We start from the raw sequence: 44,202 nt of genomic DNA, 5'->3' as shown, positions 1-44,202 counted from the left end.
CTAGAATCATTAACAGTGATGGTATCAGTTCCCCCATCCCCACTAATTGTTAATGAAGCAGCAATAGTATCTACCGTGTTGCTGTCGTTAGAAATCTGGATATTATCGTCTTCTGTACCAGTGGAAACGTTTGTTGCACCACTGATGGTCTTAATGCGGACTGTATCAGCACCCGCATTAGTATTCAGATTGGTTTGTCCAGTCTGGGTACTATTAATGGTGAAGTCGTCTGCACCTGAACCTAAGTTAATATTCAGAGTTTCCGCATTGCTGTAGGTAATACTTCCAGCCATATCTAACCCAGTCACATTGGTGCTGGTTAATATGCCTGTATTATCTTTGGTATCACTAGAATCATTAACAGTGATGGTATCAGTTCCAGCATCTCCACTAATTGTTAATGAAGCAGCAATATCATCTACCGTGCTACTGTCGTTATAAATCTGGATATTATCGTCTTCTGTACCTGAACTTACTGTTGTTGCACCACTAATAGTCTTAACGCGGACTGTATCAGCACCCGCTTCTGTATACAAGTTTGTTTGACCTGAATTACTTATGAGAGTGAGTGCATCATTACCACTGCCGGTGTTGAAGTCTAATGTACCAGCAGTAAAGTTATTAGTGAGATTAATAGTATCTGCACCAGAACCGAGTTGAACAGCTAAAGCTTCAATGGTGCTATATTGCAGACGACTACTTAAACCAAATCCGTCAACGTAGGTATTATTTACCGTCACATTTTGGTTATAACCACTGGTATTACTAGAGTAGTCGAGATTTAAGTTATCGCTACCTGCATTACCTTTAATACTGAAGTTTAAGTTACCACCAATATTGCTGACACTGGGATTAATTAAGGTGACAGTATCATTACCAGAGCCTAAGATAATACCGTATTCTTCAAAGTCTTGAGAGTCGAAACCACCACTGGAGATAAAGTTAACTAAATCAATTGTCAGGTTAAGGTTATCTGTGCGGGTGGAATAGTCTTGGCCAATGACATCATAACCAGTATTACCATCAACTACTAAGTTTGCAGTAACGCTTGAATTGGGATTGATCACATCATTACCAGAACCAAATTTAATGTTAATGTCCTGAAATTGACTGTAGTTAATAGTTGCACCCAAACCGACGATTTGGGTTGAACTTACGGTGGCAGAACGACCAACTGTATCGCCACTATTATCAATATTGAGGGCATTTGTGCCACTACCACCATTAACAGTAAATGTTCCTGTCGCGCCACTGTAAGGAGAACTAGAACTGCCTAAATTGATGGTATCGTTATCGTTACCTGTGTTGATGGTTACGCCTGTAGAAGTGATATAACCGTAAATTCCGACTGTACTACCAACGCCCACATCTGTTGTACCTTGGTCTACAGTAATTTGGACTGCACCAGAAGCCTTAATTGAAGCGTTGTTCAGTGTGAAATTGTCTCCTGCGGTTAAAATGATGCTACTACCTTGAATATCGCTGTTAATGGTCAAATCATCGCCACTACTAGCAGATTCTCCTGCATTCAAGGTAATGGTACCAGATGTGATGATACTTCCGCTAATTGTCAAAGGACTATGGGTAGCAATATTAAGATTACCACTGTTCAAACTAACTCCATTAACACTCAATGCACCGTAATTATCCACATACACAGCACCGCTACCACTGGGAACAGTCAGGCTATTAGCAGTCATTTGTAGACTATTGCTACTACTACCAATACCACTACTAGAAGTCAAACTAACAGCATTAGCTTGAATATCTCGTGAGTTGTTACCTCCGAAGATTCCTGTACCTGTGAGAGTCACACTTCCATCAGTTTGAACTTGATTGAGAGTCAGAGTCCCAGTGGAGTCAACTCGGATGTAACCGTTACCCATTGCTGTGGCTGTCAGGTTAGTTGAGTTTGTGTCAATATCAATATTTTTCAGGGCTGTAACTTCAATCGTCCCCGCATTTAAGGTTGTACCCTCAGCCGTGGTGACACTACCACCAATAAGGCTATTGCCATTATAGTAACCCGTAGAACCAACAACCAGTTGAGATGTGCTAGGTGAACCATTAAAGACTAAATCAGCACCCGTGCTAATTTCCACATAATTAGCAGTAGCTAACATTTGCTGGAAGTTGATATTACCTAAGTCTTTTTGGGCGTTGAGGATGAGGTTAGTTGCAGTGACGTTAAATCTGCTAGTAGTGTTATCCTGTAATTCGCCGACAGGTTGTGCTAATTCAATACTACCGGCTAGCTTACTGACTGTTTTCGCTTTCAGGTTCAAGCCATTACTAACTGCGGTAAAGAAGATTTGTACGTCAGTATAATTAGGGTTTTGTGCGACTACATTATAGTCAGACTCGGTAGTATAGATAATTTTATTAACAGGAACTTGACCTGCTATATTTTCGGTGACAGAGTAAGCATAGTAACCAGAACTATAGTTTCCAGATTGATTGATTTGACGACTATAAACTGTGCTGCTATCGGGAGATTCTTTATAATAAACTCGTTCACTACCATCGAAGACATTATTATTGTCAGTGTCATCGAAGTAAGCATACATACCGCTTTGGGTTTCCCGTTCTTGGGAAGAAATGGTACTTAATACGGCTGCTAAGGTGAGACTATCTTTTTGTGCTTGTGTGAGAGCCGTTAGAGCGGTGTTATAAACAGTAGCTTGGGAAATATCAGCGCTATCGAGATAATAGGTCGTGTTGGTGTAGATATCTCGATACTGATAATAACCTGCATAAGTACCAGAGCTTTGTAAGTTACCTCGTGCCACTAAATTAATGATAGTTTCTCCACCAGGAGTCTTAGCAGTCAGATTAGCAAAGGATTCAGGCGAAATGATGATGTTATCTGAACCTACTTCAAAGGTGAGATCATTTGTCTTGATGATGGGTAGACGCACACCACCTTCGCCATTAAGGGTGAGGTTAATAGCATCTAGGGTAATGGTTGAGTCAATATCTAAGGTTTGGGTAGCTTGAAGAATTAAAGTATTGGCGCTCAGGGTTTTATCGCTACCAGCAGGATCAATGACCAAATCATCTTGTTTACTGACTAATTGGATAGTTCCTGAGCTAGTGGGAACGCTTAAACCAGAGTTAGTGCTTAACGTGCCTAAATTGGATAGATAAATACTACCTGCGTTAGATGTCATACTCGGCACATTTAAGGTGCGATTCGCGCCCGATGCTAATTTACCGATACCTTCAATGTTGATAGTTCCATCAGCAGTGGCGGTAATTTCCGATAAATCAACTTCTAACAAACCAATATCACTACCTGTAGCTGTGGCGGTAAGGTTAGCTTTAACAGCGACTAATTCAGCAATATTATCATTAGAGTTGAGTGCAAGTATGTCACCGCCATTATTCGCAGTCAGGTTAATCTGACTGTAGGAGATTAAGTTACCGCTACCGTCGTAATCACTATAAACTCCAGCGTCTATCTTGCCAATGGTCATGTTACCAGAGGAAGTTAAATTGAAGGTATGCGCCTGAGAGTTGGTAGTTGATTGAACTAAGGTTGCAGTTAATGTCCCGCTATTGTTGAGGGTAAAGTTACCATTGCCAACTTGACCGGCAGTGAGGTTAAGATTACCAATGTTGTCAATATCTACGTTACCTGTGCCACCAACTTCAAAGCTGAGGTTGCTAACTTGGATGTAAAGAAGATCAGCCGCTTTGAGTTTATCAACGGTAACAGTACCACTAGCTGTAATATTAATGTCGTTACCTGAACCTAACGCAGTGACATTTAATAACCGAATACCGTTCACAGAATCAATGTCAATATTGCCGTTAGCGGTGGTAATTGTGGCTTGAACATCGGTAGTTGATTTCCGATCCACAACTAGGTCAATATTGCCAATACTGCTATTCGTAACATTCAAAGTTGTGGCTGTTAGGTTAGCACTAATACCAGATTTAGCATTGAGGTTCATGGTAGTAGCACTAATTAAACCATTTTGAATTACTCCATTAGTAACCAAATAGTTGTTAATGCTGCCCTGAGATGCAGTTAAATTGAGGGTTCCGGTAGTTAATAAACCAGAAGGTAAGTCAATCTTATTACCCGATGTTGTTCCCCCAGTTAAGGTAATATTGCCGTTTGTCCCTGTGGCGATATAAGTATTAACATCACCTGTGATATTACCGTTACCTCCATTATTACCAGCCAAACCAGTAATTCCATTACCTGCATTCAGTATGCCCTTAATAATGAGGTCATTACCTGCATTTAATTGGATTTGAGTTCCAGATGTAGCCGTTGTTCCGGCATTAATTGCACCGGCAAAGTTGATGTCACCGGTGGATGAGGTACTGGTGATAGTAACTTTACCAGTATTGTTAATCGCATATAATTCGCTGGAATCAAGGACGGAAACACTTGTACCTGTAACATTCAGGTCATTTTTGGCATAAATATAGCTAGGTGCAGCTAAGGTATTACTTGTATTGCTGCCTGTGGGGAGTTTACCTTGGATATTAACTTGACCCAAACTGCTGATATTAATGTTACCTGTTGTCCCGTTAGCGGCCAGTTTACCTGTGATGCTGATGTTACCTGTGGCATCAATGGTAATACCGTTAGCTGCACTAATAGAGTCACCAGCAAATTGACCGTAAGCCGTTTGGTCATTTGAGGTTTGACGTTCTGTTACCCAAATGGTTTGATTTTCTGTAATGTTATCAGTACGCCATTTAGTCTGGGTGTCTATGGAAACGCTCTTGACTTGAATATCACGAGTTTCGTAACGGGGACGGTTATCGTAAATATCTTGGATATTTGTTACCCATTGCCAAGAAGTTTGTAACCGGGTGTCATAAATGGGTTTGTAAACAGATTCCCAATTGTATTTATAGTCATTAAATGTTTCATATTTATCGCTAGTTTTCCTCCAGGATGAATTGACATCAATGGAATAAGATAGTTTTCCCCAACTACTGTCCCAACTAGTACTACTGGAAACCTGGCGACTATAAGAAGTGGTGCTTTGGGGAATAGTCACAATATTACTGTCATAGGTACCAATAATAGTGTCATTACTACTGACAACCCAATTACCATCACCATCATCTTCACGGAATTCCCAGAATAACCGGTAAGTGGCATTATATTTTAGATCTGACTTGGATATGAGTATATCATTAAGATTATCCGTACGGGCCGAATCGTTCCATGTCCACTCTTTAAAATTCTCTTCACTGTTAATTTTTGCCCAAACTCGATACCAAGGTTCTTCAGAACCTCTCTCTGTATTAACATTAAATTGAATCTGGGTGACTTTAATACCTACGTCAAAAAGTTTTTCCTCAATTTGACCCACTAATTGTGTGTATGTTGCAACTTGATTTCTGTTATTAATTAGACGAGTAGTAGAGACATATTCTGTGGGTGCAGAGATCACAACACCATTTATATCATTATTATTAACTGAACTCTGAACTCTCCAAGCAGGATTCTGCAATGTCTGTGCTACATTACCACCTGTCCTACCGTCATTAATAGAATACAAACGTTTACCATTGCTATCATAACTAACTCCCCAGCGAACTATCGTCGTATTATCATTGTCAATACCACGGTCATAAGTATTAGTATACGCCCCAAATGCTGAGGTAAGTTGATCATAATAAACAGTAGCTTGATCCCAGTAATAACCTACATACTCACCAGTAGGAGTTGTGCCGCCAGTTTGTGACACCCATGTTTGTGAAGGTGAATATGTTCCCGTACTCAATTCATTAAAGTTATTTTTGTTGCTGTCATTTAATAGTTTCGCTTCACCTTGAGAAACAACCCGGAGTAATGCAGGCAAATCGCCAGCAATTCCCACTGGTACACGGATATATTTATCACTCCAACCATCAACGTTAATCTTGATAATTTTGGTGGCAATATTCGCTGTGTTATTGGCTGTATTGTAGGAGTTGTAATAACCTGCGGCTGAACTTAGTTGATAGTCACTACCACTGATAAACTCTTTCCGGTAACTTTGTCCGTTAGCAGTTTCCATTGCATAAGATTCATTGGTTTCGGTGAGATTCCAATAAATTTGAGCAGAAGTAGGATTACCGTTTCTTGTAGTTTCACGTTTGGCGTTACTAAAACCAAAATCATAGAGTTTATAGTAACCCAGTGAGGTTAAAAGGGCATTTTTTGCATCATCAGTTAATTCGTTAAAATTCCCTTTGGAAGCGTCATAGTCAACTCCAGCTACAAACCATTCTTTTTCTGTATTGGTAGTAGGATTCCAGTAACTATCTTGACTCAGAGTGGTATCCATCGTGAAGAATTCATTACCAACTCTGACGCTATCTGTACCGACTTGTTCTGTGAAAGTGCTGGGTATCCAGTTAACAACTTCTACCTGAATTGTGCCATCAGCAACTTGTTTTGTGCCAGTGACAACAGGTACAGTAACGGCGCGTTGAGTGATGAAGGGGATAGGTACTGGTTTTGTACCTGCGCCTAAAGCTGAGTCTGCATCAATGGTGACTGTTCCCCCGGCGAGAATGGTAGCAGTATTCTGAGCTTGTAATGTACCTGAACCATTAACTAAGACATTACCACCACTGAGTTGAGAACGGGTAATTGTGCCGCGAATGGTGCTGGGTGTCCAACTGGCGTTAATACCAGCCCGAATATCGAGGTTTTGGGCGGCTGTCACTAAACCGTTAACAGTTAAATCGGTGACGACATTTAAACTAATATTGGTGCTGGCATCTAAGAAACCTTGTACTACTAAAGAATTAGCAATAACTTCCAAATTCTGATGGGAGTCAACTAAAGCACGGGATAAGGGGGCTTTACTCTTAGCAATAATCGCCTGACCTAATGCGTTAATTTGGATACTCGGATCAGTTGTGGTTGTTCCGCCACTGTAGGTTTGAATTAAGGCATTATTGGGACGGACTGCATTCAGTGGGTTGGTTTCTTGGTAGTCCAGTAGGTAGAGATTATTACCTTTAATGACTATCTGACTCTTAGCGCCCACAGCATTGTCAATAAAGACATCACCCGCATTATTCTCACTGGTAATAAATACCTTATCTGGATTGACGCTAGTATCGTTAAGTGGTGCAATTTGACCACTTAAAACAATGCCAGATTCAGCCGAAATATTGATGATACCGCTTGTGGCTGTTTCTAATGTACCGCCACCAACACGGGTGAGGTTAGCGGGGAGTTCGGCACTGGCAACGGGTGTAGCACCTACAGCTAGTACAGTTCCTGTCGCACTGACATAATCACCGTTAGTATTGATATAGAACCCAGAACTATTCACAAAACGTCCTTGAGGGTCTTGATAAATTAAGGGAGTTAGCATTAAACCGTAACCGGAAGCACCAACACCACCATCAACGGTAAGAACATCATCTGCTTTCAGGTAGCCGTTAATTAATAACATTCCTGCACTATCAATAGTGATGTCTGCACCGTCATCATAAGCCTGAATTAAACCATCAATTTCTACTTGTTTACCGGCAGTGATATTGATTTTGCTGTCGGTGCTATCTGCAAAAATCAGAGTTCCAGTTTCCGCAAACCTGGCTGTAGCATCACTCTTAATTGAACTTAGACTGTTCATGGTGAAGTCTAAGGTGCTGCTACCACCAGTAATATTAATGTTGATGTTACCTGTGGCGATCGCTGTCCCTCCTCTGGTGACAACTAAACCTGTGGTGTTGTCTGCACCTGAACCACCAAATGTGACTATATCTGCGGCAGTGAGATTGATATTGGCGGTTTTTCCTGTCCAGGTGACGGTGTTGTTAACCAGTTTCGCCCCGGCGAGGAGTGAACCGCCCACGTTGATAATATTACCAGTGACGTTAATATTACTGTTGTCTGTACCACTGAAAAGACGCACACCAGAGTTAAGATCAACTGTCCCTGTACCGTTAATGGAGAGATTACCAATACTGGCTAAATCAAAGCCTTGTTGTTGATATTTACCGTTAGTTAAGATGGTCCGACCAAAGGAAATACTACCGTTAGCATTGGTTTGGTTAATATTCAGGACTTCTCCTGTTCCCTGGACTAATATTTGACCGTTATAACCCTGAATTTGGTTAGCTGCGGTCATTTTCACTGTTCCTTGACTAATAATATCTGTCATCAACAAAATATTATTAGTTGCAGTAATTAAGACTTCATTGGTATTAGCATTATTATCGGCTTTGGTATTTCGTAATACGCCTTTAAGGTCAATATTTTTACCAGTCATTACCAAATTTGTATCAGTAATGATGCGTCCAGAAGTGCGGGCTAAGGTTAGATCTCCAGAAGTTGCGGTAATATTAATACCAGTCATACCCACACTACCTTCGCCGATAGTGCTGTCAATAATCACGTCATTTAAACCAGTGATATTAACTGATTTACCATTAATTTTACTTGTACCAAAAGTATGAACACTGGTTTGTCCAGTAGTAATAGTTGTACCTGCATTGATGTTAATTTGATCAGTAGCCGTGAGACTACCTTTTAAATCAAGAGTGTTCGTAGCGTTAATAGTAATATCAGAACCTGTACCACCGGCGATAACATTACCTTTAACAACTCCATAAGTACCAACATTTAAGGTAATTGAACTATTACGAGTTTCTAATAAACCTGTATAGTCTAAGTCAATATCCACACCATCGGGCGAATTTCCACTATTCAAATTAATAGTTTCATAACCCAATACTTTACCAGCAATATACAATTTACCGTTTAGTCCGGTTGGCGAACCAATAGTCACAACTGAACCTACTTGGTCGGCTTTGACTGTATAAGGTAGGGTTGAAGTTAAATCGGTAGTCAGATTGGTGAAACCTAGTTTATCAGCATTAGTTGAACCAGTTTTAACTAATGTGGTTGCATAGGAACTGGTTAATAATAAACGACTTTCACGGAGTTTTACCTGTAAATCATTATTATCAAAACCAGTGTAGGTACTACCAATAGCATGAGCGGTAGTATCTTGACTACTAACAACTGTCCAAGTCGCATTCTTAATAGCAGTATTTAAGTCTTCGACTAAATTTCCTACTTGAGTATTATTATTTGTCGCAGATTTGGGTAAGGTGACAGTGGCTTCAATGAAGTAACCAACTTTATCTAAACGTAATTTCAAGGTGACATCTTGACTAATTACGCCTGTGGCTAATTCATAGAAAGCAGCCGCTTCAATTTCGTTGGTGTAAGCAGGGGCGAGTATATCAACTTCTCCCTTCGCACTCAGGTTAATTTGACTGTTTTCGCGCCAAGTGGAAATTTGGGTTGAACCATAGAGAACCATTCCTCTACCAGAATAATTGGTAGAACCGTCTGCTGGGTTGGGTTCTACGGGGTCAATACCGCCCACAAGGTCTATTTGTTTTCCGGCTTTCAGGCTTTGACCGATGCGAATTTGGTTATCTGCATGAACGCTTATGGTAGAATGACCGCCGAAATTATGGGCGTAACGTCCCATATATTTGCCGGTGGTGTCGCGGACATCTTGGACTTCACCACCTGGTAAGACTAAGCCTTGAATGTCAACATCTTGGGCTGCGTTAATAATAATGGAACTATCTGCTGCATGAGTAACTAATTCACTGGCTGCTTGAACATAAGCACCTGTACCGGAACTGTTACCACCACCGTTAATCGTGATGTTGTTATTGGCGTAGATGTAACCACCTGTTTCAATTGCTTGACCTTGTTGGTTAATGGTATGACCACCAATAAATGCCTGTCCAAGAGATGTGATCTCAACTTTGCCGTAGTTACCTGACCAGTCAATGGTTTGAGATAACATATTACCGTTGGCATCAAAAGTTTGGACTAACTTACCGCCTGATGCCAAGGTTCCCATCATTTCCATGTTGCCGGTGTTGTTCATGGAAATTAATGCGCCACTATTATCGGAAGTTAGACCCATGGCGGTGACACCGCCTGCTGCGGTGATAATTAAGCCAAGTCCGTTATCGTCTGCGCCCGCTGTACCGCCATTTAAGCTAACAGATTTGGAAGCTAGTAATCCTGTATCTAAGAAGATTTGTTGACCTGCTTTAACGGTGATGGTTGCGTCATTTCCTGCCCAAGTTACACCGGTTGCACCAATACTACCCCCCGCGACAACTGTGCCTAAGATATCAACATCTTTCGCACCTTGGAGGTTAATGGCACTACCAGCTTTTTTGGTATTAACTCTCGATGTAGTATGAACATAAACGCTAGAACCTTGACTATTTGGAGTGTTGGTGCTTGTTCCATTTGCTAGATAACCGCCTAAAATGTCAATTTTATCTTCAACGGTTAAGAAGCTTTCAATGTACACCCAACCTTCAGAACGAATTTTCAGGTCAGAGTTTTGACCGTTGACGTTGATATTACCTCGGAGAATTACATCATCGGGAAATTCCAAATTAACCACCGCATTGTCTGCATTATTGGTAATAGTTCCAGTCAGGAATAGGGAGAACGCATCTGGTTGTAGTGGTTTCAGGTAGAGGTCACTGGGTAATCCTATTTTCAAATAATCATCATATTTATCTAACCGAGAAGTTCCAGCCACCATGTTGATTTGATTGGCGGTGGTAATTGCTCCCTGGATAAACAGACCATTATTTGCTGTTAAATCTAGGGTATCTGAAGTGATTGACCCCACTCGCATATCACCGGAGATGACTTCGATACCTGCATGACCAACTGCACTTACTTGATTAACAAACAGGTCATTCGTTACCTCTTGAACATAGACGTTACCTCCACTGACAACAGTTAATTTCCCATCAGTTAGAGAGTTAGTGTTAATTTCTAAAACATCAGAGTTAGTACCAATACTACCCACTGTTTCTAATGTGATGTTTCTACCAATAACATCAGCCGTCGTATCTCCCGTGTCTACAATCGAGGTTAATGCCCGTAAACCGACATCAAATTGAGTTTCAATTACACCAACTTTCAAGTCATGATCTAGGGAGTTAACGTAAATATCACCTTGTTGAGCCGTGATATTAATAGCACCATCTAACAATAGATCAACATCAAGGTAGTTGGTGTATTCGCCAATAGAACCTGTTGTTGATTGTAGATCAATTGCCGAACCACGAATATTCAGGAGATTCTCATTAATATCAAAGATTGAACCTTGAGCCTGTAAATCTACAGAACCATTAGTGAGAATACTATTGACGAATATATCGCCACCAGGAGCTTCAACTGTCACGTAACTGCCAGCGTTAATCTTATCAATAAATAAGGATGTGTTGGCAACTTGACGAATGTAAGTGCTAGTTAATGATTCTGCACTTAATTGGCTATTAGCACCGGACAAATCAATGCGGAACGAAGTGTTAGTCGTTGTTCCAGCAATAGTACCTTGAGACACCACTAATAAATCACCAGTAGTGGTAATAGCTGCCGTACTTCCTCCGGCGTAATTATCAATGATGCTACCACCCGCCTGGAGGCGCACATCTCCACGAGCATTAACGTGATTGATATTTAAAGTTCCAGCAGCCTGTACTGCAACGGCATCACCGGCATCAATAGTGGTGATGTTGGTAATTTCTATGTCAATATCATCAGTTAATTGCAGGGTTAGGGATTCTACCACAGACTTGTCTTGTACTAATTCTCCTTGAATTAGGTTGACGTTCCCTACTCCGTCTGATCCATGATTTGCTGTTAGTTTTTGCCAAAGGGTTGTATCACCATAGATTTGCTTCCCTAAATCAAGGGTCTGATTTTGACCTAAATATTTATAAAGTCCATATTCAACAGCGTTGTACTGCACTAGAACAGTTTGATATGTTGCTAAGGAAACTTCTTGCTTGATGGATTTATTGGTTCCGCTAACAAAATTCGCTTGCAATTTCTCCCACAAGGAAGTGTTGCTGAAATTTGCCTGAGTCAGATCAACATCTGTGTCATCGCTACCTAAATATTTGTAGGTGGCATAACTTACGCCCACTACATCACTTACAGAGGCACTGGAGAGGGTTTTCTTTTTATCAGTTGCTAGGTTGTTAAAGCCACCAGATAGGTCAATGGCAACCATGTTACCGACTTGTCCTAACTGTCCTTGGGCTTTGAGGGTGACGTTGCGACCAATAATGTTAGAACCTTCTGTGTTACCAGCAGTTGGTGTAGTCCTTAGTAAGTTGGCATTGGGATAGAGGAAGCTATATAAACCTGCGGACAAGGGATATTTTAAGGACTCTGCATCAAATAGTTCTTGCGCTCTCTCACTAACTTCTGATGAACTGATGGAACTTCCTTCCACAAGATGATCAAAAATCGAACCTTGGACAGATTCTAAGTAAATATCTGCCGGAGTCACAATTGCATTGAGGTTCAAGTCTCCTGCTATTTCACGAATATAAATATCACCTTGAGATTCAGCCCCTATACCACGTGTACCGCTGTCTACTCGTAACCAATCTGTTGTACTTCCTAATGCTCCAGCAGAAGTCTCAAGTTTAATTTCTTTACCACTGATTAATGAACTGGAATTTCCTGCGGTGATGCCTTGAGGTGCGTTTAATGTGACAGTACCATTACTGGAGGCAATATTACCAGCCACCAGGTTGCTATTAATGTTATCAAGAGAAACAATTGTTAAATTGATATCACCTACTGCTGTAGCATTGACCGGTTGTAGACCACCTTGTATTTTTAAGTCAATACCACCAGACTGAGCCTTGAATTTCAAGGCTTGAAGTCCGTTTTGCACATCGGCGTTATCTATGGTGTTGGCATAAACAACACTGGAACTATTACTATTAATGGAACTACCTATTAATGACACCTTGCTATTAGGAGATTCGATGTCACCTTGGAGATAAAGGACTCTGTTGCTGGTGATAGATATTTGAGCAGCATTTTTATTAGGCCCTTGGATGAAATCTATATCAATTGGATAATCAGCTTTTAAGGCGTTGGTATAGAAGTCTTTGAGTCCAGTAATAGTAGTTGTTCGCGTGTGTAAAGTTTTCTTTCTCAGCCAACCACCACCTGTAGTCCAATTTTCAACCTTGGTAGAAGAATTGACGTAGTTGCTATCAAACTTGTTATTAACTCTATCTGTAATGCTTGATAAGTTAGTGCCAATCTCTGTCCATTTATCGGTGTCAGTGAAATCTTGGGTAGATAGAACTAAGTCATCATTATCGCCGATATAACGATAAACCTTGTTATTGGCAACATTTCTGACCTCGGAAACGTTTTTGATCAAGTCTACGCTACTGTCGTTTACCTGTTGATACTCGATAGTGTAGGCGGGTAGAATAGTTGTAGCATTAAATACTAATGACTCCGATTCTAGCAGTGGCTTTTCATCACGGAACTCTACGGTTTTCCAGGTATAACTATCATCTGCAACTAAAGCATCCCAATCAAAACCAAAGAGGTTAAAGCTCTTTTTCTCATATTTTCTGACTTCAACCTGGGTTTTCTCCTGTCCCTCTGTCCACACATACTGGCGACCTAGTGGGGTTTGGTACTTGATGTCATCAGTGAAGCTATTTGTTACTGGAGTTCCGGTTGCTGTGTAGGTAACAGTTTTGTTGACACTATCGTATACTCCGTCAAATTTTGTGGTCTTAATATTATTAGCATCAACTGTGTACTGAACCTTCTTGAGGGTTTCTGTGTCAATGATGGTAATTTTACCTTGACGGTTGGTGGTGGTGTCAATGCGGTTGAGGATCAGTTGATAAATGCTCTGGTTGTTAATATCAACGTTGGTATAACCGTTGGCAACTTTCAATTGACCATTTCCTGTACTGAAGATTTGACCAGCCAGGGTAATTTCTCCACCCTTGGGAACGATGTCATTCAGGATGATTGCCTGTTGATTAACGTCAAAGTAACCATCTACAGGGACATTTTCTGTGCCGAAACTAATTCCTGCTAAGACATTGCCATTATCATCCACAAAATTTCTGGTTTTCTTACCAGGATTAAAGGTGGCAGCAATATCAAGTTCAATGGTACTAACACCACTTTGAATGAGTCCGTTGACGTTTAGATAACGAGCGGTGATTGTAACTGGTCCTTGAGAGAGAATGCGGGATTGATTACGGTTAATGGAGGTTTCTAGGTTTTGACCATTGACGTTAGTAGCACTGTTGTAGGTTTCACTATCGGCAATACCATTTGGGTTATAGACTGTTTGACGTAGTCGGTCATAGTCGAGATATTGACGGGGGTCTTGATTGCTGTGGAACCAATCATCCGTATTCAAGTTAAAGTTGCTGGCGGCATTGATGGTGACGTTTTCGGCTCTAATTTCCCCGGAAACGTTGATACTACCTTCTTTGTTGTCAATTAACAGGTTGCCGGATTCGTTGATTACATCACCAAGGATGTAGATATCTTGGTCAACAGAGGGGATAACAAGACTGCCTGTGTCATATTGACTGTTGGGATAGGCATCTTGAACGATGGAGATGTTCTTAGCGCCAGTGTTGTTAACTGCGTTGGAGATGAGAGCGTTGTTGAGATAAACGTTACCGGGCTGGAGAACTGTGTATTGACCATCAACTATTCTGACTCGTTTGTTGTCACGAATGACTGCATCGTTGACGTTGAGGGTGAATGGCGACTGGTTGGTAATTTTAATTTCTGCGCCGCCTCTGGCTATTAGTTGATTGTTGCTAATTAGAGGTGTGAAGGCAGTGGAACTAGTTCTGTCTGCTTCAATAAAGATGGAACCTGGCGCGGCATAAATATTGGGCAGATTGATGAATAATAGGTCTATTTCTTTTTGAACTGTCGCTGATTCTGGATCAATTAGTCCAGAATCAGCGATCGCTTGATTGATGGCATCCAATTGTACTTGATAACGAGCTACTGCCTCGGAATTACCGGAGTGACTGTTAATCCAACCTTGGATTTTCTCTCTTTGTTCTAGTAAGAGACTACCTAAACCCGCATAAGACATTGTGATGTCGTCTAATTCTACTGGTTTAACAACGTAGAATTTGTTTTCGAGGGTGCTTTTTAAGTTATTGGTAACATCACTGGTATAAACAGTCAAGTCTTCCAAGTTCGGACTAGTGCCAAGGTCTTCCCAAATCAAAGTATTGGTATAGTTCTGGGTTTCTAAAATAATTGAGTCAGCGCCATCTTTGGTTAGAGGTTTGTATTTGTAGTAATGCCCGGCTGTACCACTTTCATAGGCATTAGCTATGGCTTGTACGACTGTACCAGTGGAAATGCTAAAGCTAATTTTAGCTAAATCCAATTCGGCATATTCATAGTTGGTCTCTTGATCAAGTCCCAGGGCGGTTTTTTCACTAGCAATTAGTTCATGCCCTAATTTTGCTGGGTCTAACTGTTGAGTACCACCGACACTGATGGGTTTAATTTGTACTACTGTTTTGTTATTAATTCCGGCTTCAATGCTGACACTACGACCAACCTCAATTTGATTGCTGCTGCTGACGGAACTACCATCTGGAACATTAAATCCGTAGGGAAGGGCAGAAAGATTCAATACTAAACCATCAGTTGCAGCCCGTTTATTCCCGCCTAATCCTTCTTTCGCAACTAAACTGACATCCCCTAATGCTCTGATTTTTGATGCGCCTTTAATGTCAATTTTATTGGTTTCGTTGATCTCGGCTTTCAAGACGGGAATACTTAAACCAGGACCGAAGGAAACGGTCGTAATTTCAGCATTGGCGGAACTATCTAGCAAGTTGGGAACGGCAAAACTATCTCGTCCAGTAAATAGATAAATGTCACTACCTTTGACGGTGGCATTATCTACTGTGATTTGGTTTTTGGCGTTGGTAGTTGTCTTCGCATCGCCGGCGGCAACTCCGCCAAATGCAGTGACGGAGAGGAGGTTCGCACTTGGTCTTAGTCCCGTATCAGTCCGGGTAGTCAGGTAAACATCCCCAGATTTATTTTCTAAGGTTGCGCCGTTAAGATTGATGGCGGCATTGGTTTCAGCATCAATTCTCGATAAACCTACCGCCAGACTGTAACCACCAACGGTTTCAATGCGGACATTGTCAACGGCAGTTGCTTGATTCAGGGTTTCAATTTTCAGGACTCCTTTCTTGGCATTTGTGCCGTTAACGGTAATGTTAGTGCCGCTACCAATGTTAACTACTGCCTGGAAGGGATTATCCGATGTCCCAATGTCTGTACCACTTGTAAGGACAGTAACGTTCGCGCCAGATGCAGAAGCAGCGATGAGGCTTGGTTTCCCGGCGGTTTCGTCTTTAGATACTCTGTTAATGGCATTGATGATCACATTATCAGCAGTAATACTAGTGCTAGTTCCTATATTTACATTAGCCTTACTGGTAATTAGATTCTTTGTTCCTGCTCCAGTCCCAGCTAATGCTGCTAGGGTAAAACTGTCAGCGGAGGAATCTACATCTTGATCATGGCTGGATGTAATGTATAGGTTATCTACGACGATCGCTGTGTTATTACCAATTTTGGCTAGGGTGGCGAAGTCGGTAGTCACGTTGGATTGAGCGCCCGCTACCGCAACAGCACCACCAGAGGCAGCTATACTTTCTGCTAATAAATCATCGGTACTAACGGCTGCAATTGTCAGGGCATTGGCAGTTACTTGTGTACCATCCCCGATGGTTGCTTGCACTTCATCAAAATCATTGCCCTTACCTAAGGTAACATTGGACTCCATCGCGCCTAAAGCCCCTAATCCGATAGTGCCACCGTTGGAGGAGGTTCTGCTTCTGGTGTTAGCGGCTGATCTGATGTCAATATCACCAGTGGATGTAAGTTTTGTGCCTTCGACAAAGGCTTTGAGGAGGATGGCAATATTGCCAGTAGCAATATTAACCACACCGCCTACAGTACCACCAGAAACCCCGGCGGTGAGGGTCTTATCTATGTCGGCAATGGATTCTACGTAAACTGTGGTATTGACTGAGTTAATAGTTGTGGTGATGGGAGTTCCACTTGTCCAGTTGTCCGCGACGGAATCACTATCAATCCAGGCTTGGATACTGCTATTAATCTCGTTCTTAACTATGGCTCCACCCAGGGCAGCACTGATGATAGATGCCGCTATGCTGACTATTGTGGCATCACTGGAGAGGTATGCGTTCTCAGCGGCTAGGACATCCAAATTTGTGCCACTGGTGACTGTCACTGGTCCTGTAATATAGGCATCAATATCGTTATTGATGGTGTTATACAAACCCACACCTCCACCGGCGAAGGCAAATCCACCAGCACTGACATCAACTGCTACTGATGCTGTTACCGCGGTGACGTTGCTAATGTAGGCGCGTTCAATATCAGCAGAAATGAGAACATTGCCGGTGGTAGCTTGGATAGTTTTGGCAGTATTGCTCTTAATGTAAGCCTGGACACTATTGGTAATTTCGTTGACTACTTGAGATACAGCTACGGATACTGCACCTCCTCCCAAAACACCTGCGATCGCTGCACCAACTGCATGGGCTTTGGTCACTTGGCTATCGGATATGGCCTTGATTTTTATGTCAACTCCGGCAGTAGCCTTAGTATTTTCTAGGTAGGAGTGGATATTGCTGGCCATTTTGCTGGTGGATTCTGCCCCAGCCCCGGCTAGAGATAAACCAATACCCACAGCGATCGCCACTGAACCGGCGAAGGATACTGTCTCAATGGTGTCTTTACTATTGGCATAAACTTTGATATCCCCTGTGGAGGTGGCGGTAGAATCTTTGATATATGCCAGGGTTTCGTTACCGTAACCAGAGTCATCAGTGATGGAGTCGTAACCAATTAGGTTTCTAGCCAGGGAAACGCCAATGGCTCCTGATGCTGCTATTAATGCGCCAGAACCAGCCACGCCCACAGCCCCGGCCAATGCAGAGATATGTGATGTACTTTGGGCATCTAGTTTGATATCGTTGGCATTTCCACCTTTGGTTTCTATGGTGCTGCTATCAACGTAAGCTTTAACACTGTTGTTAATAATATTGGTGGATTCTGCCCCAACTCCAGTCAGAGCCAACGCTCCTGAGAAGATGTTGGGAGATATGGCAACACTGACGGATACGGCTACGGCATTGGAGGTGATGGTCGAGTCTTCAATTGCCTCTAATATTAAAGAACCATTCTTTGCCTCTACTTTATTGTCGGCATTTTGGATGTAGGCATGAACATCGTTATCAATGTCGTTGCGAGCAATGCTTAACCCAATGGAGGCTGCCACAGAGAGATTACCAGCAAAGGATATACCCACAGAAGCTGCGCCCACTCTGGCTGTAATGTCTGTGGTGTCATCAGCTTTGAGGGCGATGCTGTTGGCGGAAATACCTGATACCCCATCCCTGTCTATATATGCCTTCACCTCGGCAGCGATTTTATTTTCAGCTACCGCACCCGCACCCACTAGGCTAACGGCGAAGTCTCCCGTAGCCCCTACACCTAATGCTCCTGCTCCCACATCGGCGGTGATTGTATCTTCGGCTGTGGCGGTTTGGCTCAATGCACCTGTGGCTGTGATGCTGGAATTTTCAATATAGGCTCTGACTTGGGCTGCGGATTTGTCACCATTAGATTTATAGCCAATGTAGTTTTTGGCTAAAGACCCACCTATGGCGGCGGCTACCGCTCCTCCACCTGCGTTGCCTGCACCACTGCCTGCGATCGCCACCACGGCGGCATCAATGTCGTTGTCGGAGTCGGCTGTTAAAGTGACATTATCAACATCACTGATGGTGCTGCCTTTGATATAGGCGTTGGTATCGGTGAGGATGACGTTGGTGGCTTCTGCTCCCCCACCACCAAGGGCTATACCTGTGTTGCTGCCCACTGCTACCGATATAGCAACGGCCACGGAAATAGCCTCGATGGTGGCATCGGATTCGGCAATGATGGAGATGCTGTTAGCTGTGGAAGAAGCGGTGGAATTGTTGATGTAAGCTTTGATGTCGTTGTCAATGGTGTTTCTGGCTAAGGAGACACCTATAGAAATGGAGACGGATGTAGCTCCCCCCACAGATAGGCCAAAGCTTCCGCCACCCGCATCGGCGGTGATGTCTGATGTGTCCTTAGCCTTAATGGTGGTTAATCCATTATTGGCAATGATCGTACTGCCATCAACATAAGCTTGAACTGTGTTTTCAATATTATTAGTGGCTTCTGCTCCCGCACCACTTAAGGCCAATGCCCCCTTCTCGGACACTGCGATCGCGATGGCAACAGCAACGGAATCGGTATCAATAGTTGCATCTTCAATCGCCTCTATTTTCAGTTGCCCATTTGTGGCTTCTACCTTATTGTTGGCATTTTTGATGTAAGCCGTGACTTCATTGCCAATGTCGTTACGAGCTAAACTGACACCAATGGCGGCGGCGATCGCGGCATTACCCAGGAATGCGGCTGCCACAGATGCAGCACCAACTCTAGCTGTGATGTCTGAGGTGTCGTCAGCCTTGAGGGTGACAGAATTGGCAGAAATTCCCGTGGCTCCGTCGCCATCAATAAAGGCACTGACCACTTCAGCGATTTGATTGTCAGCTAACACACCAGCACCACTCACACCCACATTGAATCCCTGGCTAAAGGCGGCTATGGCTACCGAGCCTGCACCCACATCGGCGGTAATGGTTTGATCAGAGGTGGCTGTTTGGCTGAGATTGCCACTGGCTGTAATACTGGAATTTTCGATGAAGGCTCTAATATCTGTGGCTGATTTATTGCCGTTTTTCTCGTAACCAATGTAGTTTCTAGCTACGGCTGCACCAATGGAAGCTGAACCACCAGGGCCACCACCAGACACTGCACCGGATATGGCAACCACGGCGGCGGTAATGGTGGAGGTGTTATCGGCGGTGATTGTGACATCCTTTGCCTGAGTAATGGTACTGTTTTTAATGTAGGCGTTGGTGTCAGTGAGGATGATATTCTCTGCATCTGCTCCCCCACCACTGAGTCCCAAACTAAATTCTTTACCCACAGCTACGGCGATGGAGACGGCAACACTTCTGGCGGTAATTTTCGCATCGGATTCGGCTTTGATCAAGATATCTGTGGTGTTGGCGGTGAGGCTAGTGTTGTCAATATAGGCAGAAACTTTATTATCAATAGTGTTGTCTGCCAGTACCACACCAATGGAAAGACCAATGCTATTATTCCCACCGGCTGCCACCGCCAAGGAGCCGCCACCAGCATCGGAGGTGATTTCTGAATCGTCTGTGGCGGTGATAGTGATTGCTCCTGCCACTGTCACCACGGGATTATTTTTTAGGTATGCCTCGATGGTGTTATGAATTTTGTTGGTGGATTCAGCACCGACTCCGCTCAAGGCGGCAGACCATTTCTCGGAAACGGCTACAGCTATAGATACAGCCACGGCATCAGTATTAATGGTGGCTTTATCAAAGGCTTCTAACTTCAGATTGCCTGTTTTCGCTTCGACTTTGGTGTCGGCATTTTGGATATATGCTTTGACTTCGTTGCCAACATCGTTCCGGGCCAAGCTGACACCGATGGAGGCAGCTATTGCCACCTCGCTTGTCCCCAGGAATGTTGCTGCTACTGATACTGCTCCGGCTCTGGCTGTGATGGTGGAGGTATCTTTGGCTGTGAGGGCGATCGCATTGGCAGAAATTCCGTCTGCTCCAGTTCCATCACCTTCGATAAATGCACTGACTATTTGGGCGATTTTATTGTCTGCTAATACACCAGCACCGCTGGCTGCAATATTAACTGGACCGCTACCTTTGACTGATACGGCTAATGAACCTGCTCCCACATCGGCGGTAATAGTTTGATTGGTTGTGGTGGCTGTTTGGGTGAGATTACCACTAGCTTTGATACTTGAACCTTCAATGTAGGCTCTAATGTCTGTGGCGGCTTTATTCCCATCTTTGTCGTAACCAATGTAGTTTTTAGCTACTGCTCCCCCGATGGATGCTGCTCCTCCTGGTCCACCGCTTGAACCTGCAGCAGCAATAACAACTACAGCGGCAGTAATTGTGGATGTATTCTCGGCTAGGAGGGTGAGATCCTTAACTTGGATAATGTCACTGTTTTTAATGTAGGCGTTGGTATCACTGAGAATGATATTGATTGCGTCTGCGCCTCCACCACTAAGTCCGGCGGAAAGCTCTTTCCCCACAGCGATCGCGATTGATATGGCTACACTCTTGGCAGTAATAGTAGCATTGGCATCAGCCGTAATATCTATATCATTACTACTAGATGAGGCTTTGGCGTTGTCAATGTAGGCAGAAACCTTGTTGTCAATGGTGTTGAGTGCTTGGGCGACACCAATGGCGATCGCTCCTGAATTATTACCACTCCCACCGGAAAATGCCAGAGATCCTCCACCTGCATCAGAAATAATCGTAGAGTTATCTGTTGCTGTCAGGGCAATTTTGCCGCTACCTGTAACAACAGCCTGATTTCTAATTGCGGCCTCAATGGTATTGTTGATTTCGTTATTAGTAGAAGCACCAGATCCGGCTAGACTAACTCCGGTTTCACTACCACCTTTAGCCGCAGAAATGCTACCTGACAATGCCAACGTATCGATCTTAGCGGTAGAAGTAGTAGACAAGGTGACTCCGCCCGCAGAAGAGTCAACTTTTGTATTCACTCCTTCAATGACAGCGGCTATGGTGTTATCTATATCATTGGTAGCGATCGAGGCACCAATAGTACCTGCTATACCAGTTTTAGAATTCAAGACTACAGCAATTGCCACTCCCCCTGCATCAGCAGTAATGGTCGGAGTATCAATAGCTTCCAGTTTAATTTCTCCACTGGCATTAACATCAGCGCCATTCCGAATGGCTGCTTCAATTACATTAGTGATATCGTTATCAGAACCAGTTCCAGCCCCAGACAAGCTCAATCCCGTTGTACCGCTGCTCTGGCTTCCCGATACAGTTCCCGCCATACTTCGTGCCACAATAGTGGACTTTGATTCAGCTTTCAGGCTAATATTACCGCCTGTGGCATTAACTTTTGCCTTGTCAATTGTGGCTTTAACATTATTGTCAATTGTATTGGTTGCCTGGGATGCTCCAACTGTGATTGCCCCAGTAAATTCCTTTCCAGCAGCTATCCCAATAGCCACACCACCAGCGTCAGCAGTGATTTTCGACTCATCTTTTGCATAGAGGGTCACTGTGCCTACACTGGTGACATTAGCAGAATTGTCAATAATCGCTGTAATGGTGGTACTAATTGTATTTCCAGACCCGGCCCCAGCCCCAGCAAAAGCACCACTTAATCCACTGGTAGTTTGAGTGCTGGAAACTGAACCACCTATACTCGCCGCTTGGATAGTTGCAGTGGAATCTGCGGTAAGGGTGATAGTACCTGCCGAGATAATGGTGGCATTATCTATATAAGTTTTGATAGAGGAGTCAGTAATTTTATTAACTGATGCTGATGCACCTACGGAAATAGAACCTGATCCCTTTCCTCCTTGAGCCAAAGCCACACCCACACCACCAGATTCAGCATAAATTTCTGAATTATCCTTGGCTGTCAGGTTTAAGGTTTTACCACTGGTTTTAGTCTTAACCAAACCTTCACTAATAAATGCTGCAATGGTGCTAGTGATGGTATTCTTAGAACCTGCTCCAGCACCAGCGACACTAAAGCTACTGTTAGCAGGATTATTGGCATTAGAACCAGCACCAGCTAAACTGATAGCAATTATTCTTGTGTTTGATGCTGTTGCTTTTAGTTCAATATTGCCTGATGTGGTAGCTACAGAATTATTGATCACCGAGTTGAGACTGTAAGCTCGGATCGTATTTGTTACCTCGTTTGTAGCTACTGAGAATCCAGCAGTTACGGCAGTAGTTTGTTCCCCTGCTCCAGCCAAGGAAAGGCTATATCCAATCACACCTCCAATGGCATAAATCTGGGAAGTATCATCAGCCAGTAGTTTTAAGTCTCCTGTGGCATCAATGATCGCATCTTTTAAGAACGCTTCTGTCTTCTTGTTCTTAATAATATTTTGGGAGAAGGAACCCGGCACATTTACCGATGTGTCTGAACCAGTGGCGGCTGTTGTGCTTGAACCCGCCAAGCCTATGGAGAGAGAAATAACAGTATTATCCTGATCAGCTTCTAGGGTAACGTCTGTACCTGCTACCGTTGCCCCAAGGATGAATGCTTGGGTGGTACTGTCAAACTCATTCAAACTATAAGAGCCAAATAACCCAATATTTGTAGATTTTTGAGTTTTCAGTTTAGAGGTATTAATTGCCGCTCCACCAGAAAATGTCCCAACAAAACTATCATCGTTGGCATTAAGTTTGATATTGCCGTTATAGGCTCTAACTGTGCCAATATCATTAATATACGCTAGAGTAGTGTCATCTATGATATTGATTGCCACATTACCCGCCACAGTCCAATCATATTGGGTTCCTGGGGTTGGTTTGGGTTTAGGTGGATCAGCATTGATGGCAGCAGCTAAAGCTACTACGACAAAATCTCCCGTATTTTTTGCTGATACATCAATGTCACCAGTGCTAATAATATAAGTTCCCTTGTTACCTGGTGTTTGGTCATTATCTTGCTGTTCTTTGCCAACAATGGCTTTAGTATATCGAGTTACATCATTAACTCCTACACTAATACCAACACCTACACTGTCCGTTTGTTGAGCAGCACCAACTACTGTCACATGAGTGTTATCACTTTCTGCTTTGACTGCAACTCCTCCACCATCAGCTTTTACGCCGCTTTCAATTTGGGCGATGGTTGTACTGGTTTGCCCTACGCCAATACCACTACCAGTAAATCCATAGCTTTCGGCATCACCACCCCCCTGCACTAGGTCAAAGAAGAATACATTTTCTTTGGCGATGACTGCTAATGCTGTTTTCTTCAGGGGGTCAATGCCAGTATCACCCAGTGGGCTTGTGGTGATGACAACGCCATCATTGATTTTAGCGATCGTATTGTTATCTACTGTTTGAACTAATACCGAAGCACCAAGACCATTTTTTGCTCGATTACCAAAGATATTAAATGCTTCAGTGGGATCTCCTTTTTGAGAAACTTTAATAAGGGAATCAACATTTACAGCAATGTGGATAATACCAACAACATTAACCATCGTCATTTCTGTATTAGCTTTTACTAGTACAGATTGTGTATTAATGATTGTAAAGACTTGAGAGCCAATACCAACTCCAGTTAAGTCAACAGCATTACCACCCAAGGCATCCTGATAGCTATTTGCCAATTGAATGTAGTTCGCATCAGCAGCAATGACAAAATATCCCCTATTAGCCGTGAGTCCACCGATCGCAGTTCCACCTGTACCAACGGAATAGTTGATCATGTCTCCTGTTTTTAAGCCATGACCGCTAATTTTAATTAGGTTATCGCTGGTATTAATTTTTAGTTTATTCTCATCATCAGCTTTGGTTTTGTCATCACCACTCAAACTAGATGTGTCAACTATTGTTACTGTTTTCTTTGACCAGGAATTAGTTAAGCTAACTTTTTGGACTCCAGAACCTAATGCTGTAAATTGAATTGCCGTACCACTAATGGATTGAGCGTAGGTATCTGCCAATTTAATAGTGTTGGCATCAACAACAATCACAAAATAGGCACGATTACTAAGTCCACCAATAGCATTTCCGCCAACAAAGGAATAGTTAATTAATTGCCCTTTTGTTAAACCGTGGTTAGCAATTTTAATCGTGCCATCGTTGAGACTAACTACGCTAGAACTAGCGGCATCAAAGTTTCGGTCAGAGCTATAGTTATTGTCCTGATTAATTTGAGTTCCAGTAATAGTTGAATCGTTGGGATCTCTATAACCAATAATCGCTTCAGATGTATTGTTGTAATCCAGGTATGATCCAGATAAGGCAAAACCTATTGTGCCTCCTGATATTTCTCCTCCTTTTTTCGGATCTTTCTTACCTTTATTTTTTGTAGTGACGAAGGTATTAAAAATCCGACTAGGGAAACCTAGTTTACCATCAAAGAGAATATCCTTGGTTAGTAAAATCACATTTCCTATGCCTTGTTCTGCTTCATTTATTGCTGGAGTCTTTGGGTCATCCTTAAAGGAATAGTCTTTCTTGAAATCCAACAAAAAGGGATAAATGAGGTCAGATGTAACTGAAAGTTGATTGCTGGCATCAACGATCGCTCCATCATAAATTCTGGACCTAACAGTATTGGTATAGAGTCCCAGCCCAAAGGAAAATGCTACAGCAATCCCATCTCCGTCTTTACCAGTAGCAGCGTCCACGAAGGTTTGCAGTTTTTGTTCTATGGAGGACTTAACAGTAACATTTCCAGTGGATTTTAAAACTGCTGATGGACCGACTGTGGCAAATACATCATGTTCAAACAAGTTTAAGGCAAAACCAAATCCAACAGAGGAACTTTCCTTACCATCCATATCTTTTTTTAACAGATCCTTTGTCTCGGCAGGCTTAAAAATTGCTGTGGCTGCTGGGAGTAGGGAGGCAGGATTGGCAAGCAGGTCATTAATTGTGGGGTTAGAACCAGTAGCTCCTTTAGAGGATGATTTATCAGTTGCTTTTAAAGAGGCTGTTACAGAAATACCACTGCTGCCTTGTCGGGGATTTTTCAGGGTATGTTCTGTACCCGCACTGGCAACGGTGGCATCTAGATCAATTCCCGCAGCATTAATGGCTTCTGGCAAGGATTCAGCTAATTGAATTGTATCCTGATCAATAACAACAACATGATAATAGGTTTGATTCTCTAAACCACGTAGCGGTGTATCCTTGACTGTGACATTTCTGGTGGTTTTAAAATTATGAAGCGAGCCAGTTCCTCCGGCTTGTATATCTATGGAGGTGTCGTTGGTGGCAGTGTAGCTTTCTGCGCTGGACTTGGAAGTAGCAAGTTTTATGTGAGTATCGTCAATGACTATTGCATAATAAACTGTGCCTTTAGCCAGGTTGCCGATCGCTGTGGAAGTTTCACCCAAGTAGCCTGTTTGATAGGTAACTGCATCGCCTGTTGTTAGGTGGTGCAGACTACTGAATGTAATGGTGTTGCTTGTCAGATCCACGTCAGTTGCTGGATCAAATGACAAGTTCATTGTCATTGTTTGGGTGGTTGAGAACTGGGGATCGACTTCATAGTAAACCGCATCACCAGTAGTAAAACCATGATTGGTGATTTTGATGGTGTCGTTGTCTTTACTTACAACAGTGCTATTGGTAGGGTCGAATTGATGGGGAGTCTTGGTAAAAGTGAATGTTTGGGAAGCCGAACCTAAGCCAGTCAGAGTAACAGCAGTGCCATCAACAGAATCGTCGTAGGTGGATGCCAATTTAATTGTGTTTGTATCCAGAACAATGGCAAAATAACCTCTTTTGGAAAGTCCACCAATGGCAGTTCCTAATGCGGGATCATAGTTAATTACTTGCCCTGTTACTAAACCATGATTAGCGATCGCAATTTTGCTATCGCTCAAATTAACTATACTGTTACTAGAAGCATCTATGGTTTTCACTACCTGGTCTAGTTTCAGGTAATTCAGCAGTTGCGATGAACCAGCAGTTTTGTCACTATCAATTAGATCAATATCTGCTATTCCTGTGACTGCTCTATCAATGGTTGATGCCAATTTAATCTTGTTTTGATCTACTGCAATTACATAGTATTCACCTTGAGTGGTTAATCCATCAAGATCATTACCATTATCATCACTGAAATAAGTTACTGCCTGACCGGTTGTTAAGCCATGATTAGTTAGTGTGATTTCTTCTGTATTAACATTCAGCGCTGTAGCGGCATCGAAGAATAATCCACCTTGGGGAGTTAGGCTTTGTTTAACTCCAGGGTTAAGTCCGGTGTTATCTAAATCTATAGCTGTTTCTTTTACTAACTTGATGGTATTGTCGTCTATTTTAACGACTGTATAGGTTTCTCCATCACTCAGACCACCAATACTTGTACCGCCCCCATTACTATAAATAAACTCATCCCCTGTTTTAAATTGATGATTGGGAATTGTAATGGTGTTGTTGTTGACATTTGATAGATCAATGATCTTACCGACAAAGGCAGAACCGGAGGTAATTGAACCATTGGCTTGGGCCTCAATATTCGTGTCGTCCCAATTAGCGGCAATCCCAATACCCGCGTCGCCACTAATGTAGATTGCTGTGGTAGCTTTGGCATCACTTTTGACTGATCCCTCTGCCTTCAAACTGACGTTCCCTTTGGCAATAATACTGGAGCCATTGTCCATAATTGCCTTAGATGTGGTAGCGGTATTGGCAAAGGCGAATGAAGCCCCAGATTCGTTAGCATTGGCAGGGACAAACGAACCTAAAGTATTAGCAAATACTCTAGCACCTACTAATGCGGTTGTTGTTACTTTTGATCCGACACTGACATCAGAGCCGCCTTCAATGGTGGTGCTACCTTGAATAAAGGTTTCGGCTGTACCTGTAGCTCTACCATAGGCAACTGCAAAGTCATTACTCGTACCTTTAACGCTACTGACTGTACTAATTGCTTGGACACTACTATCTACAACCGATGTAGAGGCAATATCAACTTTGCCACTGGCAGATATGAAGGTGTTATTAATGGTGATTTGCGTATCCGAACCACGCACTTGTACGGATACAGGAATTAATAAATTTTGTAATTCATACAAAGTAGATTGCACAAAAGGTGCAATTATTGCTTTTTGCACTCCTTCGGGGACTTCTGAATAAGGGTTTTTATCTTCAGCGTTAGCAGTTATTGTAACCTTAGCTCCCTTGATTGTTGATCCTTGTAGGTTTATATCAACTTTCTTATCGGAGTAATCCCAGATCGAAAGACCGGCTCTTAATACTAAAGCTTCTCCCTTGAGGGTTATGTCACCTGCTTTATTAGTAGTATCGCTGCCTAGAACGTGAGCTAGGAGTTTTGATCCAGTTTTGACTTCAATTTGGGGATCTGGTGTCAGTGCATCTTTGATAGCAGCAGCAAAGAAGAAATCAGGATGATCACTTAAATCAACTATGGCATTTAGGTTAATGCTACCTGAATCACCTGTGGAGGCATCTGTTAACCAACTAGCGCTAGTAGTTCCATTGCCTAAGCGGGTAGAAATGACGACATTATCTAAAATTTTAATTTTGGGGGCTTGAATGGTAATATTCTTAAAGCCGCCACCACCGATATCACCGTTAATTGTCACTGTGTCTGTGGCATTAATAGTTAGGCTGTCGCGATCGCCTACCCCATCTCCAGAAATTTTCCAGCCTCCATCTAAGGTGAAGTTACCAACTACGTCCAAGGTAACATCTCCGGTCAGAGTAACGTTACCACCAAAGGTGACATTATCTCTATTTTCTACAGGACCTAGTGCAACTACATTTCCATATTGTTGTTTTCCACTGATATTGCCAGAAAGGGAAGCAAATACGGAATCATAGCCAGCGATCGCGCTATCTTTGAAAGCCAGCCCTGCTTCAATTAGTCCTGTTTGTACCTCTAAATCCCAGTCTCCACCTTTATTTGTACCACCTGTTAAATCGTCGGATGCAGCTACATCAGCACCAGTAATTGCACTCAACCTTTGGACTAGGCTGACACCTTCTTCAGTAGCAGCAAAGTCACACCCATAAAGGATAATATCTGCATTCTGGGTGAGGTGTTGACCCCAGCTAGTTAAGTTACTTTCGTAACTGTCTAATGTGTTGAAGTTTAAGTTGGTAGAACCCAGTTCTAAGTCACCTTGACTACCGTGAGTGGCAATATAAACAGACTCTATTCCTTGATATCTTTGCAAGACTTCGCTGATTTGAAAGACTCCATCTTGGGTTAAGTCTAATTTAATTACTTCGATATTGGGATTAATCCCATCTATCAAACTCTGATAGTTGTCAATGTTAGGAGCAATAAAGAGGATTTCCTTGGGATGATTTAATCCTAAATGGTCTGTGGTGCCGTTAGGAATCAAGGGGTTATAACTTTGGGGATTGAGATCCAAGGGATTGTAATTTTCTGGTAATGACATGATTTTGTTCCTTTTTGTTAGTAGTAATAAATAAGCGAACTTGGTGAGATGATATTAAAACTTGATACTGGAAAAGTGACTTACAATAAAAATTCCAAAATACCCCCATTTTCAGGGGATATATTAAGCTCTCGGATAACTAAGAGAGGGTATTTATCTAGCTGTGATTAATTCCTGGTTTAAGGCTTCCGGTGCGTCTTGTAGAATGGGAAATTTAGGAGCTATAAATTTGGTGTTGATGATTTCTTGATAGGTTTCTAAATCTGTTTTCCAGTTGTTTAAACTTTGTGTAAGTGATGCAAGTCTGCCTTCCTTAGTTTCACCTATAACGTTGTAGCTAAAGTTGCCAGAAAATAAGACAATGGGACTTGATGCTTGTTCTGGTTGGTGGAGTTGACCTTCGTTGATGCTGAGGTTAAATTGGGTATGTTTTAGGGTAAATGTTAATCTGATTGTTGGTTGAATAGGTTCTTGTCCCACTGTTTGCCAAGGTCCTGGAGCTAGTAAACTTTGCATATAGTTTTGCACTTCTGCTTCTCCATCTGTTTCTGTGGGACTGGCATAGCTGCGAAGATTAATTCCTATGGCTTGACATTCTATATTTGGTAATGCTTTGAGGTATTTGTGAGCGATCGCCGCAATTTGTAAATCTGCAATATTTTTATCTCCAAATACTTCTACAAACATCAGACGTTCCGGTTGAGCAACCAAACTCAGGGCATTTGTGAAAATAACTTGAGAACCTTGATCTCCTACTATTGGCTGTTGCGCTAGTTCCCAATCCATAGGGATAATATCGCTGCATTTGAGGAAATCGTGAGTCAGAATACGTGGGTTGTGGTTGCTGGTGGCAATGATAATGCTGAGGTCTTGAAATATGGTGTTAGGTTTCATGATGATGATGCTTTCCTGGATTTATATGGTTTTTGATACAAGGGATCTTCTAATTCTGAATTTAGTGGCTGTAGCGGGTCAGAATTATAGGAGTTTAGGTTCGTGATGTCATTTATGCTCATTTAAGCGAAGTCCTTACAAATTATATATTTTCAACACGAATTATTCATTTGATTCTGTAAATAGTTAACTGGGCGGTTAGAAACCGCGTCTACACAGGCAAAACCCAGATGGTGCGTGGGTTTAAATTCCCCTCATTTCATTCCCAGTCTCTGACTGGGAATGAATTCTAGAAGGCTCTGCCTTCAATGATATTAGAGGCAGAGCCTCATCAACTGCATTCCTAGTCAGAGACTAGGAACGAGATGTGTTAGGGATTTGAGCTTAAGTTGACACCAATGAAGCTCTTGCTTTACCCCTACACATCTGGGTTTTTTGTCATTTGGCAAAAGTTTAAATCTCGCCCGTGTTTAGTATTCCTTGATTTTTTGATCCTTACTCAGTGATTATTTACTAGGTACAGTGAAGGAAAAATTGAAAGGGAGAACATTTTGGTTAGTCCTAGAATTTAATGCCCAACCTTTATTAACCCAAACAAGTTTTCCAGAAAAATTATAAGTCCCAGCGGGAAGAGGCTTTTCATCCTTTGTCGGATAACTAATCGGGAATTTACGGCTACTTTCAGCTACTATTGATGTAGGTAGGCCTACCTGACTGAGAATTTCCTTATCCCCTTGTTTAAGTGTCCATTCAATATAGGGACGAGTTGAACCATTACCAGTATTTTGGACACCAAGTAATATTTTTCGTTCTTTAGGATTATATTCAACGCCTGTAATGTTGAGATTGGCGGCAGTTTTACCTTGACGAGCATAAACGGTTGCCCCAATTCTGGTTACAAGACCCATTTTTACAGTGACTACATCCTTAGGTGCATTGGGGTTATCAGGAGATTCAGCTAATGATTGAACATACACTACCGCCCGATACTCTTTATTAGTGATATTTCTGGGAATACGAGTCACGAGTCGCACCTGTCTAGATTGTCCTGGTCCGACTGTTAACTCACGGGGAGAAAATACAATATAGGGGGAAAGGTCGGCTTTACTATTAGGTTCTGAAGCGAATCCTCCATCCGTATAGGAAAAAGGTTCGGTATAGAGTCGAGCGCGAACAGGGTCAGTAGTGCTGGCATTGACGATGGTAAATGCCCCTTCGGACTTACCACCTTCGCTATTTAACTCGACAATGCTTGGAATCAAATTTAAGGATTGTGCTTGAGCCATTTGGCCAGATAGCACCAGAGGGAGTCCGATAAAACTTCCCCAAGTAAGGACGCGGATACCAAAATTAAGGATATTTTGCAGAGAAGAAGGGTAAATAGTAAACATAAAGCACTTTCTGATGTTATGAGGTACAGTTTTTTATCGCAAAACTCGTAGGGGCGCAGGGCCTGCGCCCTCCATTGCGCCCTTCATTGCGCCCTTCATTGCGCCCTCCATTGCGCCCTCCATTGCGCCCTCCATTGTATTTCATAAGAATGAGAATTGCTGTAGGTATACTGAAAATAACTCTACTGATTTTGTCAGTCAGGTGCATTGCTTGTTTTTAAGGTTATAGCAAATTGTCATCAAACCCAGAACAAGAACCCTACCCCCTCTCCGCAAGCGATGAATGGGGCTAGGATGTACCTTGTAAGTAGTGAGACAGAATTAATTACACAATGTTATTGCGTTAGCGCAGCGTGGCGTTAGCCATACGGAACGAAGTGAAATCAAGCAATTCCAAGGGTTGTGATTGCTTCCCTTCGCTCGCAATGACTAAATATCTCCAAAAAAGAATGTAGAGACGTTCCATGGAACGTCTCTACAAGAGTTCTAGGATACGCACATTTAATTTCTGGAGATGTCTACTGTAAATATTTTTGTCCAATTACTTATGATTGGAAATCGCTGTAATTTAATCTAGTTATGCAGATACCTTTCATGGCAGGTATCTACATGGCTATGGGAACGCAGATTAAGTGCTGTCTATAGAGGAACTGCCGTTACTAAAACTGTATATTTGTAGACACCTACGGGAATAGTAGACTTAACTTGAGCGTTCATATCAACAGTCCAACCTACTGGGTCAGTAACATTACCAGCAGTAAGGTCAGTACCAAGAATGAAACCATCGCTTCTGACAGAGGTACCAGCAAGGCCTGTACCAGGGGATGCGGTATAAGCTACTACGTTCCCAGCGACAGCGGTAGTGGTAGTTTTTAAAACTGACTTGGTACTAATTAGAGTAAGAGGACTATTGGCTGCATCAGCAACAGGAGTGTCTACAAAAAATACTGTGCCTGAGTTGCATGTAGATGTAAATGCTGCTGCGACTGGGCTGACACCACTAACTGGGTCCAGTGCTGCGTTATTGACAGCGCCAATAGTTCCCAGGTCACGACCTTTGGCTATAATTGTACCCGATTGGATATTGGTGAACAAACAGTTAGCCTGAGCAACACCTGTAAAGTCCACATTCAGTTCTTGGTCAGCCTTAGCTACGGGTGCTAATAAAAAAGAACCGCCTAATACAAGAGCAGAAATTAAAGAAATACGTTTCATTTTTTTTAATACCTAAAGTAGAACACTGGTGTCTGTAGTTAGTCTTGATAATTAAGACAATTAACTCCAGTGATCCCACTATATCATCATTCTTTCTATATGGTATGGACGAATTTAAGAAAGTTAAGTAAAGTTCATTAATTACAATTCTGAAAATCGGTTTATAATTTGGTTTTAGCTATTCAGGAAAAAAAATAAACTTAGGACAATTTTCCTTAACTTCCTTAAATTCATCATTTTTTAAGTTGAGTCGTGAATGGGCGCAGAGAGCAGGTGGGGGATACCGAAAGATAGAGGAAATAAGTAAGAAAGTTAGATATACTAAACATCAAGCCTTAGATGCGCCCAGTCGTGAAAAACCAAAGAAATCGCCCTACATACTTATTAACCAAGTTGGGTGAGAAAAAAATAATTAATACTCTTACTGAAAACCACGTAAACCCTCGTAATAGAGTTACTTGGGTAAAGAAAAAGATGCAAAATACTGATAAAATTATAAGTGACAATACGATTCGTAAAATTTTAACAAAGCAGGGTGTTGAAGAGTATGCAATTAAAATAGTATTTAAGGCATTGAATATATCATATAAGCGTAACGTAGATGTCCTTCTAGTTTCAAAAGATACAAATACTGCGAAGAGTTGCCATCAAGACTTCTTTCCTGTTGACAACAAACAGTCTAATTTTTTCGGTAGAGATGATGACATAGCAAGGCTTAATACTCTAATCAATCAACATCAAAAAGTGATTGTTATTCAGGGACCAGGAGGACTAGGTAAAACAACTTTAGCCAAGCAATATTTAGATAATCAAGGGTTTGATTTAGTTTTATCCCTAGAAATGGCTAGGGAGACTGGGAACATCATTAGCGTAGAAAGCGTAGTTGAAGAATGGCTGCAACAATACTTTGAACAAGAACCAGGAAGGGAATTTGGTATTGCACTCGCAAGATTAAAAAAACACTTGCAAAATCGCCAAGTCGGGATATTAATTGATAACTTAGAACCCGCACTAGATAAACATGGTAGGTTCATTCAAAATTATAGTCGTTATTTAGAATTATTCAGGGTTTTAGCTGATGCAACTGTGCAGTCATTTACGATAATTACTAGTAGAGAATGTTTATTTGATGACCGTGTTGATATAATCTATCATTATTATTTAAGTAGATTAGGTGTATCAGCGTGGCAAGAATTTTTTGCATTTCACGAAGTCGAGATTGATATTTCTTTACTAGAAGAAATGCACATAAAATATGGGGGTAATGCAAAAGCTATGCACGCCCTAGTTGGGTCAATAAAAACAGATTATGAAGGAGATGCAACTGCTTATTGGCAAGAAAGTTGTACTTTGGTGGAAAGAGGATTAAAAAATTTAGTTGTCAATCAATTTAACCGATTGCAAAGTTTAAATCCAAATGCTTATAAGTTACTGTGTCGGTTAGGGTGTTATCGCTATCAAGATATACCGCAAGTTACCGAAGATGCCTTACTAGCTTTGTTGTGGGATATTCCTGACCAGCAAGAGCGTATGTATATAATTAGAAGTTTAAAAAATTTGCGTTTGTTTGAATTTGCCAAGGGGAAGTATTGGCTGCATCCACTGATTACAGAAGAGAGCGTAAAAAGGTTAAAATCAAGTCAAGAATGGGATGAAGTTAACCGAAAAGCCGCCGAATTTTGGAGAGGTAGTGTAACAGGGGAAACGCATCTATACTGAAAACGGTTAGTAGTTTAACCAAATATGAAACCCCTCTGGTAAACCTCTCCCTAACCCTCTCACTAACCCTCTCCTAAGAGGAGAGGGAAAAGGAATAATATTTACAGCAATTCTCGTTCTCATGAAATAGAATGGAGGGCGCAGGCCCTGCGCCCCTACGGGTTTGGCGATAAAAAAGTCCAGCTTCTAGCCGTTTTGAGTATACTAAACACGGGTGAGATTTAAACTTTTGCCAAATGACAAAGAACCCAGATGTGTAGCGGTAAAGCAAGAGCTTCATTGGTGTCAACTTAACGTAAAACATCTATCCCGCAAAGAACTCAAGTCATCTCATTCCCAGTCTCTGACTGGGAATGAATTCTAGAAGGCTCTGCCTTCAATGATATTAGAGGCAGAGCCTCATTAACTGCATTCCTAGTCAGAGACTAGGAACGAGATGTGGTGGGGATTTGAGCTTAAGTTGACACCATTAAGCTTTTGCTTTACCCCTACGTTTAGAATCAAACAATCAAGCCGTTTTGAGTATATTTTGTGGCTTACTCTAAGCGACAGATGTTAACTCAAGACTTGCAGCAGGAGTCGCTGATTCTCCGTTATTGGGAGCAGACTGGTCTTCTGGAACATCTACATTTAAAACAGCACTAGGGGCGCTAGTTAGAAATTGAATTGCTCCTGCAACTTCTTTGTAAGGACAATTTTGCAGATAGCCAATCAATCCGTCCCGTTGACGATCTGTAATCAGATAAACGGTCTGTTTAACGTTACTCATAAAACCTCACGGTATGTGGAAAACTTTTTTGGGATTTTAGACATTCTGGCGTTTTTCCACCCTGTACGGGCAGAGTTACTTTAAACACGGTAAAAGTACATTAGTTGTCTCTAAACATACTATTAACAAGCAAACAGATTTAACTGTTCAATAGACATCTCCAGAGATTAAAGATCCTTGACCTTGACCCCCTGTAGTAGAGATGTTCCATGTAACGTCTCTACCATCTTTTCTGACCCAGGTTGGGACGCTCTACCACTTCTTCTAACATACTTCTAAGAGGGTGTTTGAAAAGTATTAAATAAAACCAATAATCTCCAAAAACCTAACCCCCCTGCCCCCCTTCCCTACGTTAGCGCAGCGTGCCGAAGGCTGGGAAGGGGGGTTTCAAGGCCTCTCCCCGAAGCGGGGAGAGGTTTGGAGAGGGGTTAATTTATACCTTGAAAACTTTTAAAACATCCTCTAAGATACAAGGTTGGACTGAGGTACGTTCACGAAGTGTGGCATTAGCCATAACCCAACAAATGCGTCGGGTTGCGCTGTCGTTTAACCCGACCTACAAAAAATGGACAAGGTATTGTTAATAAAATACACTATTATCTATTTTAGATCAATACTTTTTCTTTTATGTCTAACTCAGTTATATTACGGTTTAAGTCTCAAATTTAGCTGTTGATATGGTTCGGAGGATTGGCTTAGATCTATTGTTTTCGGTGCTGCGGGGATATTATTAATGAAAAGATTATAATTAGGGTCTATTAATCCCTCTAGATAATAGATACCGTCCGCACTAGTAATAGAAAAGACTCTGTGACTAGAGGTAGAAGACACAGCTTCAACCTTGGCACCAGACATAACTTTTCCTTGAGAATCAGTTGCAGTTCCTGATATCGTATAGGATCTAGCAAAGGGAATCAGGACTTCTGTAAAACCTCCCCCTGTAACTTCAATCCCTACAGCAGTATTTTTAGTAGGATACCAATCTAGAGGATAGCTAGAAGGATCTAAGTCAAGGCGATAAAGTCCTGGGTCAATGGGTACAACAATCTCATTATCAGTAACTTCTGATGGATATTGGGAAATAGGCTTGTTATTGAGAATCAAGAGTGAGTCGAATTTTTTGACAATTAAAGGCTCTGTTGGCTCTCTAGTACCGTTATTATTTTTATCTAAAAATGGTTTAAGTAGAATACCACTAAAAATGTCGCCTATAGGTGGAGAAGAATCTTTTAGGTAAACACCACGTTTGAAGTCAAAATTAGTTGATAGTGAAAGTTCAAATCTACCACTATTAGACCCCAAACCAACATTACTATAATTAGCTTGCAAAAATAAACCGGAAAAGATTTCGTGGGAGAAATTAGTCATAAATCCCGACCCATTTGAGCCAATAATATAACCTAATTCTACCTGCAATTTAGATTTATCTGGCTGAAAACGCCAATTGAGAGTTAGTAAAGAGTCCCCTTTAGAGTTGCTAGAACCAGGTGATGCAAGAGTTTGATAACTCAAACCCAGAGAATTATAGGAATTGCCTGCTTTTAATCTAGAGTTACCTAAGAGATTGTAAGTGAGGTTAGTTTTGGTAAGAAAATTACTACGAGAATGTTGGAGTTCAAGATTACCTATTTTGCCAGTTAAATCCCATTTTAGTTTGCTTACACTATTCCATTGTAGAGTTAGGGAAGCAGAAATTTTCCGGACTAATATATTAGTTCGCGCGCCAATGTTGTACCTAAATGGCGAACTAGCAGTGTAGTCATAGTTAAAATTACTAAATAGCGATAGACGGGGTAAAATAGTTCCACTAATATTCAAACTACTGCGTTGTAAATCTGTAGCTAAATTGGCTTTGATTTTAGGAGTGGGATTATACTGAATATTAGCATTAAAGTCCCAATCTGTGTTCAGAGTTGGAGTTAAAGCCGAAGCTGTAATTTGTAGGGGAGTATTTTCGGGTTGAAACAACAACTCTGTTGAGGCGGAAAAACCATTGTCATAACTAGCGATCGCTCCCAATGTCAGTTCTTGGGATACCCCATAACGATAGCTGGCAGCTAAAGACAAATCACTGAAAGTTCCTAAAAACTGTTTGTTATTAGTAAAATTATTGCGTCGTGTCCCGGCTGATACCATTAGAGAAGAAGTCTGGGAAGGCGACTGTCCAGGGATAATTGGGAGATTGACAATCCTTTCTTCGGGTTTAGATGTCAGTTTTCCTTGGGGATATAACAGTAATCGCACCTCAGAAAGGGTGACATCGTTAAAGCTGTATTTTCCTGATTCATCCACTAAAACCTCGGCAAAAAGCTGCTGATTATACCTAGAAAGTAATTGTACTAAAGTTCCTGGAGCGGCTTGACCTCTCACCGTTTGACCGAAACTGGTTGGCCGGACACGAGTATTTGCGTTTCCACCGTTCCCCAGGGGCATGGTAAATCCCCAGCGTTTGACGGCAGTTACACCCCAAAAAGGTTTGGGGCTAGTGCTACGCCAAAAGGGCTGTTGTGAGCCTATAAATAAATCGGTGGAGCTTTTGTTGAGAGTATAGCTGGCTGAACCTAATCTCAAAATGGTTTCATTTTTATTTTTGTCTTGGGTTCGTGTTTGATTGAGAGTAAGAAGCCATGATCCTCCTAGCAAGCTACCACTACTGGTAAATGTTCGGTTCTGACTACCACGAGAAGGGGAATTTTCGGTTGTTTCTTGTTTATTTATGGTGGTGACAGTGAATCGAGGCGCGGAAAGATGGGGGATATTCGTGAAGTCAATGGGCGGTTCAACGGGGACTTTGGTGGGGTCAGATTGGTTTGTGGCAGGATATTTAATTTGGATGCCATAATTATTAATGTCAAATTCTGGAGTAATACCAAACCAGTCTTTAACATCCCGTATAGACAACACAGCACCAATTTCGGGGTCGAGTTTGAGGCGGCTAAGATCAAGATTGAAGATAACTGTGCGTGATCGTAACTGTACCTGACCATTAGGCAAATTAGTCACCCGAATATTTAACGCCTTGATCATTGAATCATAGGGAACAAGCCAATCATCAAATTGAATTGCCTGAGAACCATCCTCAGTTCCCCTTATCAATGTACTTTTAACAACCATACGTCCATCTACTTCAATTGCAACAGGCAAAACACCCCATTGAGCAGCAATATTTTTAGGATCAATGGGGGGGATGGGTTGGGGGGATGGGTTGGGGGGAGAAGGGGCAGACTCATTAACTGGCGAGACTGCTGCGGTTTTAGGAACTTCTTGAGTAACTTCCTGATTTTTACTATTTGTTTCTTCTTTATTGAGTGGTTTGTTAGAGATTTTATCCGAGTATAGCTTATTTGAATCTATCACTCGCGGAATCTCTACTGTATCGGTAAACTCTTTAACTCCAGGCGTTATAGCAGGCTTAATTTGAGTTTGTGCAAATACAGCAACGGCAGGGTTTATATGCTTACAGTAGTGGTCATAATTAGGATGGTAGTTGAAACATTGGACAGATGGTAAAAAATAAAAAGTCATCTTTCTATATCCATGTATATCTAGAAAGAGTTCGATATACTCAACACGGCTTAATAATTTGATTCTGTGGGTAGGGGTAAAGCAAGAGCTTCATTGGTGTCAACTTAACGTAAAACCTGTAGCCCGCCTGGGAATGAATTCCCAGTCTAATAGCAGAAGTTGTCTGAAGATGACTAAATAACCCGGAAATTTTTGAGTAAGTAGGTGAACACAATAAAACCAAACTGTGTAAAGAAATGTAAAATCGCCCAAACCCTTTTCACTCTTGCCTCTTGCCTCTTGCCTTTTGCCTTGCCATAACGACAATTTTCAACGCTCACCTACTTAAACTAAAGTTTACTTTCGCTATTAGCCCGGAAATCCATTTCTGGGTGGGTGTGGAAGCCAACAAATAAGACATCTGTAGCTTAAGTTGACACCATTAAGCTTTTGCTTTACCCCTACAAATCTAGGTTTTTCGTAATTTTGTAAAAGTCCATGTCTCAACCGTGTTTAGTATAGTTAGTTATCTATAAGTAGGTGAACACAATAAAACCAATCTGTGTAAAGAAAAGTAAAATCGCCTAAACCCTCTTCACTCTTGCCTTTTGCCTCTTGCCTTGCCATAACGACGATTTTCAATGCTAACCTACTTAAGTATTTGTGGTTGATGTGATGTATTTTTGTTTTTGGATTGTCAAAGTATTAATGCGACTAAACTAAGAGGATATTTAAAATTTTTTTAATGTATAAATCAATTTCTCTGGTAAACGTTCACGGAGCAATCAGCATGAAACCCAACAAATGCGTTGGGTTGCGCTGTCGCTTAACCCAACTACAGAAAGTGTACAAGGTAAGTAGTGAGACAGAATTAATTACACAATGTCATTGCGTTAGCGCAGCGTGGCGTTAGCTATATGGAACGAAGTGAAATGAAGCAATTCCAAGGGTTGTGATTGCTTCCCTTCGCTCGCAATGACTGTAAATATTTTTGTCCAATTACTTATTGCTGCTAGTTAGCAAATAAGTCCAAATCTGTGACTGCACCTACACTGCTGGAGGATACCAATTTGGCATATTTGGCAAGTACGCCTTTGGTATATCTGGGTGGAAGTGGTTGCCAATTTGCGCGACGGATGGCTAATTCTGCATCTGATATATTCAGTTGTAATAGACGATTATGGGCATCTATGGTAATGCTATCACCTTCTGCTACTAGGGCGATCGCACCACCTACAGCCGCTTCTGGGGCAACGTGGCCGACTACCATGCCGTAAGTACCACCGGAGAAACGTCCGTCGGTAATTAAGCCTACGGAGTCTCCTAAACCAGCACCAATAATGGCGGAGGTAGGGGCTAACATTTCTCTCATGCCGGGTCCACCTTTTGGTCCTTCGTAACGGATCACAATGACATCACCGGCTGTGATTTTTCCAGCGAGGATGGCATCTAAACAGGATTCTTCTGATTCAAATACCCTGGCGGGTCCTGTAATAACTGGCTTTTTGACTCCGGTAATTTTTGCTACTGCCCCTTCTGTGGCGAGGTTGCCTTTGAGAATGGCTAGGTGTCCCTGGGCATACATGGGGTTATTCCAGGGACGAATTACGTCTTGGTCTGGGCGTGGTTCGGCGGGGATATCTGCTAAAACTTCGGCGACGGTTTGCCCGGAAATGGTGATACAGTCTCCATGCAGTAAGTCATGGACTAGAAGCATTTTCATGACTTGGGGAATTCCGCCGGCTTTGTGTAAGTCTGTGGCGACATATTTACCACTGGGTTTTAAATCACAAATGACGGGAACTCGACCGCGGATGGTTTCAAAGTCGTCTATGGTTAATTCTACACCAGCAGCGCGGGCGATCGCTAAAAAATGTAATACTGCATTGGTTGAACCACCTACCGCCATAATTACAGAAATGGCGTTTTCTATGGATTTACGGGTGATGATTTGCCGAGGTAATATCTGCTTGCGAATAGCTTCAACGAGGACAACGGCTGATTGTTCCGTACTGTCGGCTTTTTCTGGGTCTTCTGCGGCCATAGTTGAGGAATAGGGTAAACTCATGCCCATTGCTTCAAATGCTGAAGACATGGTATTGGCTGTAAACATCCCTCCACATGACCCTGCACCGGGACAAGCGCCGCGTTCAACTGCTAACAGTTCATTTTCGTCAATTTTGCCGGCACTGTATTGGCCAACGGCTTCAAAGGAACTGACAACGGTTAAATCTTTACCCTCATAATGTCCGGGTTTGATTGTTCCACCATAGACAAAGATAGCAGGGATATTCATCCGCGCCATTGCTAACATTGCCCCAGGCATATTTTTATCACAACCACCAATTGCTAATACACCGTCCATACTTTGGGCGCTACAGGCTGTTTCAATGGAATCAGCGATGACTTCCCGTGATACTAGGGAGTATTTCATCCCTTCTGTTCCCATGGAAATCCCGTCACTGACAGTAATTGTGCCGAAAATTTGGGGCATGGCACCGGCGGCTTTTACAGCAGTTTGCGCCCTTTGTGCCAGTTCGTTAATCCCCATGTTACAAGGGGTGATGGTGCTGTAACCGTTGGCTATACCGACTATGGCTTTGTTAAAATCTTCATCTTGGAAACCGACAGCCCGCAGCATGGCACGATTAGGCGATCGCTGTACCCCTTGTGTGATAGTTTTACTTTTAAGATTTTCTGACATCTTTTTTCCTTGTTTACTATCTATTGTCGCTTAGTCTTCAGTATTCCTTATACCAAATTAAGATGTAGCTGCATAGAATCAGATTTTTGGATTTATTAAACGCTGATAAACGCTGATAAACGCAGATAAAGACGGATGAATTAAATAAATCCTGTACATCCTTTAATCCTGAAAATCCTGATTCAGACAAAAAAATCCTGAAAATCCCATAATCCCGAAAATCCTGATTCAGACAAAAACACCTTTATATTTAGGATTAAATACCTTTTTAAACTGAAGACTAACAGCACCAAAATTAATCAGCAACCCCACAGGGAAATCATAAGCGACAACATAATTTTTCACCTGTGATAAATGCACATCCTCCAAATTGATCAGCGCCTTCAACTCCACAATAACCTGGTCTTCCACCAGAAAATCTGCCCTGCGCGTACCCACATCAATGCCATCATAATAAATAACTTGTTCCACCTCCCGACCAAAATTCAAACCCGCCCTTTTCAACTCAATTTCCAAACATCTTTGATAAATAACCTCCTGAAAACCATTACCCAGAGTAAGTAGGTGAACACAATAAAACCAATCTGTGTAAAGAAAAGTAAAATCGCCCAAACCCTCTTCACTCTTGCCTCTTGCCTCTTGCCTGTTGCCTTGCCATAACGACGATTTTCAATGCTAACCTACTTATCATGTACCTTCATCGCACAACCATTAACCCTATATGTTATCTCATCCAACTTCATATAAATCCTCCACATCCTTAAAATCCAAAAAATCCCAACTCAAACCAAAAAATAAATCCTGAAAATCCCATAATCCTGTAAATCCTGATTCAGACAAATTTTACTCATTTAACCTGACCTTTTTTAGCAAACTCCTGTGCTTTTGCTTGGGGGTCAAATTGTAAATTTTTATCCCATTCTTTGGCTTGACGGAAATTAGCCAAAGCCCCATTTATATCATCATTTTCTGCTAAGTTCTCACCTTGGATAACTAACACCGTTGCTGCTAATAATAACCGAGATGGAGTTTGGCAATCTTTTAATTCTGCCAACACTTGAGGATTACCAATCAAATAATTATTCAGCAAATTGCAACCACTGGTGACTAAATTATCTAAATCCAAATCCCATAAAATGATCGTCTTGTCTTCACTCCCAGAAGCTAGTTGTTTGCCGTCGGGGCTAAATCCCACACTATTGACCCAACCCTCATGACCTTTCAGGGTATTCAGGACTTTCCCTGTGGTTACGTCCCAGATTTTGATGGTGTTGTCATTACTCCCAGAAGCCAGTTGTTGTCCGTCCGGGCTAAATCCCACACTATTGACCCAACCCTCATGACCTTTCAGGGTATTCAGGACTTTCCCTGTGGTTACGTCCCAGATTTTGATCGTCTTGTCACCACTCCCAGAAACCAGTTGTTTGCCGTCGGGGCTAAATTCCACACTATTGACCCCACTTAGGACGCTCGAACTATCATGACCTTTCAGGGTATTGAGGACTTTCCCTGTAGTCACATCCCAGATTTTGATGGTGTTATCACCACTCCCAGAAGCCAGTTTTTCGCCGTCGGGGCTAAATTCCACACTATTGACCCCACTCTCATGACCTTTGAGAGTATTGAGGACTTTCCCTGTGGTTACGTCCCAGATTTTGATCGTGTCGTCATCACTCCCAGAAGCCAGTATTTGTTTGCCGTCGGGGCTAAATCCCACACTCCTGACATAACCCTTATGACCTTTTAGGGTATTCAGGACTTTCCCTGTGGTCACGTTCCAGATTTTGATGGTGTTGTCACCACTCCCAGAAGCCAGTTGTTGTCCGTCGGGGCTAAATCCCACACTAGTGACCACATCCTCATAATCTTTCAGGACTTTCCCTGTGGTCACGTCCCAGATTTTGATCGTCATGTCAGCACTCCCAAAAGCCAGTATTTGTTTGCCGTCGGGGCTAAATTCCACACTATTGACCCCACTCTCATGACCTTTGTTAGCGTAGCGTTCCGAAGGAAGGGTCTTCAGGACTTTCCCTGTGGTTACGTCCCAGATTTTGATGGTGTTGTCATCACTCCCAGAAGCCAGTTGTTGTCCGTCGGGGCTAAATCCCACACTCCTGACCCAATTCTCATGACCTTTCAGGGTATTCAGGACTTCCCCTGTGGTTACGTCCCAGATTTTGATCGTGCTGTCTGAACTCCCAGAAACCAGTTGTTTGCCGTCGGGGCTAAATCCCACACTATTGACCTCACTCTCATGACCTTTGAGCGTATTCAGGACTTTCCCTGTGGTCACGTTCCAGATTTTGATCGTCTTGTCATTACTCCCAGAAGCCAGTTGTTGTCCGTCGGGGCTAAATCTCACACTCCAGACCTCACTCTCATGACCTTTGAGGGTATTCAGGACTTTCCCTGTGGTCACGTCCCAGATTTTGATCGTCTTGTCTTTACTCCCAGAAGCCAGTTTTTTGCCGTCGGGGCTAAATCCCACACTCCTGACCTCACTCTCATGACCTTTGAGGGTATTCAGGAGTTTCCCTGTGGTCACGTTCCAGATTTTGATCGTCTTGTCTTTACTCCCAGAAGCCAGTTTTTTGCCGTCGGGGCTAAATCCCACACTAATGACCTCACTCTCATGACCGTTCAGGGTATTCAGGACTTTCCCTGTGGTCACGTCCCAGATTTTGATCGTCTTGTCATTACTCCCAGAAGCCAGTTGTTGTCCGTCGGGGCTAAATCTCACACTCCAGACCTCACTCTCATGACCTTTGAGGGTATTCAGGACTTTCCCTGTGGTCACGTCCCAGATTTTGATCGTCCTGTCTGAACTCCCAGAAACCAGTTGTTTGCCGTCGGGGCTAAATCCCACACTCCTGACATAACTCTCATGACCTTTGAGGGTATTCAGTACTTTCTCTGTATTTACGGTTCTGATTTTGCTCGTCTTGCCTTTACTCCCAGATGTCGGTTGTTTTCCTTCGACTCTAAATCCAACATTCACCACATAACCCCCTTGTCCTTTTCGGGGATTTTTGA

At 42.2% G+C, this 44,202-nt stretch carries 10 protein-coding genes; 1 reads left to right on the top strand and 9 read right to left on the bottom strand.

Features of this window, described 5'->3' with window-relative positions; genetic code table 11:
• The 4 genes from AN486_RS13740 to AN486_RS13725 form a co-directional block, all read right to left on the bottom strand.
• Positions 1-28,973: DUF4347 domain-containing protein (locus AN486_RS13740; RefSeq protein WP_290601097.1), on the bottom strand; the 28,973-nt coding region annotated here is incomplete at its 3' end.
• Positions 28,974-29,126: 153 nt separating this feature from the next.
• Positions 29,127-29,867, bottom strand: a complete 741-nt coding sequence (locus tag AN486_RS13735) for a hypothetical protein (protein ID WP_290601095.1) — start codon at positions 29,865-29,867, stop codon at positions 29,127-29,129.
• 506 nt (positions 29,868-30,373) lie between these two features.
• Positions 30,374-31,258, bottom strand: coding sequence for a hypothetical protein (locus tag AN486_RS13730; protein WP_290601093.1), 885 nt, complete (start codon positions 31,256-31,258; stop codon positions 30,374-30,376).
• A 639-nt stretch (positions 31,259-31,897) separates the two neighbouring features.
• Positions 31,898-32,473 (bottom strand): hypothetical protein, encoded by a 576-nt coding sequence (locus tag AN486_RS13725; RefSeq protein WP_290601091.1) that lies wholly within the window; start codon positions 32,471-32,473, stop codon positions 31,898-31,900.
• 474 nt (positions 32,474-32,947) lie between these two features.
• Between AN486_RS13725 and AN486_RS13720 the strand changes: the two genes are divergently transcribed.
• Positions 32,948-34,192, top strand: a complete 1,245-nt coding sequence (locus AN486_RS13720; RefSeq protein ID WP_290601089.1) for an ATP-binding protein — start codon at positions 32,948-32,950, stop codon at positions 34,190-34,192.
• 541 nt (positions 34,193-34,733) lie between these two features.
• Here AN486_RS13720 and AN486_RS13715 read toward each other — a convergent pair.
• From AN486_RS13715 to AN486_RS13695, 5 genes are all read right to left on the bottom strand, one after another.
• Entirely contained in the window at positions 34,734-34,961 is a 228-nt protein-coding gene (locus AN486_RS13715; RefSeq protein WP_053538830.1) for a hypothetical protein, read from the bottom strand.
• 645 nt (positions 34,962-35,606) lie between these two features.
• Positions 35,607-38,486, bottom strand: coding sequence for a carboxypeptidase-like regulatory domain-containing protein (locus AN486_RS13710; protein WP_053538831.1), 2,880 nt, complete (start codon positions 38,484-38,486; stop codon positions 35,607-35,609).
• Between the two features lie 991 nt (positions 38,487-39,477).
• Complete coding sequence (gene ilvD, locus AN486_RS13705) at positions 39,478-41,169, bottom strand: dihydroxy-acid dehydratase (protein WP_290601086.1); 1,692 nt, start codon at positions 41,167-41,169, stop codon at positions 39,478-39,480.
• A gap of 228 nt (positions 41,170-41,397) precedes the next feature.
• Entirely contained in the window at positions 41,398-41,685 is a 288-nt protein-coding gene (locus AN486_RS13700; protein ID WP_367142438.1) for a GxxExxY protein, read from the bottom strand.
• 331 nt (positions 41,686-42,016) lie between these two features.
• On the bottom strand, positions 42,017-44,202 hold a 2,186-nt coding region (locus tag AN486_RS13695; protein ID WP_290601081.1), incomplete at its 5' end, for a WD40 repeat domain-containing protein.

Source organism: Anabaena sp. AL93, assembly GCF_001672085.1.
GTDB lineage: Bacteria > Cyanobacteriota > Cyanobacteriia > Cyanobacteriales > Nostocaceae > Dolichospermum > Dolichospermum heterosporum.
This window is presented reverse-complemented; position numbering and strand designations above follow the sequence as displayed.

Bases quoted from the DNA above. Each gene is read 5' to 3' on its own strand.
- AN486_RS13710 (WP_053538831.1), bottom strand. From the start codon at position 38,486: ATGACTTTTTATTTTTTACCATCTGTCCAATGTTTCAACTACCATCCT.
- AN486_RS13720 (WP_290601089.1), top strand. From the start codon at position 32,948: ATGCAAAATACTGATAAAATTATAAGTGACAATACGATTCGTAAAATT.
- AN486_RS13715 (WP_053538830.1), bottom strand. From the start codon at position 34,961: ATGAGTAACGTTAAACAGACCGTTTATCTGATTACAGATCGTCAACGG.
- ilvD (WP_290601086.1), bottom strand. From the start codon at position 41,169: ATGTCAGAAAATCTTAAAAGTAAAACTATCACACAAGGGGTACAGCGA.
- AN486_RS13735 (WP_290601095.1), bottom strand. From the start codon at position 29,867: ATGAAACCTAACACCATATTTCAAGACCTCAGCATTATCATTGCCACC.
- AN486_RS13730 (WP_290601093.1), bottom strand. From the start codon at position 31,258: ATGTTTACTATTTACCCTTCTTCTCTGCAAAATATCCTTAATTTTGGT.
- AN486_RS13725 (WP_290601091.1), bottom strand. From the start codon at position 32,473: ATGAAACGTATTTCTTTAATTTCTGCTCTTGTATTAGGCGGTTCTTTT.